This is a genomic window from [Clostridium] aminophilum DSM 10710, assembly GCF_000711825.1.
GTDB classification, from domain to species: domain Bacteria; phylum Bacillota; class Clostridia; order Lachnospirales; family Lachnospiraceae; genus Clostridium_R; species Clostridium_R aminophilum.
Genome location: NZ_JONJ01000010.1, coordinates 1 through 57,671 on the forward strand (window position 1 = coordinate 1; position 57,671 = coordinate 57,671).

Here is a 57,671-nt window from a genome sequence, read left to right on the forward strand (position 1 = left end):
ATCAATCCTATGGCAGAGTAGCCAAGCCGGGAGGGGATAAACGCTGAAGGCATCTAAGCGTGAAGCCCCCCTCAAGATGAGATATCCCATTCGTAGTAAGACGGTGGTATTAACTGCTTAATTATGATAGTATTTTCGGGTAATGACCATTATAACCAGAAGGTTCTTACGGATCCGGAAAGGTTGGATCGGCGGATGAGCCCGATGGAACAAAACAGGGGGATATGGAATATGAAAAATGGTTTTTTCAGCAGTCTGCCGTTCAGACTCCTTCTCGGACTTCTGATCGGTATCGGTCTGGGACTTGTGCTTGAGAGCTCAGATCAGACAATTGTCGGCGGAGCGGTCCTGAACATCGTGGTAACCGCGAAGTACATCTTGTCGCAGTTTATCGGTTTCTGCGTTCCGCTGATCATCATCGGGTTTATCGCTCCGTCCATCACAAGACTTGGACAGAACGCATCCCGCATGCTGAGAGTTGCGCTGGTCATCGCTTATGTTTCATCCGTCGGTGCAGCGCTGTTCGCAACGGCAGCAGGATACACGATCCTTCCGCATCTGAACATCAATCCGAATGTGGACGGACTGAAAAATGTTCCGGATGTTGTCTTTGCGCTCTCGATCCCTCCGATCATGTCGGTGATGTCTGCGCTGTTCTTTTCGGTTATGGTCGGACTGGCAGCCGCATGGAACAACAGTGAGAATGTAACCGCGATCCTGGAGGAGTTCCAGAAGATCGTCCTCAGCATTGTCACACATTTTGTCATTCCGGTACTTCCGTTCCTGATCGGATGCACATTCTGCACGCTGAGCTATGAGGGAACGATCACAAGACAGCTTCCGATCTTCCTGATCATCATTGTCATCGTTATGGCCGGACATTATATATGGCTGACGCTGCTCTACAGCATCGCCGGCGCCTATTCCGGAAAGAATCCGATGGCGATTCTGAAGAATTACGGACCGGCCTATGTGACCGCAGTCGGAACCATGAGCAGTGCTGCGACACTGTCCGTTGCTCTCAAATGTGCGGAGAAATCGGTTCCGCCGCTGAGAAAGGATATGGTTAATTTCGGCATTCCGCTGTTTGCCAATATTCATCTGTGCGGATCGGTTCTGACAGAGACATTCTTCGTCATGGCGGTATCCAAAATGCTTTACGGCGTTTATCCGGAGCCGGGACAGATGATTCTGTTCTGCCTGCTTCTCGGCGTCTTCGCGATCGGCGCGCCGGGTGTTCCGGGCGGAACGGTTATGGCTTCTCTCGGACTGATCACCGGCGTCCTTGGCTTTGACGAGAACGGAACCGCCCTGATGCTGACTATCTTCGCTCTTCAGGATTCCTTCGGAACTGCCTGCAACGTAACCGGTGACGGTGCGCTGTCATTGATTTTGACCGGCTATGCCGAGAAGCACGCGATCAACGAGAAGGAGACGGAAGACGCGGCAAGAATCAACGCTGAAATTTAAGGAGAAATGAATGGGAACCTGTGAGACCTGTGCGTATTACGCATATGATGAAGACGAGGACGATTATTTCTGTGAGGCCCAGATGGACGAGGATGACTACGCCCGCATTCTGGAAGGCCACTATAAACAGTGTCCGTTTTACCGCAATGACGATGAGTATGCCGTTGTGCGGCATCAGGCGTTCGGAAGGTGACAGGTTCTCCTGACACCGTTGTGCGTGCCGGGAAGATAACCACAAGATATAGTGGTTCACTTTTTCCGGAACATGACTGTGAAAACAGAAAATCAATCAGACACGGCGTGCCGGCTGCGGTGTGCCGTGTTTTTTTGTCCGCTGTCTCGGAATTATTGGTAATAATAGATAAATGCAGTGTTTATGCGGGGATCAGGGACCTTCTCCGTGAAGCCGGACCGGAGCCGATGCGAAAAAAGAACGGGGTTATCGGGCAGAAAACAGGCAAAAACCCATTATACACCATATTGCATAATCAATTCCGGGCAGATACTATATATTGTGTTTTCGGCATTATTTACTATGGACAATGACGGAGGCCGAGACTATAATAAGTGAGGCTCGTTGATGAGCCGTTGGTCCGCGAAAAGTACCGGCACCCGTATACCGTGAACGATGCGGGCGCATTGCGGGAGCGGACCGGAATGAACTGACGAAAAACGGAGGAAATGGAAATGTATGACGAGTATCTGGATGGAAACCTTGGCCTGGAAGAGCAGCAGATCTTTGTAATGAAGCGCTCCGGTGAGAGAGTGCCGTTTAATCCGGAAAAGATCGAACATGCGATCTGTAAGGCAAATAAAGAGGAGGGAATTCTGTCTGAGCGTCTGACCGATGCGCAGATTCACGATGTTGTGACCGGAATTCAGAAGGATGCCCGAAATGCAGGAAGAGATCTTTCCGTGGAAGAGATTCAGGATAAAGTGGAAGATGCACTGATGGGAACCGGAAAACACAAGGTTGCCAGACTGTACATTACCTACCGGTATAAACACAATGAGATGCGCAAGATGAGCGACATTGACCAGAAGATTTCCGGCGTTGTCGAGCGCGACAATGAAGAAGTAAAGCAGGAAAACTCCAACAAGAATCCGACCGTGCTCTCGGTTCAGCGTGATTACATGGCCGGTGAGTGGAGCCGTTATTACACCAACCGTTATCTTCTTCCGGAGGATATCACCACGGCCCACAAAGAGGGTGTGATTCATTTCCACGATGCGGATTACTTTGCACAGCATATGCACAACTGCTGTCTGGTGAATCTGGGTGATATGCTCCAGAACGGCACCTGCATCAGCGGTACACACATTGACACTCCGCACAGCTTTAATACCGCCTGTACGGTTGCATCGCAGATCGTTGCGCAGGTTGCATCCAGCCAGTACGGCGGACAGACGATCACCATGTCTCATCTTGCACCGTTTGTCGATGCCAGCCGTCAGAAGATCGCAAAGCGCCTGAAAGGCGAGTTCGAGGAAGCGGGAATCGAGATCTCCGATGAGAAGTTTAAAATTCTGGTGGAGAAGGAAGTGCGCAAAGAGGTGGAATCCGGATGTCAGACCATTCAGTACCAGCTGATTACGCTTCAGTCCACCAACGGCCAGGCACCGTTTGTCACCGTATTCCTCTATCTTCACGAGGTTCCGGAGGGTCAGACAAGAGATGACCTCGCGATGATCATTGAAGTAATGCTGGAACAGCGAATTCTCGGTGTCAAGGACCGCAATGGAACTTACATCACACCGGCTTTCCCGAAGCTGATCTATGTTCTGCAGGATGACAATGTGGAAGAGGGATCCCGGTATTTCTATCTGACACAGCTTGCCGCAGAGTGCACGGCCAAGAGGATGGTTCCGGACTACATTTCCGAGAAGAAGGCGATGGAGCTGAAGGGCGACTGCTATCCGTGCATGGGCTGCCGTTCCTTCCTGACACCGGACCGCTTTACGGATGCCGGTGTCGGCAACATTGGCCATGCGGGCAATTTTGACGAGACAAAGCACAAGTATTACGGCCGCTTCAATCAGGGTGTGGTTACCATTAACCTGGTGGATGTGGCGTGCTCTTCCGGAAAAGATGAGGAGAAGTTCTGGGAGATCATGAACGAGAGACTGGATCTCTGTCACCGCGCACTCCGTATCCGCCACGAGAGACTTCTCGGAACACCGTCCGACGTCGCTCCGATCCTCTGGCAGGATGGCGCGCTGGCAAGACTTGCGCCGGGCGAGACCATTGACAAACTTCTCTTTGACGGATATTCCACGATTTCTCTCGGATATGCAGGCCTTGCCGAGTGCGTATATTACATGAAGGGAACCTCCCACACCAGTGAGGCGGGCGAGCAGTTCGGCCTGAAGGTGATGCAGGCATTAAATGATGCATGCCAGAAGTGGAAGAAAGAAGAGAACATCGATTATTCCGTATACGGCACACCGCTGGAGTCCACCACCTATAAGTTTGCGAAATGCCTGCAGAAACGCTTTGGCAAGATTCCGCACGTAACGGACAAGAATTATATCACCAACAGCTATCACGTTCATGTGACGGAGGAGATCAACGCATTTGACAAGCTTTCCAAGGAAGCGGAGTTCCAGGTGCTCTCTCCGGGCGGCGCGGTAAGCTATGTGGAAGTTCCGAACATGCAGAACAACCTGAAAGCGGTCCTTGCGATCATGAAGCATATGTACGACACCATTCTCTACGCGGAGCTGAACACCAAGAGCGATCTCTGTGAGGAGTGCGGTTACAACGGAGAGATCCAGATTGTGAAGGATGCCACCGGAAAACTTGTGTGGGAGTGCCCGAACTGCAAGAACCGTGATCAGTCGAAGATGCACGTGGCAAGACGGACCTGCGGTTATATCGGTACACAGTTCTGGAATCAGGGCAGAACCCAGGAGATCGCGGAACGTGTGATGCACGTGTCGGAGAACACACTCTGCAAGTGACCAATGCAACGGTACGGGAGCAGTCTTGACCGTGCAGAAACGGGAAAATAACCGAATTCAAAGGCTTTGAAGGGATTCCTTCGGAGCCTTTTCCCTTGTTTCGTCCCGTTGGCTTTGGGGATTCCATGAAGCTGGGGAACGTTGTATAGTAGAGATAACAGCAGAATTCTTTCGCGGAAAACGCGAAATGCAGAATAACATATTCGAAAAAGGAGGCAGAACGGTATGCATATCGGCGAGATAATCAAGACAGATTGCGCAAACGGAATCGGAATCCGGCTGACTCTTTTTGTGTCCGGCTGCACGAATTGCTGTCCGGGTTGTTTTCAGCCGCAGACGTGGGATTTCAACTATGGAATTCCGTATACGGAAGAGATCGAGCAGAGCCTGATGGATGAGCTGAAAAAGCCGTACTATGACGGAATCACGATTCTCGGCGGAGAACCGTTTGAAATTCCGAATCAGGAAGTGCTGGTCGATCTGATTCTCCGCATACGTGACGAACTTCCGGAGAAGACGATCTGGATGTTTACGGGGTTCACGTATGAGCGGGACCTGGTTCCGGGCGGATGCCGCTACACGAAAGTGACGGATTCCATCCTGGATCACATCGATATTCTTGTCGACGGAAAATTTGTGGAAGAGCAGAAGAACATCACTCTGAAATTCCGTGGTTCGGAAAACCAGCGGATTATCGACATGAAGAAGACAAGAAACCAGGGAATGGTAGTATTGGATCCGCTGAATGACTGAGAACATCCGGAAAGCCCGGAGCACAGCCGGGAAAACCGAGGAGAGTGAAGAATAGCCGGAAACTCCGGGAAAGTACGGAGCAAAGCCGGGAAATCAAGGAAGAACGGAGTACAATCGGGAATAACCGGGAGCAGAAAATCGTGGCGGTCATCCATTGTTCGAAAGGATATCGGACAATGGATGATCGCCACGTTCTTTTTTTGTCCAATAAACTTTTAAAATATTAAATCGATCGCACAAATCAGGATAAAAATAAAAAGCATCGCGACAACTCCATCACAAATAAAGCCGATTTAATCAATCAAAAAAGAAATAAAGTGGATTATATGTGATTTTTATGGCAGGATAAAAGTACAAAAAAGGGTAACGAAAAGTAATTAAGTCCATTTAATGAACATATTATTTACAAAGTTATCATATAATAATTAAATTGAACATAAAAAACAGCAAACTACTCTCCGAAAATGCCGAAGATACTATGAAAGACCGGCACGGATCATGTATGATTCAATCATAAGAAACAGACGCAAAATATGATTGAAATTATGATTCTAAGAAAGGAGGGATTTTATGAAGCTCAGACGATTTTTCCAGAGCCTCATGACTGTTGTGGCAATGACGACAGCGATGACCCTTACCTCCTTTGCGGGCATAAAAGATGCCGGTTTTCTCACTTCAGATAAGAACGGATATGTTTTTAAGTCCATTTCGGGAAGCGATATTTCCGGAAATTATGTACAGGCGGAAAAAGTTTTAAACACAGCTTGCCCGGCAGTAGGAATGACAACACTGGATAAGGTTTACAGCACCGATACCGGAAGTATCCTGATCTCTGCGGAGAGCGCGGAAAAGCTCGATGCGATTCAGAATCAGGTGGATTCATGGATTGCGGACAATATCCGCAACATCGTTCCGCAGGGAACACCGGCTGCAGATATTCCTTACGTAGCCGCTAACTGGGTTGCCGACCGGATGAGTTATGACCGGGCAGCCATCGGAGATTCCGAACTTGCCAGAAGTTATCAGTCAGCGCTCCGGTGTTTTACCGATGGAAAAGGTATCTGCGCAACATACTCATATGCGTTCAATTCCATCGTTTCCGCAGTTCCGGTAGCAAATGGTATCGTGGATTACAACGCATCGAATCCGTCCTATCTTGCGGCACGTTTTGTTTACAATAACGATCACGCATGGTCAGCAGTCAATGACAACGGAATCTGGCGATACTACGATGTATGCAACTACGACGCAAACCGGAATGTTTCATATCTTAACATGAGCCCGGATACCATGAATGCCGGCGGATACGGCAATATCAAAGTTGCTTTCTAATATGCCTACCACTCTTCCTTTTCGATAAAAAACTCTGGGTGCAGGGCCTGACTGATCCCCCCTGATCGGTCAGGTCCTGCCGCATGTCTGTATGATTTTGAAGAATGAAAATCAACTGTTTACGCTCTGAATGTTGTGCGTTATAATAGGCGGAAATACAATTTGCAGAGAAGCAGGAGGAAAGACAATGCAGGAGTTGAAGGACCGCATCCTGAAAGACGGACAGGTTAGACCGGGAAATGTACTGAAGGTGGACAGTTTTCTGAACCATCAGATGGATGTTGAACTGTTGGATCATATCGGGGCGGAATTTTATCGACTCTATAAGGATGCCGGCATCAACAAGATTCTGACAATCGAGGCATCCGGAATCGGCATTGCATGTCTCGTCGCGACTCATTTTCACGTGCCGATGGTATTTGCCAAGAAGGCCAAGAGCATCAACATCGACGGTGATGTATACCATTCCAAGGTGCATTCCTTTACCTACGGAAAGGATTACGATATCACGGTTTCGCAGAAATTCCTGAATAAGGGTGACCGGGTTCTTCTGATCGATGATTTTATGGCGAACGGAAAAGCCATGAACGGACTGATCGATGTCTGCGAACAGGCGGGAGCGGAGATTGCCGGTATCGGAATCTGCATCGAAAAGGGCTTTCAGCCGGGCGGAGAGGATCTTCGAAAGAGAGGGTTCCGTGTGGAGTCCCTGGCAATTGTGGAAAACATGACCGACGATTCCCTGACATTCCGCGAGTAAGAATCTTTCGGTGATGAATGCTTCTTTGTTCGAAAAAAGACGTACACACTCTTAATTTTCCGATTATAATAAAGATATCAGAGTCTTGCGGACGGAATCCTTTCTGCCCCGGGTCCGACGTCAGGTCGTGAATCTGTGACAGAAAGGAACGTCCGTAAGGATATTGTCAATTGCAGTATGGAAAGGAGTGCATTACCAATGGCAGACGTAAAAAAGAATCCATATGCCGGAACAAAGACCGAAAAGAATCTCTGGGAAGCTTTTGCCGGAGAGTCGCAGGCAAGAAACAAATATACTTATTTTGCCTCGGTTGCGAAAAAAGCCGGGTATGAGCAGATTGCGGCGATGTTTCTCAAGACAGCGGACAATGAAAAAGAACATGCGAAGCTCTGGTTTAAGGCGCTGGGTGAGTTAGGCGATACCGAACAGAACCTGGAAGCGGCTGCAGCCGGTGAAAATTTTGAATGGACGGATATGTACGAGCGCATGGCAAAAGAGGCGGAGGAAGAAGGATTCACCGCACTGGCCGCTCAGTTTCGCGGTGTGGCGGCGATCGAGAAGCTTCATGAGGAGCGCTATCGCAAGCTGCTTCATAATGTGAAGGAAAAGGAAGTTTTCGAGAAGAGCGGTGTGACGGTATGGGAATGCCGTAACTGCGGACATGTTGTCATCGGGACCAAGGCTCCGGATGTCTGTCCGGTATGCAATCACCCGCAGAGCTTCTTTGAGGTGCGCGAAGAAAATTATTGATCGTTCCGGAGCAGGAGCCAGCCTGCCCGTTGGACAAAAAAGGTGCTGTGCATCCATGGTTTAGAACCGTGGATGCACAGCACCTTTCGCTTTCCTGTGGAATTACTGCTTTGCAGCGTCGCCGATCAGGGCAACGTAGCCTGCGGTATCTGCCAGAGTCGCACCGGATACGGAATCAACCGCTTTCTCGTTCTTTCCGAGAGCAATGGTCTCATCGATGGTCATTCCGTCGACAGCCTTCTGGATTGCATCATAGTTGTCGTCGATGCGGGTGGTAGCCTTTGCGTGATCGGTCATCAGCTTGCTGTAGTAGTCTGCGCTTGCACGCTTGGAAGCAAGGACAACATCGGCAGCATAGCCATCCGCAAATTCAGCATCGCTGTTCGGAACGCCGACAACAGTAGCATCATCCTTCGGCATGAACTGGAATTCATCGATCCAGCTGAGGATAACCTTGGAACCGTCGGTCAGAACTGCTGCGGTGGAGAAGCCCTTTGTTCCGTGAGCGGCACCGATCTTAAAGTTCAGCTTCAGAGCGGAAGTATCACCGTCATATGCGACAGCCGGTGTCTTCTGAGCAGCCTTTGCCGCGTCTGCGATCGCCTGAAGATAACCTGCGGTGTCAACGAGAGTCGCGCCGGATACCGCGTCAACTGCTTCCTTGCCCTTTGAGGCTGCAGCGTCGATCTCGGAGATGGTCTTGCCTGCAGCAAATGCCTGAATTGCATTATAGTTGTCATCGATGCGGACCGTAGCCTTCGCGTGGTCGGTCATCAGGTTGCTGTAGTAGTCTGCGCTCTCGCGCTTGGAAATGAGAACCTTGCCGTCAGCATATCCTGCTCCGAAATCGCTGTCACTGTTCGGAACGGCAGTAATGCCCTCGGTGCCCTTATCGGTAAACTGATATTCATCAATGTAAGCGGCAACAATCTTGTCACCGGATACAACGGAAGTAACCTGTGCGAAGCACTTTGTGCCGTGAGCGGCAGCGAGAACCTGACCGATCTGAAGACCGCCCTCGACGTTGACTTCCTCGGCTTCTGCTTTTGTCTCTTCCGCAGCGGCAGTCTCTGCAACAGTCTCCTGTGCAGCGGACAGAGTCTCACCGAGAGCCTGCGCAGCAGCTTCCTTTACCGCTGTGCTGGTGATGGTTGCGCCGGATACACCGTCGATATCAGCCTTCCCTGCTGTGCGGAGCTGTGTTGCGAGCTCAGCGAGTGCTGCGCCGCCGATCTCCGGAGTTTCCTTTTCGCCGCTGATCTTAACGTCAACGATCGCGCCGTTCTCTCTGGTAAGTGTTACGGTCACGTCACCGCCGAAACCCTTTGCTGTTCCGGTAAGAACCTCCTGGTTTGCCTTCTTCTGTGCATTGATCTGGTTTCCTGCAAATACGATGGCCGCACCGCAGAGAACCATTGCGGCAGCACCGATTACATGATTCTTCATTACAACCTTCCTTTCATCTTGTGAAATTCAAATAAGCCGGGTCTGAATCTATCGCCATCGGATATCCGGCTGATGCTCAAAAAGCGGAGAATATCCAAAAGAGAGCAGACCTTGGCGGTAGGATTTTATCAGATTTTATGTGGGATGTAAACATATGAGGCACATTTTCACGCTTTGCGCTTCCTTTAGAACAATTCCGGGAGGTAAATGAAGAAAAACGGAAGAAAAAGGAAAGAAGGAATTCATTTCGGATTGGATATTCATGGTATATAATTGTAATCAACGGATCACCGGGAGAGCAGCGCGTTTCCCGCGGAATCATGACAAAAGGAGAGAGGATTATGGAGAAACTGTTTGAGATTTTTCCGGGAGGTCAGTCCGGTGTATTCCGGCTAATTGGCGTCGTAATGACGGTGCTGATCACATTTACGGTACTGAAGGTCAGCGATCAGGCGCTTCAGCGACTGGAAAGAAAGAGGGCGGGGCTTCCTCACAAATTCCTTCACAGTTGTCTGAAGGGTATTATTATGGTGATCGGCCTGTTCGCGATTCTGTCACAGTTTGAGTTTACAAGAGATTTCAGCACGACCATTCTTCAAAGCGGCTCCCTGATCATCGCGGTGGCCACTTTTGCGGCGCAGAAAACACTGGGCAATGTGATCAGCGGATTCTCCATCTCAGCGTCAAAACCGTGCGACATCGGACAGAAGATCCGTGTGGTGTCCGGAGGAACCACCCTTGCGGAAGGACTTGTCCGGGATATGACCATGCGTCATGTTGTGATCGAACAGTATGACGGACAGGCGTGTATTCTGCCGAACAGCGTGATCGACAGTTCCGTGATCGTCAACACGAATTACATCGAGAATGTGGGTAATTTTATGGAATTCGAGATCGCCTTCGGTTCGGATGTGGAAAAGGCGAAAGAGATCATTATGGAGGAGTGCCGGAAAGAGCCGCTTCTGATTGATGTTGACCGGATCAGTGTGCTGGTCAATCGCCTGACGGCCAATGGAATCGTGCTGAAGTTCACGGCCAAGACGAAAGATCTGAATGACAGCTTCCGGGCGTGCAGCAATCTTCGGCAGCATGTAGTGGAGGCGTTTGGCAAAAATGGCATTGAGATTCCGTACCAGACCGTGACCGTGTTACGGGAACAGGCCTGACAGGGGGAATATGGAAGCGATGCCGGAGAAAATCCTTACGGTACAGGAATGGTTTTTTGATAAAAAACTGTGTATCAGGGGAGGGAATCCGGATCGGCCGGGAACAAACGATAACGAGTCGATCGGAGTCGATTCAAAAACGGCGGGAATGGGCGAGATTCATTCCCGCCGTTTTCATGTCATAGAGAAGTGTTTTTCATTTCCCTATGACATGAAAACGCTTCGCGAGGATATACACACCGCTGAGCGGAAGCTGTTACTTTTCGGTGATCAGCAGCGGTTCGGAAGCTCCCGGCAGAAGGGAGGATAATGGAATCAGGGAGTATGGGAACAGGGGACGACCTTGCGGTGTCTGGTTTTTACGGCTGACGTGATAAGCCTGTGATGCACGGAGAAAACGATGACTCAAAATATGCGGAAAAAAGCATAATCATAAAATAACATCGGAAAGAATAAAAGTGAGAAAATAACAGCGAATTGTGTGCATTCTGATGGATAGGACAAGAAATAACAGTGCATATTTATGATATTGCGAAAAAAATATTACATATAATATCGATCAATTGAAAGATAAAAAAGCAAATGCTACTATATTTAATAATGTATTGCTTTTAATTGGATATTTTGAAAAGCATGGACAATTTCGAACGACAGCGGGTGAAAAGATGATCAGGCGAGGACAAGGGATAAAGGCCTGGTTTTGGTATGCTGTTCCGATTATGCTGACGCTTCTGCTTCAGGTCAGCGGTGTCATGAATACGGCGGAGAACACTCTGGAGGATCATTTCTATCAGACGGGAAGCAGGATTTCTCCAAAAATCTACGTGATCGGTATTGATGAAGAATCTTTGGCGGAGTATGGAAGCTTTCATCAGTGGGGAAGAGAAAAAATCGCGGAGATGGTGCGCTATCTGACAAGGGACGAAGCATCAAAACCGGCGGTGATTGCGATCGATGTCGGTTTCTACGGACAAAAAGACGCGGATTCTGACCGTGAACTGACGGAGGCGGTACGGGATGCAGGCAATGTTGTGCTCGTCTCGTCAGCAGCATTCGGCACGGTTCTTCGTGATGAGATAAATGGAACATTTTCCGGCAGGAATCAGGTCATTCTGTATAATGAGCCGTTTCCGGCCCTGAAACAGGCAGCCAGAGCCGTCGGCCATTCCAATGTTCAGACGGATTCGGACAGCTTTGTCCGTCATGCGGCGGGGAATTTGCATTTTTCCGGAGAAACCTATCCGTCTTTTGCTTATCAGATCTATGCACAGTATACCGGGAAGACGGACCGGGACTTTGCCGGAAAAGACCGTGGATTCTACATACGGTATGCGGGAAGACCGCATGATTACTATGGTGCAGTCGGTGCGGGATGTTCATTCCGCAAGGTGCTGAACGGAGAGTATCCATCGGAGGCATTTGCCGGCAATATCGTCCTGATCGGCGCGTATGCGTCCGGAATGCAGGACCAGTATTTCACATCGATCAGCCACGGGACACCGATGTACGGTGTCGAGATTCAGGCAAACATTGTGCAGCAGCTTCTGGACAATGCGGAGGTTCGGGAAATGACGCGGGATATGCGGATCTTCCTGACTATGGCGGCAGGTGTTCTGACCGCTCTTTGTCTCCTGCTTTTGCGGTCGCATGTTTCCATCGGTCTGAGTGGTTTCATGGCAGTCTGCTATCTTCTCGGAATCCGGATCCTTTACCGGGAGAGATTGACGGTGAGTCCGGTGCTATATGTGCCGATGGTTGTGGCGCTTCTTGTTGTCGGCCACATTGCGGTCCGCTATTTTGCGGTATACCGCGAGAAGAAGAAAATGATCGCCGATTACGGCAGATACCTTTCACCGGAGATTGCCGCGGCCATCGCGGATACCGGCAATGATCAGTTTTCGCTGGGTGGGCGGAAAAAGGACATTGCGGTTCTGTTCGTCGATATCCGGAATTTTACGTCTCTGTCGGAAGAATTCCGGCCGGAAAAAGTGGTGGAAATGCTGAACCGGTATCTCGGAATCACGACGGACGGCATACTCCGGAATAAGGGTTCGGTCGACAAATTTATCGGTGATGCGACGATGGGACTCTTCAATGCCCCGCTGGATCTCGAAGATTATACATACCGGGCGGTGTGCGCGGGTCTCTATATGGCGGAGCAGTCGGAACGGCTGAAAAACAGTCTCCCGGATGAGATGAAAGGGAGAGTCGGTTTCGGAATCGGGATCCACTGCGGAGAGGCTATCGTCGGAAATATCGGCACGGACTTCCGGATGGAGTATACCGCCATCGGGGATACGGTGAATACGGCGTCGCGGCTGGAGGGGCAGGCCGGGGCCGGAGAGGTGATCATCAGCCGCGAGGTATATGACAGAGTCTGCAGCCGGATCGAATGTGAGGACCGCGGCATGGTCCGTCTGAAGGGAAAGACGGAGGCCGTTCACATTTTCCGTGCCGTACGTGTAAAAACAGCGTTCTGTTAAAGGAATTGGTTAATGGGACTGCTGTCAGGGAAAGAAAAGTGGAACAATGTTGGGTGGAAAAAAGAGAATAAGAGCCGCAGTTCTTCTGATCTGCGGTGTTTTGATGCTGAATCCGGCAGCAGGGTGTGCCGGACCGAAGAACGGAAATCAGGCGACGGTCTCCAGTGAAGCGGTAGAGCAGGCGGTTGCGAGATGCGCCGTCATTGTCCAGATGACGACGGCCTCCGGGAAAGAGGCTGGAGTCGAGGTGGAGCGGAATCACGGAAGGATCCGTGGATATGCCGGAATGCGCCTTGAGATCGGAGATGTCGTAAAGACGGACCGGGACACGGTGGTGTATCTTCGAATCGATGAAGATAAAAATCTTCGTCTTTCAGCGGATTCCTCCGTAGCGGTGACCGAAGCCGGAAGAGACCGGATCCGGATTCAGGTTGAATCCGGTGAGCTTTTCGTCAATGTTGAGAATAAGCTTGAAGATCACGAGACGATGGAATTCAGTGCCGGATCGACGACCATGAGCATTCGCGGAACGTCCCTGGATATCGGATACACGGATGAGGACGGTCTTCTTCTGATGGTGACGGATGGTCATGTCTCTGTGACGGAAGACGGATCGGGGCGTGAGACCATGGTGAACGGCGGACAGATGACGGAAGTGGAGGCGGATGACCGGACCGGTGAGATCCGGGTGGAAAACTACGAGATCAGCGATCTTCCGAAGAATGTCCTGGTGGAGTTGAAGAACGATGATGCACTTCGGGAACGTGTGCTTTCTTCCATCGCCGAGACAAGCGGAAAATCCGCGGAAGATTTGCGGAAGATCCTGGATCAGAATCTCAGCGCCGTGAAAGGATATGAATTCGGAATTCGTTTTGCCGCATACGCAAAAGATGTTTGGGAGAAATATCGTTCGGGAGATGACCGATATGCCGGAAATGCTGCGGATAGGGGGCCGACCGGAAAAACGGTAAGCGATACCGAAGGCAGAGCGGAGGAAGCGCATCGGACTGCCAATCCGCTGAGTGCGCCGGATTCCGGAAAGACAGAAAAAATGGAAGAGAACGGTCAGGCGGAGATGCCGGACAGGAATGATGAAGTCGGCAGTTCCATAAGACACGAAAATGCCGTAAGCACCGGCAACTCCGGAAGAAACGGCAGGAACGGAGGCGGATCCGCGAATGCCGGAGAGGTGCATTCCGGCAGGGGAACGAAAAAAACGGGAACCGGAAATGATCCGGAGGATAGGCCGGGGAATAAGCCGGGGATAAATCCTGCCGCCGGGGATAAGACAAACGGCTCCGGAACGAAACCGTCCACCGATTCGGAAAGCCGGAATGGCGATCAGAATTCACCAAGCACCGGAAATCCTTCTAATGACGGAAGCGGAACAAACGACGGAAGCAACCCGGGCGGCGGAAGCAGTACAAATGACGGAAGCGCTCCGGGCGGCGGAGGCACTCTGGGCAACGGAAACACTTCGAACAGTTCCGGAGGTGTACCGGCGGATTCGGGATATTCCATTGACCGGAACCGGATTGTCACTGTTTACGGAGAGAACGTCAATGTCCGGAATCTGATCGAGTTTATGCGGGAAAAACAGGCGATCAGCATGATCTGTACGGGAGGCCGACTGAAAGGATGGCCGGAGGATTCGGGTTTTTATAAGGCAATCAACGACGGTCATAGCTACAATCACGTTGTGGACTTCAACAACCGCACGTATGATCTTGAGTACAGCGAAGAAGGCCTGCAGATCTGGTTCCCGGATTCGGATGAGGTATTCGATGATATCGGAAATTTCGCGGATCAGACGACAGCCGCCGGTAACAACGCAACGCACAACCAAATCCTGACCTCACATATCGCAGCTCCGGCGGGATATGCCGCAAGGAGTGCGATGAATCTTCTGACAGGGATGGAAAAAGGATCTTCTCCGGCTGAAGCGGGAGAACCGTATGCGGGCAGGACAGCCACAAAGGATACGCCGGATGGAGTCGAACCGGAGCTTTCAAACGATGGAGGTGCCGTGGCACCGGATCTTCAGCAGGGTGAAACTGTAGCAGACAGTGAAAATGAAACCGCGGACGGCGGAAAAGCAGTCACCGACAGCGGAAATGAAACCGCGGACAGCGGAAAAGCAGTCACCGACAGCGGAAATGAGACAGCGGACGGCGGAAAAGTAGTCACCGATAGCGGAAATGAAACCGCGGACGGCGGAAAAGCAGTCACCGACAGCGGAAATGAAACCGCGGACAGCGGAAAAGCAGTCACCGACAGCGGAAATGAGACAGCGGACGGCGGAAAAGTAGTCACCGATAGCGGAAATGAAACCGCGGACGGCGGAAAAGCAGTCACCGACAGCGGAGGTGAAACTGCGGACGGCGGAAAAGCAACCAAAGACAGTGGAAATGAAACTGCGGACGGTTGGATTGCAGCCGCAACCGGAGAAAAAACGGAACGATCGGACGAAGACGGTCCGGTGGAAGCCGGCTCTGCTTCGGAGGGAAATGTCGGTTATGAGAACGACGATTCTTACGGAGCAGGAAATGCATCCCCGGATACCGGTGAGGATATGCGGAGATGAAACACCGGTAACGGGGAAAATACGAGGAGACAGCTTTTGTAACTATAGTTCAGTGGTCAGACCATTGACAAGTGCATCACGGTGTTCTAATATATCAGACTGAGCAATGCACATTCGATCGGGAACGCGCACTCGCGCGCTCCCGATTTTTATCATTTGAAGATCTGGTGTAACCTCACAGGATGCGGGAATTCTGCTCAGAAACGGGAGAAACAGGTCGCAGAAGACGGACGGTGGATTTGTCAGACTGCGGACTTTGTTCGATTGGAGGAAATTTGTATGAAGTACATGAAACAGTTCGGCGTTATCCTCGCAACAACATGTGTCGGAGAATTTCTGCATTATTTTATTCCCCTGTCCATTCCCGGATCGATTTACGGACTTGTTCTGATGTTTATTCTTCTGATGCTGCATGTGATTCCGCTGGAAGACGTAAAAGAGACGGCGGAGTTTCTGATCGAGATCATGCCGGTCATGTTTATTCCGGCTGCGGTCGGTCTTCTGGAATCCTGGGACCAGCTTCGGCCGATCGTCATTCCGGTTCTGGTAATCACCGTGTTCTCTACTTTTCTTGTTATGGTGGTAACCGGTAAAGTGACGGAGTTTGTAATTCATCACACGCATACTGCGGGAAAAAAAGATAAGAGCGGAAAAGAGGGAGGTATGTCATGAATGATCTGATTGCCAGCTCCGCCACGTTCGGCGTGGTTCTGAGTCTGATTGCCTATGGATTCGGTGTTCTCATAAAGTTCCATTTTCATAAGAACTGGCTGAATCCGCTTCTGATCTCGGTTGTCATCACGATGAGTGTGCTGTCCGTGACGGGAATCAGCTATGAAAATTATCATAAGAGCGCCGCGTATCTGAGCTACCTTCTCACACCGGCGACGGTTGCTCTTGCGATTCCGCTGTATGTGCAGCTTGAACGTTTGAAGGAAAATGTGGTCGCTATCCTGTGTGGACTTGTGGCGGGCGCAGTGACCAGCATGGGGTGTATTCTGGCGTTGGCGGCAGTGTTTAAACTCAGTCATGCGGAGTATGTGACCCTTCTTCCGAAGTCCATCACAACAGCGATCGGAATGGGCGTAACGGCAGAACTCGGCGGTTATGTAACCATCACGGTTGCCGTGATTGTGATCACCGGAATTCTGGGAAATGTCTCCTGTGATTTCGTTTGCAGGATGTTTCACATCGTGGATCCGGTCGCCAAGGGACTTGCCATCGGCGCGGCGAGCCATGCCATCGGTACGTCCCGCGCGATGCAGATCGGTGAGCTGGAAGGTGCGATGAGTTCACTCGCAATCGTGGTTTCGGGGATTCTGACCGTAATTGGCGCGTCATTTTTTGCAATGCTGTATTAAGAAAAAAACGGAGATCGGGGGCCGCTTTTTCGTGCGGTTCTCAGTTTTCAACCATCATCATTCAGCGATATCATCATCCGACTTGGGAAGCCGCATGGTCAGAAGCCATGCGGCTTTTCACGTCTGCAGGCATATTTTTCGGATATGCGTTATAATGGAGCATATAGAAAAATAGAAAAAACGTCCGGACCGGACACATCGGGAGGAAAAAGATGAACGCTCAGGAACGCTATGCATATTGGATGGAAAAACTGTCGGATGAAGATCCGATGAAGAGGGAACTGGAAGAAATCCGGGGAAATGCGGAAGAGATCACGGACCGGTTCTGGAGGGAGATTGCATTTGGAACCGCCGGACTTCGTGGCATCTGCGGTGCCGGAACAAACCGGATGAATGTTCTTACGGTCGGAAGGGCGACCCAGGGAATTGCAGATTACATTCTCGCATCCGGAGTGGATCCAAGGCGCGGCGTCGCGATTGCATACGACTGCCGATATCACTCACGGGAGTTTTCGGAACTGGCAGCGGAGATTCTGGCGGGAAACGGCATTGTCTCCTGGCTGTTCCCGGAGATGCGCCCGACGCCGGAACTCTCCTTTGCCATCCGGGAACTCGGCGCGTGTTCCGGAATCAATATGACGGCAAGTCATAATCCGAAAGAGTACAACGGATATAAAGTTTACTGGGAGGACGGAGCGCAGGTTTCCGGGGAGATTTCAGAGGGAATGTCAGAAAAAATTTCCCGAATCGACCTGTTTGATTCGCCTCGAAGAATGCCGCTGAATGAGGCGATAAAATCGGGAATTGTCCATATTATCGAAGAAGATATGGATAGAAAATATCTGAATTATGTCGAAAGTATGGCTCAGAGGCCGGATAAGGATCTGAATAAAGCCGTCAAAGCCGTATATACTCCCTTGAACGGAGCCGGAAGTATTCCGGTCATGACCGTTCTGAGAGAGAGAGGATTTTCGGATGTGACCATTGTCCCGGAACAGAAAGATCCGGATCCGGAATTCACGACCGTAGGATATCCGAACCCCGAAGATCCGCGAGGATTTGAGTATGCGGAAAAACTCGGACGGACGATAGGGGCGGAACTTCTCATCGCGACGGATCCGGACAGCGACCGGATGGCGGTGGAGATCCGGAATGAGGATGGAGACTACGTTCCGTTAAACGGAAATCAGACCGGCGCACTCCTGATTTACTATATGGCGCAGGCCCGGAAGGAACAGGGAAGGCTTACCGGCCGGGAAATGATGATCAAATCCATCGTGACCGGTGATTTCGGACGGGCGGTATGCGAGGACTACGGCATACAGACATTTGAAGCGCTGACCGGTTTCAAGAATATTTGCGGTCGGATTCCGGAACTGGAGAAAAAGGGTTACCGTTACTTTTTCGGATATGAGGAGAGCATCGGCTGTGCGCCGGGAGAAAAGGTGCGCGACAAGGACGGTGTGTGCGCGGCCATGCTGGTAATGGAGATGGCAGCATACTATAAGAAGAACGGAATGACGCTGGAAGATGTGCTGAATGAAATGTACGGGAAGTACGGGTACTACGCAGAAAAAGAGGTGTCCATCGTCCGAAAGGGCGAAGAGGGCAATCGCGAGATCCGTGGCATCATGGAGCGGTTCCGCACGGAAGCGCCGGATGCTTTCGCAGGCACGGCGATTCGCGGGAAGGTGGATTATCTGCATGGATATAAGGATATCCCGGCAACCAACGCGATGAAATTCATTCTTGAGGATGGAAGCTGGTTCTGCGTCCGCCCCTCCGGAACCGAGCCGAAGATCAAATTCTATTATTATACAAAGAAAAATTCCGCGAAGGAATCGGCGGATGCCATTGCGGCACTCAGCGATGCGGTTGCGGAATGGATCGGATAATCGGAGAGTTGCCGGAGAACCGGAGACTCATTCTTCCATCCGGATCGGCGGATTGCAGACCATTCCGGAGTTTTGGGGGAGAATGAGGGGAATTTGATCATGGACCGGCCGTTGGCGGCGGGGATCACTCAGATTCGGAAAGGTGGAGAGAGATGGAACATGGAAATCTTTTGCGCGGAAAGACTATAGCGCTTGCGCTTTCCGGAGGCGGAGCCAAGGGCGCATATCAGATCGGCATGATGAAGGCGCTGTATGAGGCGGGACTGGAGCGGTCAAAACTCTGGCTTTCCGGCACCTCTATCGGAGCGATGAACGCCGTCTATCTCGCATGCCACGATCCGGAGACGCTTCGGGAGATGTTTTACGCTTTTGACCGGTCGGCAGGCCACGATACGGTTCCGGTTACGCCGTTTGATGTGGTGGGAAAGGCCCGTGAGGATGTCATGGCCGGACGGGTCACTCTGGAGGAATTTCTGAACGAAAAACGGTTTTATGCCATGGATCCGGCACCTCTTCTGGAGTATTACCGGGAGACACTGCCGGATGAACTGCTGGAGCACAATCCCGTTCCGGTCGAAGTGTGCTGCTATTCGCTGATCGCGCGCCGGCCGGTGCATTTCCGGTTGAACGGGCTTCCCGCAGAAGAACAGAGGATGCTGGTTCTGGCCAGCGGAAGTCTCCCGTATGTCTTTCCTCCGGTGCGGTTTCACGGGGACGTTCTTCTGGATGGCGGCGTTGTTCCGGAGATTCTGTTTCATGAGAGGAAGACGGGGCATACGGGCGGGCTTTCGGATGAGAGCGGCCGGACAGAGAACGCGGAGCTGCAGCGGCGGATTTCGGTCGGTGGGGCTGCGGAGACGCCGGCGCCGCATGAAAAAATTCCGGTTCCGGCCATGTGTGAGATGCTGGACAAAGAAAATGTCTGCGCGGACTGGCTGATCGGAGCATTTTTGAATCTTTACGACGAGGTTGAACGCCCGAAAGAAGGAGCCGACAGCGTCTGCAGACGATATCGGGAACTCCGGCCGTCGGTTCCGCTGGAAGAATCGCCGGGATCGGGCACACTGGATTTTTCCCCGGAAAAACTGGATTCCCATGAAAAACTGGGATATGAGGATACGGTTCGGTTCCTTTGCTCATTCGTCTCCGAACAGGCGATGGGAACGTGCGGATATTGACATAAAATAAAAGAGTTGTAATCTTAATAATGTAGGCAATAGGCCCAAGAGGTATATATATAATTTTTTATGTTGGCTTTTTAAGTATGCATGAACAGAAAAAGTCAGGCTGACAAAAGGAGAATACATGATCGTCATACCTGTTTACAATGCGATCCTTCTGCCGGGGATCAATCTCTATTTCAAGAAAAAGGAATTCCGGCAGACATCCGGAAGGGATGCGGTTGCCGATGAACCGGTAACATTTCTCTATGAGAAGGAACTTCAGAACCGCGACAGTCTGACCGCAGACAATTTTTATCCGGTCGGTGCGGAGGGCGTGATCGAGGAGATCGGTGAAAATGATTATGTCACGCTTCGCGTTGACCGCCGTATTACGGTGGAACGTGTGACCATCGAAGAGGACAGGACGATGCGGATTGCTTCCGTGGTCCGCAAGGAAACGGATGATCTTCCGGAAGCGGAAGAGAAGCAGATTTTCGAGAAGCTCCGCAGAGCGCTGGTCACATTTGTGGACAGCAAAGAGTGGGGGGCAATTGTCCGCCCGTATATTGTCCAGTGGGAAAACGTGGCAGAGATTCTCTCATCGCTCTCGAGCTGGCTGCTTCTGACCAATGAGGAAAAATATGCGTTTCTTGCCGAGGACAGCGCGAGAACGCGGATGCAGCAGATGGAAAAAGCGCTGTATGAGTTCCTTGAGATGTCGAAACTGACCGGGGAAGCGCAGGACGAGCAGGAGGAAGACTATCACCGGATGGTCCGCGAAAGCGCGATCCGCCGTCAGCTCGACTACCTGCAGGATCAGCTCGACGAAATGCACCCGGAGGATATGTCGGATATCCGGATGCTCGAGATGAAGATCAAAGAGAGCGGGATGAACGACGATGCCCGGAAAGAGGCGGAACACGTTCTAAAGCGCATTGAACAGGAGGGAACGCAGAGCCAAGAGTACGGCATGCTGTACGACTATCTGGACTTTTTGACGGGACTGAGCTGGAAGAAGGAACCGGCACGCCGCATTTCCCTCACCAAAGCGGAGAAAATTCTGGACGAGGATCATTTCGGACTGAAGAAGGTTAAGTCCAGAATTCTTCAGCAGATCGCGGTGATGGACCTCAATAAAAAACAGTCCGGTTCCATCATCCTCTTTGTCGGAGCGCCGGGAACCGGAAAAACATCGATCGGGCAGAGCATCGCGAGAGCGCTCGGAAGGCAGTATGTCCGCGTCAGCCTTGGCGGCGTCCGGGACGAGGCGGATATCCGCGGACACCGGAGAACCTATCTCGGGGCGATGGCAGGACGGATCATGGAGGGCATCCGCCGGAGCGGGGTCTCAAATCCGGTGATGGTGCTGGACGAAGTAGACAAGCTGTCCTCGTCCTACAACGGCGATCCGGCCAGCGCACTTCTGGAAGTGCTTGACCCGGAGCAGAATTTTTCGTTTACGGATCATTACATGAATGTCCCGTATGATCTGAGCGACGTTTTCTTTATCTGCACGGCCAACACGCTCGATACGATTCCGGAGCCGCTGCTCAACCGCATGGAAGTGATCAATTTTCCGGGATACACTGCGACGGACAAGTTCGAGATTGCGAAGCAGTACCTTCTTCCGAAAGCGCGGAAAGCGATGGGAATCCGGGAAAATCAGCTGACGGTCAGCGATGAGGCGATCCGGAAGATTATCGCGGACTTCACCGCGGAGAGCGGTGTGAGGGGACTGAAAAAGAGGATGGAGACGCTCTGCCGTGCGGCAGCGGTCGAGATTGTTAAAAACAAAGGGAAAGGTCTGGATGTGAAGCCGGAAGATCTCCGCAAGCTCCTCGATATGAAGCCGATCCGTCATGACCAAGCGCTGAAGAAGAAGGCACCGGGCGTTGTGACCGGGCTGGCGTGGACGTCAGCCGGCGGAGAGATTCTTTACATCGAGACGATTCTCATGAAGGGAAGCGGCCGGCTTACCGTGACCGGACAGCTGGGGGATGTCATGAAGGAATCGGCGCAGATTGCGCTCAGCCTTGTGAAGTCCATGTTCCCGGAAAAGGGGCGGATCTTTAAGGACAATGACATTCACATCCATATTCCGGAGGGGGCGGTTCCGAAAGACGGACCGTCTGCGGGAATCACCCTGACAACGGCACTGGCGTCTCTGATCACGGGACGGGCGGTATCACCGGAATATGCCATGACCGGAGAGGTCTCCCTGCGCGGTGTGGTGATGCCGATCGGAGGGCTTCCGGAAAAACTGATGGCGGCGGTCCGTGCCGGCGTGAAGAAGGTCCTCATCCCGGAAGAAAATATGGAGGATCTGGAGGACGTGGCCGACGAGGTCAAGGATAAGCTGGAGATCATCCCGGTGAAAGACGTGAGAGAAGTGCTCGTCATGACAAAGGTTATGACGAAGGCGAGAGCGGCCGGCAACGGGACGGAAAAAAAATGAGCTCCAGGGACGGGGACAGAGGGCCACGAAGCCCGCTTGCAGACTTTGCTACTGTCCGAGCATGAGACGGCGGACCCATCTGCCGGTTTCCGTGAGATCACTGTCGTCCCAGTCCGCCGTCTTTTGGCACCCCGGAACGAGGAGGGCGGAAGTTTCTGCCTTGTTGCTGAGATTCCAGCTGAAATAAGAGATGTTGTTCTCGTTCAGCAGCCGTTTCCAGGCCTCGGCGCTCTCGTAGTCGATACCGCCATTGCCGGATGCGTCACAGATGCTGAACTCCGAGACAATGACCGGTGTTCCGGCTGCCCGCGCACGGATAAGCTTGTCACGGATTCCGTCTTTGTGCGTCGCCGCATAGAAATGGAGCGCGTACATGACGTTTTCTGGATTGCTGAGAGGATTGCCGGCCGGCTGATCGACATCCTGAGACCAGGTCGGCGTGCCGCAGATGATGACGGCTCCGGGGCTGTTTTCACGGATGACCGGGATGATCTGATCGGCGTACTGCCGGATCTCGTCCCAGGTTGTGCCGCCGTTCGGCTCATTGCAGATCTCATAGAGCACATTCGGATGGTTTGCATACCGTGCGGACATCCGGCGGAAGAAATCCGCGGCCTCCCCGGTGTGCTGATTTGGATTTCCGTCGCTCAGAATATGCCAGTCAATGATCACGTACATTCCGAGATGCTCCGCGGCCTGAACTCCCTGATCAATCAGATTCTCCAGGGCAGAGCGGTCGCCGCCGGTCAGATATCCGCCGTACTCCCCGGTGTACATGGCGAGCCGGACGGCATTGGCACCCCATCTGTCACGGAGCGTGCGAAAGGCATCTTCATTCACATACTGCGGGAACCAGGCAAGACCGTGAGTGCTGATTCCCTTCAGCTGAAACGGATTCCCGGACTGGTCGATCAGGTCGGTTCCGCGGACGGAAAGTGCGCCGTGAACAGCGGCAGGAGTGCCGGATTCAGCGGATAAGCATGCGGAAGCCGAACCGGAACCGGTGGCGGCATTGGTGCCGGAAGTGGCCGGACCGTATTGCGGAGATGCCGGCTCGGAGACGGTGAGCTGTTCTGAAGCGGATGCATCGGTAGGATCGGACGCGGAAGAAGAATCCGCCGCCCGGGAGATCGTTCCGCCGCATCCCACGGCAAGGAGTGAGGCGGTAAGGAGAACGGCTGCGCGATATCGCACGGAAGAATGGGAAAATGGATGCATAAATGTCACCTCGTTTCGTCTGTCGAAAAAAAGCATGACAGAGATATCATAATGCGGGTTATTCTGAGGCCATTATAACATTTTTTTGCTGTAAAAGGAAAATCGCCCTGCTTACCGGAAGTAGACCCGGGAGCAGGGCGATTTTCGCAATTTTCTTCGGAAGAAGATCCGGAGATGGACGGTTATTCGCATTTTCTCCGGAAGTAGATCCGGGAGCAGGACAACTGTTCGCATTTTTCACATCTGATCCGGGACAGTATTCCCGGACGGTGCAGGATTAAAGCTGCAGAACTCTTCCTCCGAAAAGCTCCGCCTCTGCTTTTTCATGAGTGACCATGAGAACCGTGCGGTTTTGGGTGTAATCCCGGACGAAACGGATCACCGCATCCCGGGTCACCTCGTCGAGCCCCTTGAACGGTTCGTCGAGCAGAATCAGATTTCCGCCGTATGCAAGCGTTCGTGCGATTGCGACGCGGCGCTGCATGCCGCCCGAGAGCTCACGGACCGGTTTTTCCGCATCCTCCGGAGTGAGAAGAAGTGCGGCGAGAAGGCCATTGATCAGGTCGGTTTCCGAAATGCCGGCTGCGGCGGCATTTCCGCCCCGGTGAAGAACAAAACGGATATTGGCATAGGCGGAGAGATCCGCGAGAAGACGGTCTTCCTGAAAGAGGAAGGAGACGCGTCCCTCGGAGCCGTCGGCCATATGCCTTCTCACCGTGCCGCTGTCCGGCTGCTGCAGGCCGGAAATGATGCGGATCAGCGTGGTTTTTCCCTTTCCGGACGGTCCCATGAGAGACAGGTGGCTTCCGGCTGGGATGGTGAGCGACAGATCCTTCAGAACCGTCGGCTCATTTTCATAGCCAAAACGGATATGATCGAGGCTGACTTCCGCTCCGGCTGCATTGTCCGGAAGTGTCATGCCGCCCGTGGCGGCTTTGGGTTCCGATACGATCGTCCGGGAACCAGCCCGGGAGCCAGCCTTTTTCGCATGATCCGGAGAGGATAATGCGAAGAGCCGGTCTGCGATCCACAGAAAAATGCGTCCGGTCACCATATTCAGAAGGACGATGGAAATGGTCCAGCAGAAGAGATCGGCTGTCTCAAAATAGATCTTGGCGTTGTATACCATCTCACCGATGGAGCCTTTCGGAAGACCGATAATCTCGGCCGCGACGCCGCTTTTCCATGCAAATCCGATTCCGCTCGAACAGGCGGAACGGATCCAGGGACGAAGTCGCGGAAGATCGATATAGCGAAGGCGAACCGGCATTGGAACGTGAAAGGAATCCGCCATCTCCCGGAGGAGAGGATCTTCCGCATCAAAACCGGCAAGAGTGTTCTGGTAAATGATCGGAAAAACCATCAGAAAGGTTATGAATACCGAGAGGTTTTCCGCCCGGATCCAGATCAGGGCCATGATGATAAACGAAGCGACCGGAACCGCCCGGACAACGGCGATATACGGCCAGAGGAGTGTTCGCACGGCAGGAAAAGCGCTTGCACAGGAGGCCAGCACAATTCCGGCAAGAAAGGCGAAAAAAAAGCCGGCCGCAATGCGGCCGGTGCTGAAGATGACCGCAGACACAAAATCCGGTCCGGTCAACAGGGCCGGGAAGCGGACAAGCACTTCACCCGGTGACGGAATCAGGATTCCGGTGTGAACGAAACGGGCAATGCACGTCCAGACAATAATGGCGGCTGCGAGAGCGGCCGCCTTTTCCGCTGGGCCGGAAAAGGGAAGATCTCCCTTTTTCCGGCGGTTTCGATCTCTTCGTTTATCGGTATTACTGCGCCACATAGTAGAAGTCGTCAGCCGGAACCTTGCCGCCGACAGCCTTCGGATTCAGTCCGGAGAGAACATTCAGGAAACCGGATGCGGCTTTTTTCATGTCGTCGCCGGTGATGGTGACAATGTTGCACTCCGGAATTGCCTTCTCTGCGATCGGAGCCTTGACGATGCCGTATTTCTCGACCAGTTTGGATGCATCGGCCGGATTGGCGTTGGCATACTCGGTGGAAGCCTGATACTCGGAGAGGAAATCAGCGAGTTCTTTTGCGTGGCTTTCCGCGAAATCTTTGCGGACAAAGAGGCCGGCGGTGATCAGACGGCTGTCGGTGCCCAGTTTATCCCATTCCTCTGTCATATTGAAGACGGTTTTCAGATCGCTGATCTGTGTCTTCGCAACGGTCACGAAAGGCTGCGGAAGCATTGCGATGCCTTTTCCGTTCTCTTTCATGGATGCAACGACTTCGGTCGGCTCGGACTTCCAGTCGATGGTGACATCTTTTTCCGGATCCAGACCGTTCTCCCGGAGGAGGTAGGTGAGGGAGTACTCCGGAACGGAGCCTTTGCCGGTTGCCATGATGGTTTCGCCCTTGAGATCAGCCCAGTTTTTCAGCTCTTTGCTGTCTCCGCTCTCGACGATGTAGGTTACTCCGAGGGTATTGATGGCAGCCATCTGAATGTTTCCCTCACTCTTGTTATAAAGGACGGAGCCGAGGTTGATCGGAGCGGCGATGATATCGAGATCTCCCTGAAGGAACTTCGGTGTAATCTCATCGGCCGAAGCGGCCATCAGGAACTCATAGGTATTCAGGCTCTTGCCGGCTTCCGCATCGTCAAGGAGTTTGACCATTCCGATGGAAGTCGGTCCCTTGAGGCCGGCCAGCCGGATGGCGCCTTCTTTGTGAGCCTCTGTGGACGCTGCGGCACCGGAAGCGTCAGCGGCATTTTCGGAAGCTGATTCTGCTGTGGTTTCGGCAGCAGCTTCTGCCGTGGAAGCGGCCGTAGTCTCCGGTGCTTTCGGACTGGATGCGCACCCTGCGGCACCGATCATCATCGCAGCGGCGAGTGCTGCCGCGCACAGTCTGTCATTATGATGTTTCATGCTATATTCCTCCCGTATCATAACAATTTTGCATTTACGCGGGCAACGAGCCAAAGCCTGCGCCCCGGTGCGGCCTTGGCGACTGCCGCGATAACGAGCGAAACGCGCGAAGCGTGTTTTGACTCAATTCTGCCCGAAATATTATAATACGGTCCGTAAGATAATTCTGTTGCATCCGCAACACCTGAAAAAAGATTTTCCGGCGCTCCGGCCGGATTAAGAAGAAATGAATTAATCCGCGGTCCAGTCGGCATCGGAAGGAAAACTATTTCCGGCGGTCCAGCCGGCATCGGAAGGAAATTATTTCCGGCGCGGTCTCAGCGGCACAGGCGGAATTCATTTCTCCGGAAATCAATCAGACCGTCTTTTTTCATGGCAGAGAGTTCCCGCGAGAGCGCGGAGCGGTTGGTGCCAAGGTATGAGGCCAGCCCCTCGCGGTCCATCGGGACCGTAAAGGCATCGGAGCCGAATTCGTCACGGCATTCGCTGAAGAAGGCGATCAGTTTCCGGCGGAGCGTGGTCCGCGTCAGGGTCTGAATGCGCCGGTTCATCGAGAGCGCGCGGTGGGCGAGCATTCGGAGAAAACGGTCCGTGAGGAGGCGGGACAGTCGTGCCGCGTTCAGATCTTCGGCATTTCGGGCCGTCGGATCCGCATGATCCGCCGAAATGCCGCCGGAAGGGGCGGATTTCTCCCGGTTTTGGGCCGGAAGAACGGCCGTTTCCGGAGAGAGGAGGGAATTCTGAAGGCGGTCAGTGCTCATCCGGAGTATGACCGAATCCAGATCGGCGCGGACCGAGATGCCGGCGCTGCCGGTACGGAGATAGCACAGGGATTCCCCGAAGGTTCCGCCGGGGAGTACGCCGGCCATCAGAAGTTCCTCTCCGGTGATGGCGGTCATGGAAACCCGGATCTTGCCGGAGAGAACCAGACCGAAGAAGGAGATGGGATCGCCCTCGTTCAGCAGGGATTCACCCTGCGATAAGGTGACGCGTTCCGCACCGAAAAAACGGAGCGCGAAGTCCAGATCCGGTTCGGGAAAACCCGAAAAAAGGGGACATTTTCCAAGGAGGACGCGCTCGGATGCGGAAAGCGATGGGATGGATATGTTCATAGATAATCTCCAATAATGAATATTTTGAATAAATATTTTGCGGGGATGTCTCCGGAAAATCTTGCTGCCGGAATTATTTCTCACACAAAAGTCCGCTTTGTACGCTGAATATTGTAACATGAAAAGCAGATGCGAAAGAAAAAGAAAGAATTGTGATGTACCTTTTTGTCTGATGATGGTACACTATATCCAAAAATGATTTAATCGGCTAAAGCAAAATGTGAAGAAAGGCAGGCTCCGGAGATCCGGAGAGAGGGCAGATTCACGGTGCAGTTTCAGAAAAGGGGATCCACATGGAAGAGAGACAGACATCGCTCCCGGATCGCAGATCCAGAGCATCGATGGAAAAAAGACAGAGTCTGAAGGACAAGAAGAGAATCGTCATCAAGGTCGGAAGCAATTCGCTGGTGCATCCGGAAACCGGAGAACTGAACCTTTCCAAGATTGACCATCTGATCCGCGTTCTCGCCGACCTGAAAGGGGAGGGGCGGGACGTCGTTCTGGTGTCTTCCGGCGCGGTGGCATGCGGGCGCCAGGCTTTGAAGATCGGAAGAAAACCGGGCTCCATGACCGAAAAACAGGCGTTTGCGGCCGTCGGACAGGCAAAACTCATGAGCACCTACCAGCGCTTTTTCGCGGAGTACAGCCAGACAACGGCGCAGGTGCTTCTGACGAAAAATGTCATCATCAACCAGACATCCCGGGACAACACAAAGAACACCTTTGACGAGCTCTTAAAGCTTGGCGTCATTCCGGTTGTCAATGAGAATGATACGATCTCGACACAGGAGCTCGCTCAGCTGGAGACCTTCGGAGACAACGATCAGCTGGCGTCCATCGTCGGCGCGGTGATCGGCGCGGATCTGGTGATCCTTCTGTCCGACATTGAGGGAATGTATACCGATGATCCGCGTCACAACCGGGATGCGGTGTTCATCGAATATGTCCCGACGATTACGGAAGAGATCCTCGGCATGGGGAAGGGCGCGGGAAGCGACGTCGGAACCGGCGGCATGAGCGCAAAGATCGCGGCGGCCCGCATTGCGACCGATTCGGATGCGGATATGGTGATCGCGAAGTTCGACAGTGCGGATATCATCTTCGACATTCTGAAGGGAAAAAATGTCGGTACCCTCTTTGCGGCACACAAAAATGAGAATTTTGATCTGGCAGAGTTTATCCGCCGGGCAAAAGACGCGGAAGAATAAAGTCATGACGGCGTGCCGGGTTACGGATTGGTAAATTTGGAAAAGTATGAAGAATCAGTAACCCATGAAACGGAAATGCCGGGCGGAATGTGGGAAAATGATCCCGCGCTATCGGCACAGATTCAAAGGAGATTACGGATGGAACAGCTTACAGAACTCGGGATGAGAGCCAGAGAGGCGGCATTCGCCCTGAACGGCCTGACGACAGAGGAAAAGAACCGTGCCCTTATGGCGTCGGCGGCTGCGCTCGAGGCGCATGCGGAGGAGATTATCCGGGCAAACCGGACAGATATTGAGAACGGAAGGGCAAAGAATATGCCGGAGGGACTTCTCGACCGGCTTTTGCTGAATGAAGAGAGGATTCACGGGATGGCGGAAGCGGTCCGCGGCGTGGCGTCTCTTCCGGATCCGGTCGGTGACGTTCTGGAAGAGTGGACCCGGCCGAACGGTCTTCGTCTCCGCAAAGTCCGCGTTCCGATCGGCGTGGTCGGGATCATCTACGAGGCCCGGCCGAATGTCACATCGGATGCATTTTCCATCGCATTCAAATCCGGCAATGCCGTGATACTGAAGGGCGGAAGCGATGCGATTCATTCCAACAGCGCGGTGGCGGGTGTGATCCGCGGAGCGCTCAGAGAGAACGGATTTCCGGAGGACGCGCTGCTTCTGATCCGTGCGACGGATCACGAGACCACAACAAAGTTCATGCAGATGAACGGATATGTCGATGTGCTGATCCCGAGAGGTTCTGCCCGCCTGATTCAGGCAGTGGTGAAGAACAGCACGGTTCCGGTGATCGAGACGGGAGCCGGAAACTGCCATATTTTCCTGGATGAAGGGTGCGATACGGAGATGGCGAAGGAGATCATCTTCAACGCCAAGACACAGCGGATCGGCGTGTGCAATGCGGCAGAGAGTCTTGTCGTGCACCGGAGCGTGCTGGTGACGGTTCTTCCGGCAGCGGTGAAAAAACTGCAGGAAAAGAATGTGATCGTTTATGCCGACGCGGAAGCTTTTGCAGCGCTGCAGGAAGCGGCCGGGGCGGATCCGGCGCTGAACCGTTCGCTGATTGAGCGCGCGTCGGAAGAGGATTTCGGAACGGAATATCTGGACTATAAGATGTCGGTGAAGACAGTCGGCAGCGTGGAAGAAGCAATCGGACACATCAACCGGTACTCGACAAAACATTCGGAGACGATTCTCACGCCGGATGAGGCGCATGCCCGTCTCTTCCAGAATGCCGTCGATTCGGCCTGTGTGTACTGGAACGCATCGACGAGATTTACGGACGGCGGTGAATTCGGCTTCGGCGCGGAGATCGGCATTTCCACCGCGAAGCTTCATGCGCGCGGACCGATGGGACTGCGGGAACTGACGACGACAAAATACCAGATCGACGGAACCGGACAGGTGCGCTGAGAAGGAAGATGGGTCAGGCACAGGAAGTGAGAGAAGATCTTCCGATGAGACTGCGGGCATCCGGCGCGGAAGAAGTGCGGGTGTCCGGAAGGATGATTGCCGTGCGATCCCGGATGAAATGAAGAATAAGACAGGAATGTGACATGGAACTCATGATAGAACAGGGACGGCCGCAGGATGTGACCGGGCGCCTTTTAAAAGAGATCCGGTGCTATGATATGCTGGATCATCTCGGTATACCGTACCGCCGGATCGATCACGAGGCCCTCTACACCATGGAGGCGTGTGAGGAAGTGGACGGCGCGGCGGGCGTTGTGATGTGCAAGAATCTGTTTCTGTGCAACCGGCAGAAGACGGATTTTTATATGCTGCTGATGCCGGGGGACAAGCCGTTTAAGACAAAAGAACTCTCCGGACAGATCGGAACGGCGAGGCTGTCGTTCGCGGACGCCGAATATATGGAGCGGTATCTTGACATCACGCCGGGATCGGTGTCGGTGATGGGACTGATGAACGACAGGGAACACCGGGTACGGCTTCTGATTGACGAGGATGTGCTGAACGCCGAGGAGTTCGGCTGTCATCCGTGTGTGAATACCACAAGTCTGTGCATGAAAACCCGTGATATGGTGGATAAGTTTCTGCCGGCGGTGGATCACGCCTACACGACCGTTGTTCTGAACGGTGAGGCGTGAAGGACAGGGACAGACATTTGACGGGCGCATTTCCCCGGCAGCGGGAAATGTGACAGACAGAAAGAAGTAAGAGGATATGACAAACAGTTCATTCTGCGAGCGCTGCAGGACAAGAGACGGCCATCTCTGCACAGCGGATCTTCCCCTTTTCCGGGAACTTCCGGAAGAGGTGCAGGAATCGCTCTGCCGGCATGCGATCCGTCGCCGACATGACAAGGGAAGCCTTCTCTTTCTCGAAGGCGATCCGGTGAATTCCATCCGGATCATCGAGGCGGGACGGGTGAAATTATGCCGGATCGATTCGGACGGACAGGAATATATCATGGATGTTCTCTCAGACGGAAATTCCATCTGGGAGAGTCTTTTTGTGGAGAATGCGGTATTTACCTATACCGCGGTCTGCCTGACGGAAGTCAGCGTGTGCGAGATCAGCAAAGACGTCTTCTTCGGAGAACTGGACCGGCATCCGGGGATAGAGCGCTACCTGATCGCGCTCTTATCCAAGCGGTTGGAGGCGGCAAAGGAAAAGGCGCTGCTCTTATCAATCCGGAGTCCGCGCGTGCGGATGGCCGGATTTCTTCTGGACCGGATCCGGCGTTTCCCGGAGCCGGAGATTCATCTGAAACTGGATGAGATTGCCGCCTCCATCAGCCTGCGTCAGGAGACGGTCAGCCGTGTTCTGCGGCAGTTTGAGAAGGAAGAGATCCTGCAGAGACTGGGGCAAGGACGGATCCGGATACTTTCGAGAGACGGTCTGCGGCGGATTTTTACCAGCGGAGAGGCCTGACGGAAGAGAGGAAGAACATGGCGAAGGGAAGAATCTATTCGACGGAATCCTTCGGCTCGGTGGACGGGCCGGGGATCCGTTTTCTTGTTTTTATGCAGGGGTGCCGGATGCGGTGCCGCTATTGTCACAACGTCGATACCTGGGACCCCGTCGGAAAGTCCCGGGAACGGGAGGCGGAGGAGGTGCTGGAGCAGGCACTCCGATACAGATCCTACTGGGGCAAAAAAGGCGGGATCACCGTCAGCGGAGGAGAACCGCTCCTTCAGATGGATTTTCTGTTCGATCTGATGAAAAAAGCGAAAGAGCGGGGAATTCACACCGTGATCGACACCGCCGGCCAGCCCTTTACGAGGGAAGAACCGTGGTTCGGAACCTTCCGGGAACTGATGAAGTATACGGATCTTCTGCTGGTGGATATCAAGCACATCGATCCGGAGGAACACCGGAAACTGACGGCACAGCCCAATGACAATATTCTGGACATGCTGCGGTATCTGTCGGAGATCGGAAAACCGGTCTGGATTCGCCATGTCCTTGTTCCGGGCATCACGGACCGGGAGGAATCTCTCCGGAAAACCCGGGCGTTTCTGGATACGCTCACCAATGTCGAAAAGGTGGAGGTGCTGCCGTATCACGCTCTCGGAATCCCGAAATGGGAAGAACTCGGAATTCCGTATACACTGCGGGATGTGGAATCGCCGACCCCGGACCGAGTGAAAAACGCGGAGCGGATTCTGCGCGGGGAGGGATGACCGAAACAGCGCGTCCGGTAAGTTCGCCGGAACAGTGCGCAGGGAAATGTGACCGGAAGAGCACGCCCGGGGAGAGGGCGCCGGACCGCGCGAACTATATGCCGGAAGAGAGGAAAGCTCCGGAAAAACCATACGGTGACCTGAAAAGAATGTATGGAAAAAAGAACAAATACAGCCCGAAAGGCCCGGAATCGCGTGGTTCCGGGCTTTTCTTCAAACGCTTGGTTAGATAAGACTAATATTGCATGCGAAAAAGGACACAGACCCCCTTCCGAACTTGACCGCGGTCAAAGAACCGGGGAGATTCACTGTGCTATAAATAGTCCCGGTAGAAAGAGATCCGGATTTTGAATGAAACAAGTGAATGAAGAAAGGAAGTAATCATGTCAATGAGAGAAGAATGGAGAAGCTTTGAAAGCGGCCACTGGGTGGATGACATCAATGTAAGAGATTTCATCCAGAAGAACTACACCGTCTATGATGGGGATGAGAGTTTCCTGGCGGAGCCGACGGAGGCGACGAACCGTCTTTGGGATATGGTACAGGGATATCAGAGAGAAGAACGCGCGAAGTGCGGTGTTCTCGATATGGAGACCGAAGTGGTGTCCGATGTGGACGCATACGGCGCTGCTTATATCGGAGAAGGCACCGAGAAACTGGAAAAGGTTGTGGGGCTTCAGACGGACAAGCCGTTAAAGAGAGCATTTATGCCATACGGCGGTATCAAGATGGCGGAGGAAGCCTGCACGACCTACGGATATCAGCCGAACCCGGAACTTCACAAGATCTTTACCAAATATCACAAGACACACAATCAGGCGGTGTTTGACGCCTACACTCCGGAAATGAAGCTGGCGAGACACAACAAGATCCTCACCGGTCTTCCGGATACCTACGGACGCGGCAGAATCGTCGGAGACTACCGCAGAGTTGCCCTCTACGGCATTGACCGCCTCATCGGGGCAAAGCAGGAGGACTTCGCGGGCTGCGGCTGCGGCATCATGACCGACGATGTGATCCGTCAGAGAGAAGAGATCGCAGAGCAGATCCGCGCGCTCCGAAAGATGAAGAAGATGGCGGAGAGCTACGGATATGATATCTCCGGGCCGGCAAAGAATGCGCGCGAGGCGTTCCAGTGGCTGTATTTCGGATATCTTGCGGCGGTTCGCAGCCAGAACGGTGCGGCCATGTCCGTCGGCCGTGTGTCCACCTTCCTGGACATCTACATCGAGAGAGATCTGAGAGAAGGAACCCTGACCGAGTCCGAGGCGCAGGAGCTGGTGGATCATTTCACGCTGAAACTGCGCATGGTGAAATTTGCCCGCATTCCGAGCTACAATCAGCTCTTCTCCGGCGATCCGGTATGGGCGACCCTCGATGTGGCGGGAATCGGCGATGACGGAAGAAGCATGGTGACAAAGAACGATTACCGCTTCCTCCACACGTTGGAGAACATGGGACCGGCTCCGGAGCCGAACCTGACGGTTCTCTACTCTTCCAGACTGCCGGAGAGCTTCAAGAAGTATTCCGCGATGATTTCCATTAAGACCTCGTCCGTTCAGTATGAGAACGATGATGTCATGCGTCCGATCTGGTCGGATGACTATGCGGTATGCTGCTGTGTATCCGCAACCCAGACCGGCAAGGAGATGCAGTTCTTCGGCGCGAGAGCGAATCTGGCGAAATGCCTCCTGTACGCGATCAACGGCGGCGTGGACGAGAAGACCGGCATGCAGGTCGGACCGGAGTATGCGCCGGTGAAGAGCGACGTACTCGATTACGATGAGGTAATGAAGAAGTACGATGCGATGATGGAGTGGCTTGCGGGCATCTATGTCAACGTCCTGAACCTCATTCAGTATATGCACGACAAGTATTACTATGAGGCGGCAGAGATGGCGCTGATCGATACCGACGTGAGAAGAACCTTTGCGACCGGTATCGCGGGCTTCTCCCATGTTGTCGATTCTCTGAGCGCGATCAAGTACGCGAAGGTTACAGCTGTCCGCGATGAGAACGGCATTGCGAAGGAGTTCAGGATCGAAGGCGATTTCCCGAAATACGGAAATGACGACGACCGCGCGGACGACATTGCGGTCTGGCTGCTGAAGACTTTCATGAAGAAGATCGAGCACTACCATACCTACCGAGACTCCGAGCCGACCACCTCGATTCTCACGATTACATCCAATGTCGTGTACGGAAAGAACACCGGTATGCTTCCGGACGGAAGAGCGGCCTGGACTCCGCTTTCCCCGGGCGCAAATCCGTCCTACGGAGCAGAGCAGAACGGTCTTCTGGCTTCCCTGAATTCCGTGGCAAAGCTTCCGTATGAGTACGCACTGGACGGAATCTCCAACACACAGACGATCAACCCGGGCGCGCTGGGACACAGCGATGAAGAGAGAGCGGAGAACCTTGTGTCCGCCATGGACGGATATTTTGACCGCGGCGCACATCATTTGAATGTCAATGTCTTCGGCATCGAGAAGCTGAAAGATGCGATGGAGCATCCGGAGAAGCCGGAATACGCGAACTTCACCATCCGTGTTTCCGGATATGCGGTCAAGTTCATCGATCTGACCCGTGAGCAGCAGCTGGATGTCATCTCCAGAACCTGTCACGCTTCCATGTGAGGACGAACGGAAAACCGGAGAAGCAGGTTTTGTTCTGATATGTTATGATAGGGGACAGAATCAGCAAAGGGGGCACGGGGATGATCTGGCTGAAAGGAACGGTTCTGCTTATTCTGGCAGGAGGACTGTATTATTTATCGATGGTCAATGCGTCATTTGCCGAGTGGTACCGGGAGAACATCTACCGGATCCTCTCGGAACAGGTGAGCCGGATCAGCGGAACCGTACCCTTTGCCGTGACGGAGATGACGGCCGGAATCCTGCTCCTGATTTTTGCCGGGAGTTTTCTCGGGATCTTTCGAAAAGGCCCGAAGGCGGGCCGGTTCTTCCGGTGGCTCGGCGGTACGTATCTCACGGCCGCGGTGCTGGCACTCCTCTATGTGACAAACTGCGGGATCAATTACCGGTCGGTCCCGTTTTCCGAAAAGTCGGGGCTGGCGGCGGAAATCCGGAAAAATGCGGAATCGGACGGTTATGACAGGCGGGCGCTGGCGGAACTCTGCGCCTACATCGCGGAACGGCTGAACGAAGCGGAAGGAAGGCGCATGGAACATGCAGAAGACAACGGCATGGAACGCAGCGCGGAAAACGCGGGAGAAACACGGACCGCTGTCAGCTATGGAACCGAGACGGAGATCGGCGAGGAGGCACGGAAGGCCATGGAGGGGCTCGGCGAAGAATATCCGGCTCTTTCCGGTTACTATCCGATGCCAAAGCCGCTCGTCACCTCCCGGATCTTCAGCGAGCAGCAGGTGACCGGTATCTATCTTCCGTTCTTTGTCGAGGCGGCGTGGAACCGCGATATTCCGGGATATAACCGCCCGTTTACAGCCTGCCATGAACTCTCCCATCTGAGGGGATTCATGCGCGAGGACGAGGCCAATTTCATCGCATTTCTCGCCTGCATCCGTTCGGACAATGCGGCATTTGCCCGAAGCGGATGGCTCGAAGGCTGGGTATACGCGGGCAACGCGCTGGCGGCGGAAGACCCGGAAGCCTTTTCGGCGCTCTACGGGGAGATCCCGGAGAGCATGAAAAAGGAGCTGGCGGAGAACAATGAGTATTGGGACCGTTTCCGGGGGCGGGCGGCCGAAGTGCATGAGAAGGTCAATGACGCGTATCTCCGCGCCGGGGGACAGGAAGAGGGCGTGAAAAGTTACGGAAGGATCGTGGATCTGATGCTCGTCTACGCACGGCGCCGGGGCTGGAAGGCTGTTTCCTACAAAATTATGTGAAATCTATGAACAATTCCCGCGATTTATCGCATTGACAGGGCAGATATGGTATACTTTTATCGTATATCAGTCTGCTCTTTTTTGTTTCATAGGGGATTTCTCCAGGGCCCGTGCTTTCGCGAGACTTTGGAGACTGACGTGATAACGGGCGCAAACGTAATTCGTCCCGCTGCAGACCGGTCCGGAAACTGCAGGAAAATCTTTTGAGGTGCAGTATGCTGAGAGAAGAGAAGATCCGCCGGATGACGGATCTGGCAATGTTTGAAAAGAAAAACGGAAAAAAAGTCCGGGAGGTGTCGGACTTTTACCGTACGGATTATGTGTTCCGCAGCCTGGTGCGCGGTTTTGTCAGTTATACCGTCAGTTTCGTGATGATCGGTATTCTGTTTGTGTTTTACAATCTGGATATGGTCCTGGATGACCTCGATATGAAGACGCTGACGGTGCGCGTGACCGTCGCCATTGCGCTCTATATTCTGGGAATGATCACCTATCTTCTGATCGTCGGCGGCGTCTACGGACGGCGCTACGACCGTCAGGTGACGCTCTGGAAGCAGTATCTGGAAATGCTCACGTCGCTGTCGCGCCGTTACGAATACCATGAACGGGCGGAGGAACTGATGAGGGAGGAAAAACGCGGATGACCAATCTGCTTGTTTTAAAAGAATATCTGAAGGCGGTCTATGCGCGCTGGAGTATCGTGATCGACCCGGCCGTCCGCTTTCTTCTGGCGCTGATGTCGCTTTTATTTGTCACCCGGTTCACCGGATATCAGGAAAAGCTCGGAAGCATTCTGTTGATCGTGCTGACTTCGGTGGGATGCGCTTTTCTGCCGACCACGGCGATCACGGCGGTTGCGGGATTTTTCCTGCTGGCCGAGTTTTTTGCGCTCTCTATGGAGGTGACGGTGATCACCCTCACATTCATTCTGATCGTCATGCTGCTCCTCTTTGGATTCCAGCCGGATTCGATCTGGCTGCTCCTGCTGGCGCCGCTGGTGCTGTTTGCCAAAATGCCGCTTGCCATGGCGGTTCTGGTGGGACTTTCCGGGACGCTGGTTTCGGTGATTCCGATGAGCTGCGGCATTTTCGTCTATTACCTGATCATGTACGTCCGGCAGAACAGCAGTACGCTGACGGAAAAAGGGGAAGTAAGGGAAATGTCGGAGGTATTTTCCAGCATTCTCCGGGGCATCCTGTCCAATCCGGAAATGATCGTCATGCTGATTGCGGTCTGCATCACCATGCTGGTAACACTTCTTCTGCGCAGACTTTCGGTCAATTACGTGTGGGAGATCGCGATCGCCGGCGGACTGATGGCGGGCCTGATCGTGATTCTGGCCGGGAGCTACAGCTTCAGCCTTTCCGTCAGTCTTCCGCTCACCGCGGTTTCGGTGGCGGTCAGTGTACTGGTTGCCATGCTGTACCGGTTCCTTCGTTTTTCGGCCGATTACGGCCGCACGGAGTTCCTTCAGTATGAGGACGAGGATTACTACTATTATGTGAAGGCCGTCCCGAAAGTCAATATTGCACGGACGGATGTCAAGGTGCAGAAAATCAATAAAGTTCACAGGAGGTGACACGGTGGGAACGTCGTTTTTTTCCCAGCTTTATTCCTGGATTTCGTTTGTCCCGAAGATCGGATTTAAAAATATCGTCGAGATTCTGATTATCACGTTTTTGATCTATAAGATCATCATCTGGATCCGGAATACCCGCGCGAGCGTGCTTTTGAAGGGAATTGGCTTTATTTTCGGCTTTTTCGTGTTTGCAGCGGTTCTTGATCTGGACACGATTCTCTGGCTGATGGAAAAATTCTCCGTGATCGCGGTGACCGCAGTGCTGGTTATCTTCCAGCCGGAGCTCCGGAGAGCGCTGGAGCAGCTCGGAAGCCAGAAGATGTTCGGCAATCTCTTCCAGTCGGAGGAGGACGCCGAAAAAGAGGAATTTTCGGAGGTGACCGTCGGCGAGCTTGTCCGCGCCTGTTTTGAGATGAGCAGGGTCAAGACCGGCGCGTTGATGGTTCTTGAGCGTGAGAGCCCGCTTTCCGAAATCCGGCGCACCGGGATCGACATCGACGGTCTCGTGAGCAGCCAGCTTCTGATCAATATTTTTGAACACAACACGCCGCTTCATGACGGAGCGGTTGTGATCCGGGGAAACCGGGTCGCGGCGGCGACCTGTTATCTCCCTCTTTCCGAGAACAATGATATCAGCAAGGCTTACGGTACCAGACACCGTGCCGCCATCGGCATCAGCGAGAACACGGACAGCGTGACACTGGTAGTCTCGGAGGAGACCGGTCAGGTATCCGTGGCGATCGGCGGGGAGCTTCAGGCAGCGTCGACGCAGGAAAGGCTGAGAGATATCCTCGAGACCGAGATGCTCCGCGGTGAACCGATCGGAAACCGGCATTTTGGCTCGTTCTGGAAGAGGAGGAAGCATGAAGGAAAAGATTCTGAATAATGCCAGATGGAAACTGATGGCTCTCGGGCTGGCGTTTATCGTCTGGCTCAGCGTCGTCAATATCGCGAATCCGACGATTACATCGACCCGGGAGGTGCAGGTGGAGATCGTGAACGGAGATATCCTTCAGGACGCGAATCTGGCATATGAGGTTCTCGGCAAGAAGACCGCGACGGTCACCTACAAGGTTCGGACGAGAGACGACTACCGGATCAAGGCGTCGGATTTTCGTGCATATGCGGATCTCTCCGAGATGTATGCCGTGACGGGGGCTATCCCGATTCATCTGCAGGTGCTGAACAACGCATCACTCATTGACGGAGAAAAGGTTGCACCGGAGGTGGTGCGGATCCAGACGGAGCCGATGCAGACCAAAGAGTTCAGTGTTGTGGCACGGCCGAAGGGAAAAGTCGCTTCCGGCTTTGAGAAGGGAGCGGTAACGCTTGATCCGCAGAAAGTTGTGGTTCAGGGACCGCAGTCTCTGGTCGGACAGATCAATTCTGTCGGCGTGGAATTTGATGTGGAAGGCGCAGACAGTACCGTCGAGACGGACGGAACGCCGGGATTCTATGATGCAAACGGAAATGCGCTTCATCTGAGCGACTCGGTACAGATCCTGACGGATTCCGTTCACTGCACTATGGAAGTGCTTCGGCTGAAGGAAATCCCGCTGAACTTTGTGGTTAGCGGAACTCCTGCGGACGGTTATCGCTTCACCGGCGCGGATGCGACCGTTGCCGCGGTCAATGTGGCCGGCGATACCCGGATTCTGGATTCTCTCAGTGAGATCCGGATCCAGACACCGGCGCTGAACGTGGCGGATGCCGAGAAGAATGTGGAGACAGAGATCGACATCAGTGATTATCTTCCGGAGGGAGTGACCGTATCCGGTCTCGACAGCACTGTGATTCACGTGGTTCTGAATGTGAAGAAACTGGATATCCAGCGCTTCAATGTCAGCCCGTCGGATATTACGCTCACGGGTGAAAACGGCAGTTACCGCTATACGGTGGAGAGCGCGTCGATGGGAATGCGGATTCAGGGACTTCCGGATGTGTTAAAGAAACTGAAAGTTTCGGATCTGAGCCTGACAGCGGATGTGTCATCCCTTTCGCCCGGAGTGCACACGATTCAGGTCAAGGCAGAGCCGGCGGACGGATGTGAGATCGTCACCTACCCGTCTGTCACGGTTCATGTCCGCGACGAGAACAGCAGCGAAAACAACGATGAGAACACCGGTTCCGCGGAAGCGGAATCGGGTTCGGCCGGAGAAGAGACAAAGGCTTCCGGCAAAAACGGAGAGAAAAAAACGGAGGAGGATGCGGCGAATTTTAGTGCCGCATCCGGAAATTGACCTATGATCAGTGAACAAGTTACACTCGGTGTTCCGGAAGGCCTTCATCTGAGGCCGGCGAACCGCCTGTGCAATATTGCCATTGGATTTCAGTCCAGCATCGTGTTCCGCGTGCGGGAATCCGATTACAACGCAAAGAGCGTGCTTAGCACGCTCGGCGCCTGCATCCGGTTCGGCGATGCTTTTGAGATCCGCTGTGATGGGCCGGATGAGCAGGAAGCTCTGAAGGCCATGTGTGAGGCGGTCCGGGGAGAACTGACATGATAATCTATCTCATTCTCTATGCGGCGGCATATCTGGCTTCCGCGAGCGGTCATACGTTGCTGGCCGGGCTGGAACTTGGCATCGCCGCCATTTACCTTTTTGCGGAAAGCGTAAAAAGAAGCGGGAGTTTTTGCGATCTGCGGGGCCTCTTTTCCCTGAGTTTCAGCGGGGGAGAGGCCCTTGCTGTCATGCGGCTTTCGTATCTGTCGTCCGAATGGTCTCCGGTTACGTGGCTCTCCTTTTTTGCCGCACAGATGGCATTTCTTACGGCATGGGAACTGACGGGCATCCGGATGGACGGTCGGAGCGGATTCGGAATCGCTTCCCCGGGGCAGACGGAAAACGGTGGCTGGAATTCCGGTTTCGGAAGCGGCCGGCGTTCGGCTTTCGGAGGCGACCGGGGAAGAAGCGGAGGACACGGTACCGGAGGCGCTGACTCGGCGCGGCATGCCGTGGCGGCGAGCGCATTTGCCATCGCTGCCGTGAGTTTTCTGAGTTTTCTGTTTGAAGCATTCCGGCTCGGGTATGTTCCACTTTTTGTCCGCGGCGTTCCGCATGCCTACTCTGAGTTTCATCTCATGGGGGTTCATTACATTACGGTCAGCTGCGTGCTGGTGCCGGGACTGGACATGATATATCTTAAACTCCGGAAGGATGCGGGAGAACAGTTTTCGGTGCGCGTCCGCTCCGTCGGCAGCATCAACCGGTTTCATTTTCTCAACGGCAACATGATCGGGAAAAGAGATCTTTTCTTTGACCGGCTGGCGGAACTCGCCCTTATTCTGTCGCTGGCGGTCCCGCTTCTGTGCGTTTCCCGCTTTCAGATGATGTTCGGAATTCTGATCGCGGTGGCGGTGTATGTCCGGATGTTTGACCGGATCCGTCCCTGGATGATTCCGGCCGCGCTAACGGTGATCGCGGTGCTCTTTGCGGCTTTGTCCGTCGCGAGAAGCCATGATGCGGCGTACCTGAATCAGGTGTTTGAGATGAAGAATGAACACATGCCGGTCTTTTTCTCGCAGCCGTATATCTATATCGCAAACAATTACGAGAATTTCGACTATATGGTGCGGGCGCTCACAGAGCACTCGATGGGAGCAAAGTCCATGATGCCGCTTCTGACTTTTACCGGCATAAAGTTTCTGAAGCCGGAACTGGTGGAATGGCCGATGTATTTTGTGAAAGAAGAGCTGACCACCACCACGATCCTTTACGACGCCTACTATGATTTCGGTGTCTTTGGCGTGGTACTGTTCTCCGCTCTTCTCGGCGGAGCGGCGCGCTGGATTGCCGATCGGGCGGAAAAATGCACGAATCCGGTGATGTTTCTGTTTTACGGACAGGCAGCCGTCTATCTTCTTCTGGCGTTCTTTACGACCTGGTTTTCCCTTCCGGTGACGTGGTTTTATTTCGGCGTTACGGCCGCGGCCGCACTGGCGGTGGAACTTCGAAGCTGACGGAAACATAATAAAAAATTATGCTTATCAAAACGCAAGATAATTGGTTATCGGATATAAAAACGGATATAATGGAAATATATAGATAAGAACTGCAGATCCGTTTTTTCAGAAAGAGGATATACCATGATATCAGAAAAAATGATGCCGTTACTTCGCAATAATTCCGCGATCCGTATGATGTTTGAGGAAGGCAACCGCCTTGCGGCGCTGTACGGACGGGAAAATGTTTATGACTTCAGCCTCGGAAATCCCTCGGTTCCGGCGCCGCCGGAGGTCAATCAGGCAATCCGGGATGTTCTGGAGGAGGAAGATACGCTTCTGATTCACGGATATATGTCCAACAGCGGATATGAGGATGTCCGCGAGGCGATCGCGCAGTCGCTGAATGACCGGTTCGGAACCCGCTTCGGTGCCCGGAATCTGATCATGACCGTGGGAGCGGCCAGCGCGCTGAATATCATTCTGAAAGCGGTGCTGAATCCGGACGATGAAGTGCTGACCTTTGCCCCGTACTTTGTCGAGTACGGCAATTATGTCCGCAATTATGACGGAAAACTGATGGTGGTTCCGGCTGACACCGAAACGTTTCAGCCGAACCTGACCGCGTTTGAGTCGATGATCAACAAACGCACCAAGGCGGTGCTCATCAACACGCCGAACAATCCCACCGGCGTCATTTATTCCGAAGAGACCATCCGGAGCCTTGCCGCAATTCTGGAAGAAAAGCAGAAGGAATTCGGCACGGAGATTCTGCTGATCTCCGACGAGCCATACCGCGAGCTTGCATACGACGGGATCGAGGTTCCGTATGTGACAAAGTTCTATGCCAACAGCGTGGTCTGCTATTCGTACAGCAAGTCACTCTCTCTTCCGGGGGAGCGAATCGGATATGTTGTGATCCCGGACGAGGTCAGTGAGAGCAGGGAGCTGATCGCGGCGGCCGCCATCGCAAACCGTGTGATCGGAAGCGTGAATGCGCCTTCTCTGATTCAGAGAGTGATCAAGCGCTGTCTGAATGCGAAAGTGAATGTCGAAGCCTATGACCGGAACCGCAGTGCGCTCTATGACGGTCTGACAGCTCTCGGATTTGAATGTGTGCGCCCGCAGGGAGCGTTCTATATGTGGGTGAAGTCTCCTGTGGAAGATGAAAAGGAATTCTGTGATGTCTGCAGAGAACATCATATTCTGGTGGTGCCGGGTTCCTCCTTTGCCTGCGGCGGATACGTCCGCATCGCGTACTGCGTGAGCTACGACATGATCGGGCGTTCCATGCCGGCATTTGCAAAGGTCGCGGAGCAATACGGCCTGAAAAAATAAAAATAAGTCCCGGAGGACATAATATGGATAACGAGCGAAACAGGAAGGACGTCGATCGGGCCCCGGAGGCCGGATCGGACAGGAATCGGCTGATGCTCCTTACCGCGCGGTTTCTGATACCGATCGCGGAGAAGGCGGGGGTGATTCTGTGCGCCATTTTCCTGTTTCGTTTTTATGTGCCTTTCCTGGTCGCCTGGCTGATCGCAATGCTGATTCACCCGCTCGTGCATTTTCTGGAGCGGAAATTCCGGATCGGCAGGAGATACGGGTCCCTGGTCCTGATCGGAACCGTTCTGGCGGCAGTGTTCTATCTTCTGTGGAGGATTGGCCTGTGGGCATATCAGCTTTTTCTGTGGGCGCAGAGACAGTTTCCGGAATTGGCGGAGAAGATTCCGGACCAGTTTCGCGGTTCGGCGCCCGAGATCCGGAAAGTCCTCAGCGTGTTTCCGGACACTCTCGTCTACACGGTCGTCATTCTGGCCGGCTCCTACCTGTTCCTTGTCCACTATGACAGCTGCATCGCATTTTTGAGGAGGCATATGCCGAAACGGCTTACGGCATACGGGATCTTCCTGAAAGGTGAGGCGGGACGTCTGATCGGGGGATATTTCCTCGCACAGTTCAGGATCATGCTGGTGGTGATGGCGGTACTGATTGCCGGATTCCTGATCCTGAAGGTGAAATGGGCGCTTCTGCTGGCTTTTCTCATCTCGTTTCTGGATTTCCTGCCGGTATTCGGAACCGGGACGGCACTGCTTCCGTGGGCTGTATTCTCATTTTGGCAGAACGACTACCGGATGGCGGCGGGGTGTGTGATTCTCTGGGCGGTCACGCAGTTTCTCCGGCAGCTGATTCAGCCGAAGGTCGTGGGCGATACCATGGGACTGTCGCCGCTGATGACGCTTTTCCTCCTTTTTACCGGTTACCGTGTCTGCGGAATCGGCGGAATGATCCTCGCCGTTCCCATCGGAATTTTAATCGGACAGTTCTGGAAGCACGGCTTTTTTGACCGTGAGCGGGAAGCGTTCCGGGAACTGAGAAAAGAGTGGCACCGGATCCTGAGGTCGGAACCGGAGTCCTGTATGGATCCGGGGCAGAGTTCGAATTCGGATCCGGAGAAGCAGGAGGATGAAGGAAATGACGATATTCCGTCAGATTATAAACGGGATGAAGAAATGAAATGTTGACTTTTGGTAGAAGATCATGTAATATTTAGACAATTTCATAGAGCGTTTGAAACCGATGACGTGGAGATAACGTATCAGAAGGAATTCACAGAGAGCTGAAGATGGTGGAATTTCAGCATTATCACCCTGATGCAAATGGACCACAGAGGGCATCGTGAACACGGCGGAGCATCCGCCGCAAGTATTCGATGACGGGAGGACGTCGTTACAGTCCGGGAGTATGATGGTACTTCGCAAAAGGAGCACAGCAGGCCGGAAACGTGTCATGCTGTGAATCAAGGTGGCACCGCGCTGAATTCAGATTCAACGTCCTTGAGAGATGATCGGAAGATCTCTCTCAGGGGCGTTTTTGTGTTTCACATTTCCTGTGAAACACAAAATGCTCCGCGAGGATGCGCACGCCGCTGAAAGCAAATTCACTAAGCTCGAGAAAACCTCGCTAAGTGAATTTCCATGGCACGCACTAAGCTCGAAAAGACCTCGCTAAGAGCTTCGCCAAGGAAGCTGTCACCTTCCGGTGACCAGCGGCGGCGTCCGGATTGGTCGAATAACGCAGAAAGGCTGAGATTTTTATCTGGGAGAGGAGCGTATATGAAGATCCAGAAAATACCCGAAATGACATCCGAATATGGAAAAACCCGGCAGAACGGGATGGAGTCGGCACTTCCGGCACTGGAGGATGTGCGTAAGATGACCGCAGGAACCGACTGTCACCGGGTTCCGGTTTACCGTGAGCTTCCGGCAGATATGGTCACACCGATCATGGTTCTCCGGAAGCTGAAAAAGGTGTCCGAGCACTGCTTTATCCTTGAATCCGCAGAGGCACAGGAGCGATGGGGCAGGTATACATTTCTCGGCTACGATCCGACGCTGGAGATCCGGTGCCGCGCCGGAAAGATGAAGATCGGCGCGATCACGGTGGAGACAAAGGACCCTGCCTCCTACATCCGTCAGATCATGAAGGAACATAAGGCAGTGCGGATTCCGGAACTGCCGCCGTTTGCGGGCGGACTTGTCGGATATTTTTCCTACGATTATCTCAAATACGCAGAGCCGACGCTCGATCTGGACGCCAAGGATACCGAAGAATTCGAGGACATTGATCTGATGCTGTTTGAAAATGTGATCGTCTTCGACAACGTGAAGCAGAAAATCATCCTGATCTCCAACATGAACGTGGACGAAGGCGAAGCGGGTTATCACAGGGCGGAACGCAATCTGGCAGAGATGCGGGATCTGATCCTTTACGGAAAGCCCGCGGAGGATGTGCCGGGGAAACTGACTTCCGACATGACGCCGTATTTTGACAAAGAAGCCTACTGCGAAATGATCCGGAAGGCAAAGGATCACATCCACGAAGGCGACATTTTCCAGATCGTTCTCTCCAATCGGCTGGAGGGAAGTTTCGAGGGAACGCTTCTCAATACCTACCGGGTACTGCGGACCGTCAACCCGTCGCCGTATATGTTTTATCTTTCCGGGACCGATGTCGAGACGGCGGGCGCGTCGCCGGAAACGCTGGTAAGGCTCGAGGACGGCGTTCTGCACACCTTCCCGCTGGCGGGAACGAGACGGCGCGGAAAGACGCCGGAGGAGGATCGGGCGCTGGAAGAAGAGCTTCTCGCAGACGAAAAGGAACTGGCGGAGCACAACATGCTGGTGGACCTCGGCCGAAATGATCTCGGCCGCCTCTCGGAATTCGGAAGCGTTGAGGTGGAGCATTATCATCAGATTCTCCGTTTCTCCCATGTCATGCACATCGGCTCGACGGTGCGGGGAAACATCCGGGACGGCCTGGACGCGCTGGATACGATCGGTGCGGTTCTCCCGGCGGGAACGCTTTCGGGGGCGCCTAAGATCCGGGCCTGCCAGCTGATCAACGAACTGGAGGACAACCGGCGCGGCATCTACGGAGGTGCCATCGGTTATATCGATTTTACCGGCAATATGGACACCTGCATCGGCATACGCCTTGCCTATAAGAAAAACGGAAAGGTTTTTGTGAGAAGCGGAGCCGGAATCGTCGCGGACAGCGTGCCGGAAAAGGAGTATGAGGAGTGCATCAACAAGGCGGCCGCGGTCGTGAGAGCACTGGAGGAGGCAGACGGATATGATTTTGCTGATCGATAATTATGACAGTTTTTCCTACAATCTCTTTCAGCTTGTGGGAAGCATCGAGCCGGAGATCCGGGTCGTTCGGAACGATGAACTGACGGTGGCGGAGATTGCGGAACTTTCCCCGGAAGCGGTGATTCTGTCCCCGGGACCGGGAAGACCGGCGGATGCGGGTGTTCTGGAAGAAACCGTGCGGGAGCTGGGCGACCAGATTCCGATCCTGGGGGTCTGCCTCGGTGAGCAGGGAATCTGCGAGGCTTTCGGAGCTGAGATTGTATATGCGAAGAAAATGATGCACGGAAAGCAGTCGATGGCAAAACTGGACCGCTCCTGCCCACTCTTTGCGGGGCTGCCGGAGACGATTCCGGTGGCGCGGTATCACTCGCTGGCGGTCGATCCGAAGACTCTTCCGGAGGAACTGACGGTGACCGCCACGGCGGACGACGGGGAGGTTATGGCAGTGGCCCACAGGACGTATCCGGTCTACGGCGTGCAGTTCCATCCGGAATCCATCATGACGCCGGACGGGGTGAAGGTCCTGGAGAATTTTATCCGGCTTGCGAAAAAACGCCTTGAGAGCGAGAAGCAGAAGAAAGGAACACGAAACGCACCTTGAGAGCGAGGAGCGGAAGAAAGGAACGCGAAACGCACCTTGAGAGCGAGAAGCAGAAGAAAGGAACGCGAAACGCATCTTGAAGAGCGAGGAGCGGAAGAAAGGAACGCGAACGCACCTTGAGAGCAAGAAGCATAGTAACGGTTTGAAAAAAGACAGAACAGGGGGAAGACCATGATTAAAGAAGCGATTGAAAAGATTGTAAACAAGCAGGACCTGACCTATGACGAGGCAAAGACCGTGATGCTCGAGATCATGAGCGGAGAGACTTCCATGACACAGAACGGCGCATTTCTTGCGGCACTGAGCACGAAGTCGGCGAAGGCGGAAACCATCGATGAGATCTCGGGCTGCGCGGAGGCGATGCGGTCTCTCGCGACACCGGTACCGCACCCGGGAATGGAAGTGATGGAGATCGTGGGGACCGGAGGCGACGGAGCGCACAGCTTCAACATTTCCACCACATCTGCCATGGTGATTGCGTCGGCCGGCGTCAAGGTGGCAAAGCACGGAAACCGCGCGGCGTCCTCTCTGTGCGGCACCGCGGACTGCCTCGAAGCGCTGGGGGTCAACATCGCGCAGGATCCGGAAAAGGCGCAGCAGATGCTGAACGATGCGGGATTCTGCTTCCTGTTTGCACAGAAATATCACTCTGCGATGAAATACGTCGGCCCGGTCCGCAAGGAACTGGGATTCCGCACCGTATTCAACATCCTTGGTCCGATCACGAACCCGGCCCGGCCGGAAATGTTCCTTCTGGGCGTCTACGACGAGTATCTGGTGGAGCCGCTGGTAAAGGTTCTGGATTCCCTCGGGGTAAAACGGGCGATGGTGGTTTACGGACAGGAAAAGCTGGATGAGATCAGCGCCTGCGGCCCGACCACAATCTGCGAGCTTCGGAACGGATATTACCGCACCGGTGTGATTCGCCCGGAGGACTTCGGGTTGGCTTCCGGCACCAAAGACGAACTGGTCGGCGGCACGCCGGAAGAAAACGCGGAGATCACAAAGGGAATCCTTGGCGGCACAATCACAGGAACAAAGCGGAATGCCGTGCTGCTGAATGCCGGAGCGGCCCTCTTTGTGGCAGGAAAGGCGGAGAGCATCGGAGACGGCGTAAAGCTTGCGGACGAACTCATCCGCAGCGGAAAGGCAATGAAGACATTGAACCGGGTTGTGGAGTGCTCAAACTCCTGATCATTGAGGGAACGAACGGAAAAACGTACGGAAAGAGCGAATCGTGAGAACGCACAGAAGGCGTGAAACGAGAGAACGAACGGAGGCGCGAATCGAGGGAACGAACGGAAGGCGCGAATCGAGGGAACGAGTCGAAGAAACGTACGGAAACAGCGATGGGGGCGGGTATGAACATTTTAGAGAAACTGGCAGAACATGCGGCCGAACGGGTGGAAGCGTACCGGAGGGAAATTCCGCTTCCGGAGATGAAAGCAAGAGCCATTGAGGCGGCGGACAGGACCGGGAGTGCAGCATTTGCCTTTGAAAAAGCGCTTCGGGGCGAAGAGATCCGCTTCATCTGTGAGTGCAAAAAGGCATCTCCCTCCAAAGGACTGATCGCGCCGGACTTTCCTTACCGGGAGATTGCGGGAACATACGAGTCGGCCGGGGCAGCGGCGGTCTCCGTTCTGACGGAGCCGAAATGGTTTCTGGGAGCGGACCGGTATCTTCAGGAGATTGCGGAGACCGTCGGAATTCCTTGTCTCCGTAAGGATTTCACCGTCGATGAATACATGATCTGGCAGGCGAAGGTTCTCGGTGCCGGTGCCGTGCTTCTCATCTGTTCCATCACGGCCGAGGAGGACCTGAAACGCTATCTCGCCATCTGTGACCGGATAGGACTTTCGGCACTGACCGAGGCGCATGACGAGGACGAAGTGAAGATGGCGGTCCGCTGCGGCGCCCGGGTGATCGGCGTCAACAACCGGAATCTGAAAGATTTTACCGTGGATATTCGCAACAGCATCCGGCTTCGCGAAATGGCGCCGGAAGACGTGATCTTCGTGGCGGAGAGCGGAATCCGGACACCGGAAGACGTGGAGGAACTCCGGAAGAATGGCGTGAACGCGGTACTGATCGGAGAACAGCTGATGCGGGCCGGAGATCCGGCAGCGGAGCTTCGAAGACTTCGGGGAAAAGAACAGTGAGGACAAAGCGATGGCTATGATTAAGATATGCGGATTACGGGAGATGGAAGAGATCGGGGCCTTGAACCGTCTGAAGCCGGATTTCGCCGGCTTTGTGTTTGCACGGTCCTCTGCGCGGTACATTTCTCCGCAGAAAGCGGAAGAACTCCGGAAAAAACTCTGCACGGGCATCCGGTCGGTGGGCGTGTTCCGGGACAGCACGCCGGAAGAGATCGAATATGTGACGGAACACTGTCACGTCGATCTGGTGCAGCTTCACGGCCATGAGGGAAATGACATGATCCGCCGGCTCCAGAAAAAATACCGCGTGATCCGCGGTCTGGCGATTGAGCGGGAGTCGGACATCCGGCTGGCGGAACAAAGTCCTGCCGATTACATTTTGCTGGACCATGGTGCCGGTGGTACGGGAGAAACCTTTGACTGGTCCCTCCTGCAGTCCTGCAGAAGACCGTTTTTCCTGGCCGGAGGTCTCGGACCGGACAATGTGGCACAGGCGATCCAGGAGACCGGGGCCGCGGTGGTGGATGCCAGCAGCCTTCTGGAGACGGCGGGCCGGAAAGATCCCCGGAAGATGGAAGCCTTTGTCCGGGAGGCACGGACATGCCGCAGGAAATCTCGGACGTACAGTCGGAAAGAGGGAACAGACGGAGAGGAAAGTTTAGTGAGGGAAAATCAATGAAGAATAGCAACGGAAAATTCGGTATCCACGGCGGACAGTACATTCCGGAGACGCTGATGAATGCGGTGCACGAGCTCGAAGAGGCGTATAACCGCTATAAGGATGATCCGGAGTTCAGGAAAGAACTGCAGGATCTTCTGAACGATTATGCGGGAAGACCGAGCCGGTTATATTATGCGGAGAAGATGACAAAGGATCTGGGCGGCGCGAAGATCTATTTAAAGAGAGAAGATCTGAATCACACGGGAGCGCACAAGATCAACAACTGCCTGGGACAGGCGCTGCTTGCAAAGAAGATGGGAAAGACCCGTCTGATTGCGGAAACCGGCGCGGGCCAGCACGGCGTCGCGACGGCGACAGCTGCAGCTCTTCTCGGAATGGAATGCGTGGTTTTTATGGGGAAACTCGACTGTGAGCGCCAGGCACTCAACGTGTACAAAATGAAACTTTTAGGAGCAGACGTGGTTCCGGTGACGACGGGGACGGCGACGCTCAAGGATGCGGTTTCCGAGTGCATGAGGGAGTGGACTTCCCGGATCGACGATACCCACTATCTTCTGGGATCGGTGATGGGCCCGCACCCGTTTCCGACGATTGTCCGCGATTTTCAGGCGGTGATCTCCCGGGAGATCAAGGAACAGATTCTGGAAAAGGAAGGACGGCTTCCGGACGCGGTGATCGCCTGTGTCGGCGGCGGTTCCAATGCCATCGGAACCTTCTATCATTTTATCAGCGATGAGAGTGTGAAGCTCATTGGCTGTGAGGCGGCGGGCCGCGGAATCGATACCTTCGAGACGGCGGCAACCATCAATACCGGCCGGCTCGGCATTTTCCACGGGATGAAATCCTATTTCTGCCAGGACAAATACGGACAGATCGCGCCGGTCTACTCCATTTCGGCCGGGCTCGACTATCCGGGAATCGGGCCGGAGCACGCACATCTCCACGACATTGGCCGCGCGGAATATGTACCGGTAACGGACGATGAGGCGGTGGATGCGTTTGAGTATGTCTCCCGCACAGAAGGCATTATTCCGGCCATTGAGAGTTCCCATGCCCTCGCACACGCGATGAAGATTGCACCGGCCATGGGAAAGGATCAGATTCTTGTGATCACGGTTTCGGGCCGAGGCGATAAGGACTGCGCGGCGATCGCGAGATACCGCGGGCAGGAGATCCGTGAGTAGGGACCGTTCAAGAGATCCGTGAGTAGGGCTCGGCCGGAATACCGTGTGAGCCGGTCCGGCAGAGGATTTGATATTGCAGAAAAAGGAGAAGACAGTGAGCAGAATCGGAAATGCATTTAACGATCATAAAGCGTTCATCGCGTTTATTACCGCAGGAGATCCGGATATTCCGACGACAAAGAAAGCGATCATCGAGGCGGTGAGAAACGGTGCCGACCTGATTGAGATCGGAATTCCGTTTTCGGATCCGACGGCGGAGGGACCGGTGATCATGGAGGCGGACCGGAGAGCACTGGAAGGCGGCGTGACGACGGACGATATTTTTCAAATGACACAGGAACTACGGGAGGAGATCGCGATTCCGCTGGTCTATATGACCTATGCCAATGTGGTTTTTTCCTACGGAATGGAACTCTTTGCCGCAAAGGCGAAGGAGGCCGGGATCGACGGCGTGATCCTGCCGGACGTTCCGTTTGAGGAGAAAGATGAGTTTGACGCGGCGTTTGCGGCCGAGGGGATTGACCTGATCTCCATGATCGCGCCGACGTCGGGTGAACGGATCGCGCAGATCGCGAAGGAAGCGAAAGGGTTTATTTACATGGTATCGTCTCTCGGCGTCACGGGCACAAGAACGAACATTACGACGGATATCGGGAAAATGACGGAGATCGTCCGGGCCAATACCGACGTCCCGTGTGCAGTCGGCTTCGGCATCTCCACACCGGAGCAGGCGGAAAACATGGCGAAAGCGTCGGACGGCGCCATCGTCGGCTCCGCGATCATCAAGATTCTCGCGCAGTACGGAAAAGAGGCGCCGGAACATGTTGGAGCATATGTGAAAGGGATGGCGGAAGCAGTACACCGCTAAGATAGAGAGCACATGCGTAAAAAAGACGCAGGAACCGGCTGATGGTTCCTGCGTCTTTTCGCTCGTTGTGCGCCCGGCGGCGCACGTTTTCTAACGGGTGAAAGTCCCGAATCCGCCCGGTAGTGGGAAGGATATAGCCGAAGGCAAGGGTGTCCATCGCGAGATGGAATCTGAAGGAAGCCGGATGTGGGAACAGACTAACCACGGGCAAACCTCTGGCCTGACGAACAGAAACCACATATGAGGTTACGCATGAGGGTAAGACTGCAACACAAGCCGAAGCCCAATAACTACACGGAATCATGTGGGATAAATGTGGCAGGTAGGTGGAGGGAAAGAAACGTGTGGTACCCGGGGAGATCTGCATGGAACGCTTCGAAAGGAGTAAACGTCGCACAAGGAAAACGAGGCGGCGCTGAGCATGCAGAAGTCAGCAGAGGCCATAGTAGCCGAGAGGTGAAGGGCCGAATCAGTAGGAGTCTTTAGTACGACCGAGAAAGGGGGGGAATGCGCACATGGATGCAGAAAACATCAGCAATGATGGCTGCTCACAAAGAGATAGTGCGGAACACAAAGGGTATGTGAGAGCGCATCGCTCATTCAACCGGATATGGAAGGAAAGGGACAGTGCACAGCCGGATCTTTTGGAGAAGATACTGGAAAAAGGCAACCTTAACAGAGCTTTTAAGAGAGTGAAGGCAAACAAGGGAGCGCCGGGAGTCGATGGGATGACCATTGACGAGACGCTTCAGTGGCTGAGGGAACACAACCACGAACTGGTTGACAGGATCAGACGCGGCAAGTACACGCCGAAGCCTGTCAGACGGGTGGAGATTCCGAAGCCGGACAGAGGGGTGCGAAAGCTTGGCATTCCTACCGTCACAGACCGTACCATCCAACAGGCCATGACACAGCAAATGATACCGATCTACGAGCCACTGTTCTCGGACGGAAGCTACGGCTACCGACCGGGACGGAGCGCCAAAGACGCCATTCGGAAGGTGAAGGAGTATGCGGAACAGGGCTACACCCATGCAGTAAGCCTCGATCTATCGAAATACTTCGACACCCTCAACCACGAGATTCTTGTGAACCTTCTGCGGAAAGAGATCAGGGACGAGCGAGTCATTCAGATGGTAAAGAGGTACCTCAGAAGTGGTGTTATGGAAAACGGAGTGGTCATCGACACTGAGGAGGGATCACCACAGGGAGGAAACCTTTCCCCGCTGCTGGCGAACGTCTACCTCAATGAGTTCGATCAGGAGTATCTGAAACGGGGAGTTCCGTGCATCCGCTACGCGGACGATATCGTCCTGTTGGCGAAGAGTGAACGAGCCGCAAAGAGACTTTTGGAGACGAGCACGAAGTATCTTGAAGGAACCCTGAAGTTAAAAGTGAACCAAGAGAAGAGCCGTGTCGTCAGCGTGTTTGCGATCCGAAATTTTAAATATCTCGGTTTTGCACTGGGAAGGAATGGCGGAGGAATATATGTCCGCGTTCATCTGAAGTCGATGAAGAAGTTCAAAGACCATCTGCGCGAATACTCTTCCCGTAGACGCTGTCAGAGCATCAGACCAAGCCTGGAAAAGATCAAGGTCTATGTCAGAGGGTGGATGAACTACTACGGAATCGCAAGCATGAAGAATCCGATCGATGATCTCAACGGATGGCTGTACCGACGGATCCGCATGTGCATCTGGAAGCAGTGGAAACTGCCAAGGACTAAGAAACGGCATCTCATAAACCTTGGGATACAGGAGTACTATGCACACATGGCGGCTAACAGTCGAAAAGGCTACTGGAGAACGGTCAACACGACAACGGTAAAACGAGCGTTGTCAAAAGAAAGACTGATACGTTCAGGCTTCTATGACTTAGCCATTGCGTATCAGTCAGTGCACGTCAACTATTGAAAGCGCCGTATACCGAACGGTACGTACGGTGCTGTGAGAGGACGGGGGCTAATCACCCCCTCCTACTCGATTGGCCCGGCTGCCGCGCAGGCGGGAATGCACTAACTCGAAAAAACGCGTTACGTGCGTAAAAAAAGAACACCCAGCCGAAGACGACCGGGTGTTTTTCGGATCTCCGAGCAGGCACTGGTTGGATACCTAAAGGGAGATGATCCTGAACAGATTTCGCGGATGGCGCGCGTAAACGGAGTAATACGTTTGGAATTTCGAGGTTTCTTTGGTATTATGCGTCATCGTAAAAACCTGTCAAGAAAGCTTTTATAACCGTTCAATAAGTTAATGCACAAAGCACAGTCTTTATTGCACGTTCATCGAAAAAAATAAATTTTTCCAACGATTACACACATTTTATTACGAAATGGCGTTTCCGTCAAGTTTCGGCAGTTTTGCCGCCGAGAGTGTTATTCGGAAAATCCCGGTCCAGATCATAGCCGAGAATCTGCAGATAATTCTCAATCAGCCGCACGGTACCGGTGATTCCGGTTTTGTCCGTGTGGATGACAAGGTCGTAATCTTCCGGATTATCCCAGCTTCTGCCGGTGTAATAGCGATAGTAGTCGCGCCGCTCGCGGTCAATGCGTTTGATGTTTTTGTCGAGCTCATTCGGCAGATAGAGATTCATGGCAGCAACACGCTTTTTCCGTAATTCAAAGGAGGCATTCAGATGAATCCGGATCAGATCCTCCCGGCCGTCCAGAACATAATTGGCGCACCGGCCGATGATGATGCAGGATTCTTCTGTCGCCAGTCTGCGGATGACATTGGACTGAAAACGGAAGAGGTTGTCCGCGGAAACCAGATCGGATCCGAAGGACGGGCGGCTGATCTCCGGCGCCATGCTTCCGATGATGCGATAGAGGAGGCGGTTGCCGGCTTTCTCGTCAGCAATATGGAAGTAGCTTTCCTTGATGCCGCTCTCGTCGGATGTCATGCGGAGAATGCTCTTGTCGTACAGATTGATGCCGAGATCTTTGGCAAGCAATGCGCCGATATCGGCACCTCCGCTGCCGAACTGACGTGAAATCGTGATGACCACTTTTTTATCTGTCATGGAAATGCCTCCTGTGAATCAATCGAGAATTACAGACCTTCGATCTCGCCGCTGAAAACTTCCGTTGCCGGACCGGTCATATAAATGCAGTTGTCGGTGCGGTTCCACTCGATGGTGAGGGTTCCGCCGAGAACTTTTACGTCAACCCTGTCATCGACAACGCCGTGAAGCATTGCGGCAGCCGCACATGCACAGCAACCGGTGCCGCAGGCAAGTGTCTCGCCGGAGCCGCGCTCCCAGACGCGCATGTCAATGTGACCGCGGTCTACCACATGGATGAATTCCGTGTTGGTGCGGTCCGGAAAACGCCCATGTGTCTCAAAGGACGGTCCGATCTTCGGAAGATCCATGGTCCACGGGTCCTCCACAAAGACAACGGCGTGCGGATTGCCCATGGAAATGCCGGTAAATTTCCATTCCTTTCCGTCCACGCAAATGACCTCATCGAGTTCGGACGTCTGTTCCGGCTGGCCCATATTGACGGTGACGGAAGAAACCTTTCCGTTTTCGACGGTCATCTTCAGATGCTTGATTCCCGAGCCGGTTGCGACATCGATTTCCGGGTGGTCGACAATTCCATGATCATAGACATATTTGCCGACACAGCGGATTCCGTTTCCGCACATGGCACCCCTGGAACCGTCGGCGTTGTACATATCCATCTCACAGTCTGCAATCCCGGACGGGCGGATGATGATCAGGCCGTCGGAACCGATGCCGAAATGACGGTCGGAGACGCGGATTGCCGCTGCGGAAGGATCTTTTACCAGTTCGCGGAATCCGTTGACATAGACATAATCATTGCCGCATCCGTGCATTTTTGTAAATTTCATAGAAAAACCTTTCTGTGTATTGCTGGAACAAAGGAACATCGGGCGAAGGTCAGGCCAGCGCCCGAAGCTGTTCGCAAAGCTCATTGGAGAGAGTGATCTCACCGGTGTATCCGACATCGCACATCATGAAGATCTCGCCGTTTTCGGAGATTTCAACCTGAAGTGTGCCTCCCGGCATATGAACATACATGTTCCGGTCTGCCAGACCCATGCGGTATGCCGCGCAGGCCGCCGCGCAGGCACAGGTTCCGGAAGAAAGGGTGTAACCGGCACCGCGCTCAAAGATCTCGATCTGAATATTGGTGCGGTCGAGCACATTTAACAGCTGTGTGTTGACCTTTTCCGGGAAATACGGTGCGGTCTCGGAGACCTGTCCGATCCGGCATACGAGATCTTTGGAAATGTCATTCATCCAGATGACGCAGTGCGGATTGCCCAGAGAAAGGCAGGTTGTGACATACGGAATACTGCCGAAGGTCATGACTTCGTTGATGATCTCGCGGCGGCTTCCGGTAACCGGAATCTCATCGCTCCAGAAGGTCGGTTTTCCCATGGAAACCTTGAGACGCGTGTTCTGCTCGTTTTCGTAGACAACGGTCTCCTCACCGGAGGCGGAATCAAAAGATGCCGTGTTTTTCTCAACATATCCGTGGTCGCGGAGATACCGCGCGAAGATTGCCATACCGTTTCCGCCCTTCGGCGCTTCGCTTCCGTCTGAATTGTAGATTTTGACGCCGAGGCGGTCATTATCAAAACACGGTCCAACCAGAACACCGTCGGCACCGATGCCGAAATGGCGGTCGCAGAGTTTTGCGATGGCCTTCGGACCGAGCGCCATTTTGTTGCGGGCCGGATCGTAGATCAGATAGTCATTACCCATGCAGTGATACTTCTGAATGGTGAACTGTTCCATGTCGAATCACTCCTGTCTTCATGCTGAAAAATCGTCATTACCTCTTTGTATTATATCCGAATTGTTGGAAAAAAACTATATAATCCGTATTTTGACAGGCGAAAAGATGATACAATAGAAAGCGGTCAAAACAGGAAAAATGAGGACAGACAAATGAAAGAAATGAAAGCGGAACCGGAGCTGAAAGAGGTAGCCGAAGCCATTGGCAGAGCACTGGAGATTGATCCGGAGGGGATACGGGAGAATACGGTATTTACGGAAGACCTGTACGCGGATTCCTTTGACATGGCAATGATCCTGACGGAAGCGGACGAGACCTTCGGGACAATGCTTCCGACGGAACTGGCGGAGACGCTGATTACCGTTCGGGATCTGATGGACGCCATCCGGATGTACCGGGACCTTCCGGCCCCGGAGAAACCGGTCAGATGGTTCTCCGGAAGAGAATATTGATCGGATTTGTCGTGGATTTGTTGACATCGTCCGATTGCCGTCGTATAATTCGGTCAGAAAATAAAAATATTTGATAATCTTCAGGGCGGGGTGCAATTCCCGACCGGCGGTAAAGCCCGCGAGCCGAAAGGCATGATCCGGTGAGATTCCGGGGCCGACAGTAAAGTCTGGATGGAAGAAGATGGTCGCACATGAGAGATCGGTGTATCTTTCGTGATTTTTGATGTGTATTTCGCCCTGCAGTATGC

General features: G+C 53.5%; 48 protein-coding genes, 1 rRNA gene and 1 riboswitch. Of the genes, 41 read left to right on the forward strand and 8 right to left on the reverse strand.

Annotated features, from left to right (window positions below; genetic code table 11):
• From BR86_RS16195 to rbr, 8 genes are all read left to right on the forward strand, one after another.
• A 23S ribosomal RNA gene (locus BR86_RS16195) occupies positions 1–191 on the forward strand; the annotation flags it as partial.
• Between the two features lie 40 nt (positions 192–231).
• Positions 232–1,470 carry a dicarboxylate/amino acid:cation symporter gene (locus BR86_RS0108095; protein WP_031472879.1) on the forward strand — a complete coding sequence of 413 codons (1,239 nt, stop codon included), beginning with the start codon at positions 232–234 and terminating at the stop codon, positions 1,468–1,470.
• Positions 1,471–1,480: 10 nt separating this feature from the next.
• Positions 1,481–1,663 (forward strand): DUF6472 family protein, encoded by a 183-nt coding sequence (locus tag BR86_RS0108100; RefSeq protein ID WP_031472881.1) that lies wholly within the window; start codon positions 1,481–1,483, stop codon positions 1,661–1,663.
• A 542-nt stretch (positions 1,664–2,205) separates the two neighbouring features.
• On the forward strand, positions 2,206–4,431 hold the full coding sequence (gene nrdD, locus BR86_RS0108105; protein ID WP_031472883.1) for an anaerobic ribonucleoside-triphosphate reductase: 2,226 nt from the start codon (positions 2,206–2,208) through the stop codon (positions 4,429–4,431).
• A 225-nt stretch (positions 4,432–4,656) separates the two neighbouring features.
• Complete coding sequence (gene nrdG, locus BR86_RS0108110) at positions 4,657–5,184, forward strand: anaerobic ribonucleoside-triphosphate reductase activating protein (protein ID WP_031472885.1); 528 nt, start codon at positions 4,657–4,659, stop codon at positions 5,182–5,184.
• A gap of 570 nt (positions 5,185–5,754) precedes the next feature.
• Positions 5,755–6,516: a transglutaminase domain-containing protein gene (locus BR86_RS0108115; protein WP_031472887.1), complete on the forward strand. Its 762-nt coding sequence runs from the start codon at positions 5,755–5,757 to the stop codon at positions 6,514–6,516.
• Positions 6,517–6,703: 187 nt separating this feature from the next.
• Complete coding sequence (locus tag BR86_RS0108120; RefSeq protein WP_031472889.1) at positions 6,704–7,276, forward strand: xanthine phosphoribosyltransferase; 573 nt, start codon at positions 6,704–6,706, stop codon at positions 7,274–7,276.
• Positions 7,277–7,474: 198 nt separating this feature from the next.
• Complete coding sequence (rbr, locus tag BR86_RS0108125; protein WP_031472891.1) at positions 7,475–8,026, forward strand: rubrerythrin; 552 nt, start codon at positions 7,475–7,477, stop codon at positions 8,024–8,026.
• 102 nt (positions 8,027–8,128) lie between these two features.
• Here rbr and BR86_RS0108130 read toward each other — a convergent pair whose 3' ends face one another.
• The gene (locus BR86_RS0108130; RefSeq protein ID WP_031472892.1) at positions 8,129–9,472 is read right to left on the reverse strand and encodes an FMN-binding protein; all 1,344 of its coding nucleotides are present in this window, start codon (positions 9,470–9,472) and stop codon (positions 8,129–8,131) included.
• 341 nt (positions 9,473–9,813) lie between these two features.
• Here BR86_RS0108130 and BR86_RS0108135 point away from each other — a divergent pair, with 341 nt between their 5' ends.
• The 9 genes from BR86_RS0108135 to lon all read left to right on the forward strand — a co-directional run bounded on the left by BR86_RS0108135 (position 9,814) and on the right by lon (position 22,579).
• On the forward strand, positions 9,814–10,638 hold the full coding sequence (locus BR86_RS0108135) for a mechanosensitive ion channel family protein (protein WP_031472893.1): 825 nt from the start codon (positions 9,814–9,816) through the stop codon (positions 10,636–10,638).
• Between the two features lie 19 nt (positions 10,639–10,657).
• Positions 10,658–10,948 carry a hypothetical protein gene (locus BR86_RS0108140; protein WP_143099348.1) on the forward strand — a complete coding sequence of 97 codons (291 nt, stop codon included), beginning with the start codon at positions 10,658–10,660 and terminating at the stop codon, positions 10,946–10,948.
• Positions 10,949–11,303: 355 nt separating this feature from the next.
• Positions 11,304–13,121 (forward strand): CHASE2 domain-containing protein, encoded by a 1,818-nt coding sequence (locus tag BR86_RS0108145; protein WP_081844196.1) that lies wholly within the window; start codon positions 11,304–11,306, stop codon positions 13,119–13,121.
• A 46-nt stretch (positions 13,122–13,167) separates the two neighbouring features.
• On the forward strand, positions 13,168–15,705 hold the full coding sequence (locus BR86_RS0108150) for a FecR domain-containing protein (RefSeq protein WP_031472899.1): 2,538 nt from the start codon (positions 13,168–13,170) through the stop codon (positions 15,703–15,705).
• A 279-nt stretch (positions 15,706–15,984) separates the two neighbouring features.
• Positions 15,985–16,377 carry a CidA/LrgA family protein gene (locus tag BR86_RS0108155; RefSeq protein WP_031472901.1) on the forward strand — a complete coding sequence of 131 codons (393 nt, stop codon included), beginning with the start codon at positions 15,985–15,987 and terminating at the stop codon, positions 16,375–16,377.
• The gene (locus BR86_RS0108160; RefSeq protein ID WP_031472903.1) at positions 16,374–17,066 is read left to right on the forward strand and encodes an LrgB family protein; all 693 of its coding nucleotides are present in this window, start codon (positions 16,374–16,376) and stop codon (positions 17,064–17,066) included. Before BR86_RS0108155 ends, BR86_RS0108160 begins: the two co-directional genes overlap by 4 nt.
• 212 nt (positions 17,067–17,278) lie before the next feature.
• Positions 17,279–18,961, forward strand: a complete 1,683-nt coding sequence (locus tag BR86_RS0108165) for a phospho-sugar mutase (RefSeq protein WP_031472905.1) — start codon at positions 17,279–17,281, stop codon at positions 18,959–18,961.
• 152 nt (positions 18,962–19,113) lie between these two features.
• Positions 19,114–20,139 (forward strand): patatin-like phospholipase family protein, encoded by a 1,026-nt coding sequence (locus BR86_RS0108170; RefSeq protein WP_031472907.1) that lies wholly within the window; start codon positions 19,114–19,116, stop codon positions 20,137–20,139.
• Between the two features lie 127 nt (positions 20,140–20,266).
• Positions 20,267–22,579, forward strand: a complete 2,313-nt coding sequence (lon, locus tag BR86_RS0108175; RefSeq protein ID WP_031472909.1) for an endopeptidase La — start codon at positions 20,267–20,269, stop codon at positions 22,577–22,579.
• A gap of 48 nt (positions 22,580–22,627) precedes the next feature.
• Here the strand turns inward: lon and BR86_RS14650 are convergent, their stop codons facing one another.
• The 4 genes from BR86_RS14650 to BR86_RS15225 all read right to left on the reverse strand — a co-directional run bounded on the left by BR86_RS14650 (position 22,628) and on the right by BR86_RS15225 (position 27,797).
• Positions 22,628–23,797, reverse strand: coding sequence for a glycoside hydrolase family 5 protein (locus BR86_RS14650; RefSeq protein ID WP_038288317.1), 1,170 nt, complete (start codon positions 23,795–23,797; stop codon positions 22,628–22,630).
• 277 nt (positions 23,798–24,074) lie between these two features.
• Complete coding sequence (locus tag BR86_RS15220) at positions 24,075–25,595, reverse strand: ATP-binding cassette domain-containing protein (RefSeq protein ID WP_051684686.1); 1,521 nt, start codon at positions 25,593–25,595, stop codon at positions 24,075–24,077.
• On the reverse strand, positions 25,582–26,685 hold the full coding sequence (locus BR86_RS0108190) for an ABC transporter substrate-binding protein (protein WP_031472915.1): 1,104 nt from the start codon (positions 26,683–26,685) through the stop codon (positions 25,582–25,584). Before BR86_RS0108190 ends, BR86_RS15220 begins: the two co-directional genes overlap by 14 nt.
• A gap of 317 nt (positions 26,686–27,002) precedes the next feature.
• Entirely contained in the window at positions 27,003–27,797 is a 795-nt protein-coding gene (locus BR86_RS15225) for a Crp/Fnr family transcriptional regulator (RefSeq protein ID WP_051684687.1), read from the reverse strand.
• 293 nt (positions 27,798–28,090) lie between these two features.
• Here BR86_RS15225 and proB point away from each other — a divergent pair, with 293 nt between their 5' ends.
• The 23 genes from proB (at position 28,091) to ltrA (ending at position 54,113) form a co-directional block, all read left to right on the forward strand.
• Positions 28,091–29,005, forward strand: coding sequence for a glutamate 5-kinase (gene proB, locus BR86_RS0108205; RefSeq protein WP_330372121.1), 915 nt, complete (start codon positions 28,091–28,093; stop codon positions 29,003–29,005).
• 138 nt (positions 29,006–29,143) lie between these two features.
• Positions 29,144–30,424 carry a glutamate-5-semialdehyde dehydrogenase gene (locus BR86_RS0108210; RefSeq protein WP_031472923.1) on the forward strand — a complete coding sequence of 427 codons (1,281 nt, stop codon included), beginning with the start codon at positions 29,144–29,146 and terminating at the stop codon, positions 30,422–30,424.
• A gap of 143 nt (positions 30,425–30,567) precedes the next feature.
• Positions 30,568–31,119 carry a prolyl-tRNA synthetase associated domain-containing protein gene (locus BR86_RS0108220; RefSeq protein WP_031472925.1) on the forward strand — a complete coding sequence of 184 codons (552 nt, stop codon included), beginning with the start codon at positions 30,568–30,570 and terminating at the stop codon, positions 31,117–31,119.
• Positions 31,120–31,195: 76 nt separating this feature from the next.
• Entirely contained in the window at positions 31,196–31,906 is a 711-nt protein-coding gene (locus tag BR86_RS0108225; protein ID WP_031472927.1) for a Crp/Fnr family transcriptional regulator, read from the forward strand.
• A 17-nt stretch (positions 31,907–31,923) separates the two neighbouring features.
• Complete coding sequence (pflA, locus tag BR86_RS0108230; protein ID WP_031472929.1) at positions 31,924–32,658, forward strand: pyruvate formate-lyase-activating protein; 735 nt, start codon at positions 31,924–31,926, stop codon at positions 32,656–32,658.
• Between the two features lie 383 nt (positions 32,659–33,041).
• On the forward strand, positions 33,042–35,294 hold the full coding sequence (pflB, locus tag BR86_RS0108240) for a formate C-acetyltransferase (RefSeq protein WP_031472933.1): 2,253 nt from the start codon (positions 33,042–33,044) through the stop codon (positions 35,292–35,294).
• A gap of 80 nt (positions 35,295–35,374) precedes the next feature.
• Complete coding sequence (locus tag BR86_RS0108245) at positions 35,375–36,529, forward strand: DUF3810 domain-containing protein (RefSeq protein WP_051684688.1); 1,155 nt, start codon at positions 35,375–35,377, stop codon at positions 36,527–36,529.
• Between the two features lie 215 nt (positions 36,530–36,744).
• The gene (locus tag BR86_RS0108250; RefSeq protein WP_031472937.1) at positions 36,745–37,173 is read left to right on the forward strand and encodes a hypothetical protein; all 429 of its coding nucleotides are present in this window, start codon (positions 36,745–36,747) and stop codon (positions 37,171–37,173) included.
• Positions 37,170–38,108 carry a hypothetical protein gene (locus BR86_RS0108255; RefSeq protein WP_031472939.1) on the forward strand — a complete coding sequence of 313 codons (939 nt, stop codon included), beginning with the start codon at positions 37,170–37,172 and terminating at the stop codon, positions 38,106–38,108. The genes BR86_RS0108250 and BR86_RS0108255 overlap by 4 nt, the downstream gene beginning before the upstream one ends.
• A 4-nt stretch (positions 38,109–38,112) precedes the next feature.
• A complete protein-coding gene (gene cdaA, locus BR86_RS0108260) occupies positions 38,113–38,994 on the forward strand; it encodes a diadenylate cyclase CdaA (RefSeq protein WP_031472941.1) in 882 nt (293 codons plus the stop codon).
• On the forward strand, positions 38,972–40,348 hold the full coding sequence (locus BR86_RS0108265) for a CdaR family protein (protein ID WP_031472943.1): 1,377 nt from the start codon (positions 38,972–38,974) through the stop codon (positions 40,346–40,348). The genes cdaA and BR86_RS0108265 overlap by 23 nt, the downstream gene beginning before the upstream one ends.
• 3 nt (positions 40,349–40,351) lie before the next feature.
• Entirely contained in the window at positions 40,352–40,612 is a 261-nt protein-coding gene (locus BR86_RS0108270; RefSeq protein WP_031472945.1) for an HPr family phosphocarrier protein, read from the forward strand.
• Positions 40,609–42,069, forward strand: coding sequence for an O-antigen polymerase (locus BR86_RS0108275; protein WP_031472947.1), 1,461 nt, complete (start codon positions 40,609–40,611; stop codon positions 42,067–42,069). The genes BR86_RS0108270 and BR86_RS0108275 overlap by 4 nt, the downstream gene beginning before the upstream one ends.
• Before the next feature lie 126 nt (positions 42,070–42,195).
• A complete protein-coding gene (locus tag BR86_RS0108280; RefSeq protein ID WP_031472949.1) occupies positions 42,196–43,389 on the forward strand; it encodes a pyridoxal phosphate-dependent aminotransferase in 1,194 nt (397 codons plus the stop codon).
• A gap of 23 nt (positions 43,390–43,412) precedes the next feature.
• Complete coding sequence (locus BR86_RS0108285; protein ID WP_051684689.1) at positions 43,413–44,576, forward strand: AI-2E family transporter; 1,164 nt, start codon at positions 43,413–43,415, stop codon at positions 44,574–44,576.
• Between the two features lie 651 nt (positions 44,577–45,227).
• On the forward strand, positions 45,228–46,706 hold the full coding sequence (trpE, locus tag BR86_RS0108290) for an anthranilate synthase component I (protein ID WP_031472953.1): 1,479 nt from the start codon (positions 45,228–45,230) through the stop codon (positions 46,704–46,706).
• Complete coding sequence (locus BR86_RS0108295; RefSeq protein WP_051684690.1) at positions 46,687–47,307, forward strand: anthranilate synthase component II; 621 nt, start codon at positions 46,687–46,689, stop codon at positions 47,305–47,307. Before trpE ends, BR86_RS0108295 begins: the two co-directional genes overlap by 20 nt.
• 171 nt (positions 47,308–47,478) lie before the next feature.
• Positions 47,479–48,501, forward strand: coding sequence for an anthranilate phosphoribosyltransferase (gene trpD, locus BR86_RS0108300; RefSeq protein WP_031472958.1), 1,023 nt, complete (start codon positions 47,479–47,481; stop codon positions 48,499–48,501).
• Positions 48,502–48,668: 167 nt separating this feature from the next.
• The gene (gene trpC / locus BR86_RS0108305) at positions 48,669–49,466 is read left to right on the forward strand and encodes an indole-3-glycerol phosphate synthase TrpC (protein ID WP_031472960.1); all 798 of its coding nucleotides are present in this window, start codon (positions 48,669–48,671) and stop codon (positions 49,464–49,466) included.
• A gap of 10 nt (positions 49,467–49,476) precedes the next feature.
• A complete protein-coding gene (locus BR86_RS0108310; protein ID WP_051684691.1) occupies positions 49,477–50,145 on the forward strand; it encodes a phosphoribosylanthranilate isomerase in 669 nt (222 codons plus the stop codon).
• Positions 50,142–51,332 (forward strand): tryptophan synthase subunit beta, encoded by a 1,191-nt coding sequence (gene trpB / locus BR86_RS0108315; protein WP_031472963.1) that lies wholly within the window; start codon positions 50,142–50,144, stop codon positions 51,330–51,332. The genes BR86_RS0108310 and trpB overlap by 4 nt, the downstream gene beginning before the upstream one ends.
• A 94-nt stretch (positions 51,333–51,426) precedes the next feature.
• The gene (gene trpA, locus BR86_RS0108320) at positions 51,427–52,200 is read left to right on the forward strand and encodes a tryptophan synthase subunit alpha (protein WP_031472965.1); all 774 of its coding nucleotides are present in this window, start codon (positions 51,427–51,429) and stop codon (positions 52,198–52,200) included.
• 515 nt (positions 52,201–52,715) lie between these two features.
• The gene (gene ltrA, locus BR86_RS0108325; protein WP_031472967.1) at positions 52,716–54,113 is read left to right on the forward strand and encodes a group II intron reverse transcriptase/maturase; all 1,398 of its coding nucleotides are present in this window, start codon (positions 52,716–52,718) and stop codon (positions 54,111–54,113) included.
• A gap of 430 nt (positions 54,114–54,543) precedes the next feature.
• Here the strand turns inward: ltrA and BR86_RS0108330 are convergent, their stop codons facing one another.
• The 3 genes from BR86_RS0108330 to dapF (BR86_RS0108340) are packed head-to-tail and all read right to left on the reverse strand — an operon-like array spanning position 54,544 to position 56,970.
• On the reverse strand, positions 54,544–55,224 hold the full coding sequence (locus BR86_RS0108330; RefSeq protein WP_051684692.1) for a cytidylate kinase-like family protein: 681 nt from the start codon (positions 55,222–55,224) through the stop codon (positions 54,544–54,546).
• 29 nt (positions 55,225–55,253) lie between these two features.
• Positions 55,254–56,057: a diaminopimelate epimerase gene (dapF, locus tag BR86_RS0108335; protein ID WP_031472971.1), complete on the reverse strand. Its 804-nt coding sequence runs from the start codon at positions 56,055–56,057 to the stop codon at positions 55,254–55,256.
• Between the two features lie 49 nt (positions 56,058–56,106).
• Positions 56,107–56,970 carry a diaminopimelate epimerase gene (gene dapF, locus BR86_RS0108340; protein ID WP_031472973.1) on the reverse strand — a complete coding sequence of 288 codons (864 nt, stop codon included), beginning with the start codon at positions 56,968–56,970 and terminating at the stop codon, positions 56,107–56,109.
• 153 nt (positions 56,971–57,123) lie between these two features.
• Between dapF (BR86_RS0108340) and BR86_RS0108345 the strand changes: the two genes are divergently transcribed.
• Positions 57,124–57,423: a phosphopantetheine-binding protein gene (locus BR86_RS0108345; protein ID WP_051684693.1), complete on the forward strand. Its 300-nt coding sequence runs from the start codon at positions 57,124–57,126 to the stop codon at positions 57,421–57,423.
• A gap of 72 nt (positions 57,424–57,495) precedes the next feature.
• Positions 57,496–57,610, forward strand: a riboswitch (FMN riboswitch).
• Positions 57,611–57,671 lie beyond the last annotated feature (61 nt).

Bases quoted from the DNA above. Each gene is read 5' to 3' on its own strand.
- BR86_RS0108095 (WP_031472879.1), top strand. From the start codon at position 232: ATGAAAAATGGTTTTTTCAGCAGTCTGCCGTTCAGACTCCTTCTCGGA.
- BR86_RS0108100 (WP_031472881.1), top strand. From the start codon at position 1,481: ATGGGAACCTGTGAGACCTGTGCGTATTACGCATATGATGAAGACGAG.
- nrdG (WP_031472885.1), top strand. From the start codon at position 4,657: ATGCATATCGGCGAGATAATCAAGACAGATTGCGCAAACGGAATCGGA.
- BR86_RS0108115 (WP_031472887.1), top strand. From the start codon at position 5,755: ATGAAGCTCAGACGATTTTTCCAGAGCCTCATGACTGTTGTGGCAATG.
- BR86_RS0108120 (WP_031472889.1), top strand. From the start codon at position 6,704: ATGCAGGAGTTGAAGGACCGCATCCTGAAAGACGGACAGGTTAGACCG.
- rbr (WP_031472891.1), top strand. From the start codon at position 7,475: ATGGCAGACGTAAAAAAGAATCCATATGCCGGAACAAAGACCGAAAAG.
- BR86_RS0108130 (WP_031472892.1), bottom strand. From the start codon at position 9,472: ATGAAGAATCATGTAATCGGTGCTGCCGCAATGGTTCTCTGCGGTGCG.
- BR86_RS0108135 (WP_031472893.1), top strand. From the start codon at position 9,814: ATGGAGAAACTGTTTGAGATTTTTCCGGGAGGTCAGTCCGGTGTATTC.
- BR86_RS0108140 (WP_143099348.1), top strand. From the start codon at position 10,658: ATGCCGGAGAAAATCCTTACGGTACAGGAATGGTTTTTTGATAAAAAA.
- BR86_RS0108145 (WP_081844196.1), top strand. From the start codon at position 11,304: ATGATCAGGCGAGGACAAGGGATAAAGGCCTGGTTTTGGTATGCTGTT.
- BR86_RS0108150 (WP_031472899.1), top strand. From the start codon at position 13,168: ATGTTGGGTGGAAAAAAGAGAATAAGAGCCGCAGTTCTTCTGATCTGC.
- BR86_RS0108155 (WP_031472901.1), top strand. From the start codon at position 15,985: ATGAAGTACATGAAACAGTTCGGCGTTATCCTCGCAACAACATGTGTC.
- BR86_RS0108160 (WP_031472903.1), top strand. From the start codon at position 16,374: ATGAATGATCTGATTGCCAGCTCCGCCACGTTCGGCGTGGTTCTGAGT.
- BR86_RS0108165 (WP_031472905.1), top strand. From the start codon at position 17,279: ATGAACGCTCAGGAACGCTATGCATATTGGATGGAAAAACTGTCGGAT.
- BR86_RS0108170 (WP_031472907.1), top strand. From the start codon at position 19,114: ATGGAACATGGAAATCTTTTGCGCGGAAAGACTATAGCGCTTGCGCTT.
- lon (WP_031472909.1), top strand. From the start codon at position 20,267: ATGATCGTCATACCTGTTTACAATGCGATCCTTCTGCCGGGGATCAAT.
- BR86_RS14650 (WP_038288317.1), bottom strand. From the start codon at position 23,797: ATGCATCCATTTTCCCATTCTTCCGTGCGATATCGCGCAGCCGTTCTC.
- BR86_RS15220 (WP_051684686.1), bottom strand. From the start codon at position 25,595: ATGTGGCGCAGTAATACCGATAAACGAAGAGATCGAAACCGCCGGAAA.
- BR86_RS0108190 (WP_031472915.1), bottom strand. From the start codon at position 26,685: ATGAAACATCATAATGACAGACTGTGCGCGGCAGCACTCGCCGCTGCG.
- BR86_RS15225 (WP_051684687.1), bottom strand. From the start codon at position 27,797: ATGAACATATCCATCCCATCGCTTTCCGCATCCGAGCGCGTCCTCCTT.
- proB (WP_330372121.1), top strand. From the start codon at position 28,091: ATGGAAGAGAGACAGACATCGCTCCCGGATCGCAGATCCAGAGCATCG.
- BR86_RS0108210 (WP_031472923.1), top strand. From the start codon at position 29,144: ATGGAACAGCTTACAGAACTCGGGATGAGAGCCAGAGAGGCGGCATTC.
- BR86_RS0108220 (WP_031472925.1), top strand. From the start codon at position 30,568: ATGGAACTCATGATAGAACAGGGACGGCCGCAGGATGTGACCGGGCGC.
- BR86_RS0108225 (WP_031472927.1), top strand. From the start codon at position 31,196: ATGACAAACAGTTCATTCTGCGAGCGCTGCAGGACAAGAGACGGCCAT.
- pflA (WP_031472929.1), top strand. From the start codon at position 31,924: ATGGCGAAGGGAAGAATCTATTCGACGGAATCCTTCGGCTCGGTGGAC.
- pflB (WP_031472933.1), top strand. From the start codon at position 33,042: ATGTCAATGAGAGAAGAATGGAGAAGCTTTGAAAGCGGCCACTGGGTG.
- BR86_RS0108245 (WP_051684688.1), top strand. From the start codon at position 35,375: ATGATCTGGCTGAAAGGAACGGTTCTGCTTATTCTGGCAGGAGGACTG.
- BR86_RS0108250 (WP_031472937.1), top strand. From the start codon at position 36,745: ATGCTGAGAGAAGAGAAGATCCGCCGGATGACGGATCTGGCAATGTTT.
- BR86_RS0108255 (WP_031472939.1), top strand. From the start codon at position 37,170: ATGACCAATCTGCTTGTTTTAAAAGAATATCTGAAGGCGGTCTATGCG.
- BR86_RS0108265 (WP_031472943.1), top strand. From the start codon at position 38,972: ATGAAGGAAAAGATTCTGAATAATGCCAGATGGAAACTGATGGCTCTC.
- BR86_RS0108270 (WP_031472945.1), top strand. From the start codon at position 40,352: ATGATCAGTGAACAAGTTACACTCGGTGTTCCGGAAGGCCTTCATCTG.
- BR86_RS0108275 (WP_031472947.1), top strand. From the start codon at position 40,609: ATGATAATCTATCTCATTCTCTATGCGGCGGCATATCTGGCTTCCGCG.
- BR86_RS0108280 (WP_031472949.1), top strand. From the start codon at position 42,196: ATGATATCAGAAAAAATGATGCCGTTACTTCGCAATAATTCCGCGATC.
- BR86_RS0108285 (WP_051684689.1), top strand. From the start codon at position 43,413: ATGGATAACGAGCGAAACAGGAAGGACGTCGATCGGGCCCCGGAGGCC.
- trpE (WP_031472953.1), top strand. From the start codon at position 45,228: ATGGAGTCGGCACTTCCGGCACTGGAGGATGTGCGTAAGATGACCGCA.
- BR86_RS0108295 (WP_051684690.1), top strand. From the start codon at position 46,687: ATGATTTTGCTGATCGATAATTATGACAGTTTTTCCTACAATCTCTTT.
- trpD (WP_031472958.1), top strand. From the start codon at position 47,479: ATGATTAAAGAAGCGATTGAAAAGATTGTAAACAAGCAGGACCTGACC.
- trpC (WP_031472960.1), top strand. From the start codon at position 48,669: ATGAACATTTTAGAGAAACTGGCAGAACATGCGGCCGAACGGGTGGAA.
- BR86_RS0108310 (WP_051684691.1), top strand. From the start codon at position 49,477: ATGGCTATGATTAAGATATGCGGATTACGGGAGATGGAAGAGATCGGG.
- trpB (WP_031472963.1), top strand. From the start codon at position 50,142: ATGAAGAATAGCAACGGAAAATTCGGTATCCACGGCGGACAGTACATT.
- ltrA (WP_031472967.1), top strand. From the start codon at position 52,716: ATGGATGCAGAAAACATCAGCAATGATGGCTGCTCACAAAGAGATAGT.
- BR86_RS0108330 (WP_051684692.1), bottom strand. From the start codon at position 55,224: ATGACAGATAAAAAAGTGGTCATCACGATTTCACGTCAGTTCGGCAGC.
- dapF (WP_031472971.1), bottom strand. From the start codon at position 56,057: ATGAAATTTACAAAAATGCACGGATGCGGCAATGATTATGTCTATGTC.
- dapF (WP_031472973.1), bottom strand. From the start codon at position 56,970: ATGGAACAGTTCACCATTCAGAAGTATCACTGCATGGGTAATGACTAT.
- BR86_RS0108345 (WP_051684693.1), top strand. From the start codon at position 57,124: ATGAAAGAAATGAAAGCGGAACCGGAGCTGAAAGAGGTAGCCGAAGCC.